Genomic DNA, 44,664 nt, shown 5'->3' with positions numbered 1-44,664 from the left:
AACTGAGAGTTGTTTATTCCGACATTTCTCTGCGCGTTTAAACTTGGGACGTTTGTGTTGACGGTTAATGGCATGATCTCCTCCTTGATCTTTTTTTCGGGATAGCTTCCAGCCACCCCTTGATGTTAGGTACCCCTGGTCCGTGGATCTGCTTCCTTCACCTCCTTGCTGGACCGAGGTTTCTGGTTTCCTATGATCAAGTTGTCGGGAGTTGTGCTTTTAAACTTAATAGTAAAAAGGTATTAACAAGAAGAAATCAGAATCTTTCTGCAGCTGCTCGAAAAAAAAACAGAGTGATACCTCGCGAGGAGTTATAAGATATCGCTTTACCATTCAGTCAACGTTTTGCACCCTTAGAGCAGGCTAACCTTCCTGAAGAGTTGCAGGACAAAATTACACGGGGATTATGCGAAGGCTCCTCCCTCGTGAATCAGCTCCTGGTACAGCAACGCTAGCTCCCGTTGCAGGTTTGTATTTTGGGGATTGAGTTGAATCCCGTATTCGTAAAGAGCGATTGCCTTATTACCCTCCCCTCCCGCGAGATACAGGCGGGCAAGGAGAGCGTAGAGTTCATCCGACCAGGGCGCTAGTTCGAGGGCTTTACTCAGAAACATCTCCCCTGAATCCGTGTTGCCGTTTTCTATTGCCAATAGCGAAAGGTCCCGGTAGATTAGAGGGTTCTCCGGGTCTATCTGGAGCGCGTTAGCGAAGGCGTCTACTGCTTTCTGGTTCTCTTTGAGCTTAAGATAAGAGTGGGCCAGGCCGTACAACGCCGCGACAAGCTCTGGAGATTGACCACCGGCACGCTCCTCGGCCGCGCTGAGATACGCCTTGGCTGCGCGTTCGTAGCTTCCCACTTTGAAATAAAAGAGACCTGATTCAAGAGACCCTCCACAACTCTCTTCTGCTCTTCGTACGAGGTCTCCAATTCTGCTCTTTCGTTCCTCCCATCCGCAGATCTTGCTGTTGCAAGTTTCCAGGAGAGCACCGACCTCGGGTACCAGCCCCGCGCGCAAGCCATGCGCCTGTGCGTTGATTCCTTTGAGAAGGTCGCGTGCCTCGTAATACCGGTACTGACGCATATAGAGTTCGGCAAGGATCAAATCAAGTTCATGGGCACGGACAAAACCGGAGTTGATCGGTCCTCTTTCGGAAGGTGGCGATTTCCCGGTGTCCATGTTCCGTAAGGCTTCGAAATACTTCAGGGCCAGCGTGACCCTCCCCGCCTTTCTTGCCGCCTTGCCGGCGGCGTATAACCGCTCCATCTGCGAAATTGCCTCATTCTGCAGAATCCGATTGATTCCCTTTTCCTGCGTTACGTTGCGCATCAACTTTTCCAAGCCTTTAACAAATAAACCTGTCGCCCTCAGGAGCTGGCTATAGTAAGTGGTTCCCCTTTCTAGCTGCGCGTCCAGACGTTCCAGCTTATCTTCCATCTCATCTATTTCTATAACAGCCTGCCGCTTCAAATAAAGCTCCAACTCGTAATGGTAGGCGGCGATAAGGTTGAGGATTGGATGGCGCACTTTCGTCGTGAGGCTCTCTATCCTGGAAAGAATCTCGTGAAATTCTTGCGTCTCCTCCCTGCCATTTTTGCGTAAATTCTGAACCTTCCGAATATATTGCAATATCTGCCGCGCATGCCTTCTTATTTCCTGCAGCTTGTCTCGGGCCCTTCGAGCCTCTTGGGCCAGACCCTCCAGGTTGTATGTGACTTCGGTTTCTGCGCATCGGGCGATCTCTGCAGCCACATCCTGCTCCGGTCCCTCACAGTGCTCTTGGATAACGTCACTCAGCCTCGCGTTGGCAGCACCAACCAAGGGCAGCCCTCCCTCTGTTGCGTTGATGACCGTACAGGTAGACGTCTTGATGTGATTCTCAAAAGATGTCTTGAAACTGAGAAAAGAAGGGAGTGTGTATCTCTTTTCCCCAAAAATGTCCAGAATGGTGTCGGCTCCATTGCGCAAGTCGTAAGGCCCCCCTTCGCTCAGCAGACTGGAGGCTTCGCCTGCATGGACCTTCTCCTCAAACGAGAGATCCAGGCCGATGAGTGCTATGGTAGAACAACCAAGATACTCCGCGGCAGCAAAGCCCAGGTGAGCAACAGAACCACCGAAACAGAGTATGCTGCCCTTGTCCTCCCAATATTGGCGCAGCCACAAGGCAACCGCGTTCTGCTCAGACATGTTCATAAACAACGGGCCCGGATAGATATTGACAATCTCCGGTGTGTACTGGGTGAGGCACACGAATGGTACGTGTTTCAGGAGGGGGTTGTCCTTGTAGAATGCGACGTTTTCGGGCAGGGGGTCTATGGCGACCAGGAGGTCGGGAAGTATGCCTGCGGCAAGAAGCGTGGGAAGCGCTGCATCCACTGCAATAATTACACTGCTTCGCTTGGCTTTGGGCAGCAGGTGAAGGTTCTTCTCCAACGATGGCCCGGCAGCTACGACAATGGCTGTTCGCCCTTTGAAAAGGTTTTTCAATGCTGTTACACCAGGCTTCCTCAGGATGTTTGGCACATTCTGCATGAAAGCGTCTGCGAAGTCTTTCCCCAGACCAACAACTGTTCCGACATTTGCAAGGGTGAGTCGCTTCTGGTCATCCAGCTTTTTCCGGAACCTATCGTATGCTGCCTCATTCAAGCGCCGAGATGGGTTGTCGGCAACCATGTACCACGTGCCGTTCACAAGGTGGTGATGGTACTTTTCTAGAAATGAAAAATTGTCCACTTCCGGTCCGATGAGGATTTCCACCTTTTCAGACGCCAGCACATCAGTGAGTTCCCGTGCTTCCAGCGCTGTTTTAAACAGCTGCGGAGTTGCCTCATAGATGATCATCGCGTGCCCGGTTTCGAAGTGCTTTAGAACTTCCTGCGCCAGATATCCAAGGCCGAACCCAAGAAGCACAATAAGGCCTTCTTTCTCATTCTGGTTGGGTCGCAGGATTTTGAGGCGATCAGTGATCTCCCTGGCGCACTTTACAGGATCGTCTGCTCTGTCGATGCGTACCTCTTCCCCGCAACTCTTCGTGAATACCACCGTCGGTTCACCACTATCCGCGTTTGCTAACCGCACTATGGCTTCATCTATACCGTCTGACAGGATTGTGTCAGCAAGCTGAGGGCGGTGTTTCTTGAGAACTTCTAGATTCTTTTCAAACTGGTTCATCTCTCCCCCTATTGGCTTCAATGCCCAGTGCGGTCTACCACCTTTATTCAACCTCTACCCATCCCGGTGATGCTACACGTAAAGCGCAGCGGTCCGGGGACTTCTTCAGTCCGACTTTCGTCAAGCTCTCCGCAGGAAAACATGACCCTTCCAAAAAAGGAGGGGGTTGCCTGACGGAATGTGACCATGGGCATCGCAGCGCAGATCGATTGATCCATTCTTATGGCGAGGGCCTTGGTGGAGTCGCCGATAACAACGAGACCCTCGGTAGCGCCAAGACCCGTCGACGCAGTCACAACACTCGAAGCGGGCGCATTATGCGCAACCGTCTGCCCGTTCAGCCTGAAAATCTCCCATCCGGATCCACCGTTGTGCGTTGCGAAAAAGAGGTGTGCTGGATCGTACGACTCGGGCATGAGTGTCATAAATGCTGTTTTGAACGATCCGGCAGGTATTTTCGCCCAGTCAAACATGTAGTCGAGGTCGATCTGGGGCCGGTTTCTGTAGACTTTGAATAGTTTCTTGATGGGTCCGGCCTGCGTCGGTACCACAGTCGAGATCTCTATCCATTCTTCTCCATGATGCGAACCCCTACGTATTTCTGCCTCGACTGCCGTGAGATCGGTAAGCTGTGGCTTCCCGGGCCTTTGGAGCACGGTGTTCCCTGAATACCAATCGGCGCTGAGAGCGATGTCTTCAAAATAGCCGTGTGGTACGGTGCCCAGTAACGATTCGGGATAGAGTGCGGGGAACACCAGACTCCGCAGGGCAAGCCCGCGCCTGAGGTTAAAGAGCCCTACGACAGCGGGCGTTGTTATCCTTAAAAACTTCCCGTCTGACGAGCATTCGCGCATGTGCATGCTTGATTCTGACCCGGCTGCTTTCGATCCCTGCCCGTTGGGGAAAAAGGAGCCGCGAAGGCCGTTCAAGCTAATTGTCAGTGGACGCGCTTTCGATCTCTTTTTCGGCCTGGTCGCAGGCGCCACATCGGATAATAGCTTCTCGACCTCTGCCAGAAAACCAGCCCAGCGTTCTGGCGTTATGTGCGTACGGAAATCGCTTGACCAGAAATAACAGAGCCTCTTTTGAAGGTTTCTAATTTCGTGGCTAGTCTCCGCGGCTCTTTCATGCTCAAATTCTATGCGCTGATACAGCCGGTAACAGAGGGTATTCACGTACAGACTATCTCTTCCGGTGACTGACCATCTCGTCACGTTGTATTTTGGCTGCTTCTTAACGGGTATGGGTTGCACAACGGACTCCAGAGAGAGAGGCATATGCGATACAGCCGGTACCGACGGAGATTTGAGCGTTTCCGAAGGGAAGATGAGTTGAAAACGGGGATCCGATTGCAGACGCTCGTAGAAACTCGCTATACGTGACCATTCTTGCGGTTGTTCCAGTTCTGGTTCAGTCGCGAACCTACCCGGGCGGAAATCGAATATTTCAGCATCGCTACCGTACAAGCAGTGGTACCTCCCCTTCTCACTGCAGAGCCCGTCAAGATACGAAAGCAATTCGCCGGCCTCTATATCGCTGTGTGCGTAACGCTGGAACTTTTGAAAGGATATGGAGTCATTCCATATGAGCGGTATCCTGAAGCCCTCAGTGCCTGTTGCCAACTGCGGATAGTACCTGTATTCCTCGCACCATTCCGGATGAAGCGTCCTGGGATTGTTCCACTCCATGACGATCGCCTTCGCACCAATACGAAGGTAGTGCTCCACAATGCCTGCTGAATATGCCTGCTCGTTGACATACCATATGTCAGGGGTCACACCGAGCAGCCTGTTGTATATCTCACGACCGATCTCAAGATTCCATGCATTCACACTCGCCGGAACCAACGGACCTATGAGCTGCGCATATCCTGCACCTATGAGTTCCACTGATCCTGAATGGACGGCTCTCCGCAGCTCTTCAGTCCAGGCCCTATCCAGCGCCTCGGCGACTTCTAGCGTGTAGCCAGGCAACTCGATCGCCAACGGCACATGTCTTTGTCTCGTCAGAGAGAGAAGCGGCCAGAAACAGCGCTTGATAACCTCTCTCCGCTTTGCTTCTGAAATCGACGAATAGGCGAGATTCAGGTGAAAGATACTGTAGAGTTTAAGCATTGCCTATCCCAGAGGGCTTCCACCCGCGGCAAGCCATCCACCGTCAACGTAGATCGACTGTCCCGTAATGTAATCTGACGCATCGGAAGCCAGAAAAACGGTGACTCCCGCCAAGTCGGCAGGTAGCCCGGCCCTTCGCATCGGTATCAGCCCCAGAAACCTTTCTCTGATGGATTCATCACGAAATATATCCTCGGTCATGTGTGTTCTGAAACGGCCGGGGCCAATTGAATTGACGGTGATGCCTGACGAAGCCCACTCTACTGCCAGCGCTTTCGTGAGTTGACGGATCGCACCTTTGCTCGCCACGTAAGGGGCGATGTTAGGGATACCGATTTCTGCTGTAAGGGAAGAGACCATGATGATCTTACCTCTTCCCTGCGGTATCATGCACCGAGCGGCGGCCTGACAGGAGAGAAAAGCGCCTGTTAGATTGACGCTGATCATGCGGTTCCATTCCTCCGAAGTCAATTCAATGGCGGGCTTCCTGAGCTGTGCGCCTGCTGCCTGCACCAGTATGTCAAGCCGTTTGAATTTTCCCAGGATTTTCTGCATGAGAGAGGAAACCTGCGCCGCATCAGTCACATCTACCGCCTGGATAGAAACACGCTCGTCACGGCCTGAAATCTTCTCTCTTGCAGACTCCAACCGCCTGAGATCCCGCGATGCGAGCACGACCGTAGCACCCGCATCCAGCAGAGCCCCGGCCATGGCCAGACCGAGATCCCCGCTTCCTCCGGTAATAACAGCGACTCTTCCCTCTAACAAGAACTGCATGGACGTATCAACCATACCCATCGGGCTGTCAGTGTCACTCTCGTCTGTGGCGCCCCCACCACGCGTTTTTCGTCCAACCGCCATCAATAACGATCTGTTGACCGCTGATGTGGCCTGCTTCGTCTGAAACCAGAAACGCGATCAGTGCGGCCACGTCAGAGGTCTCGCCTATTCTTGCGAGCGGGGTGCGCCCGATCATGCCCTCCTCTACCTCAGGGCTCTGGGAAAGAAAGAACGAAGTGCGGGGCGTCCTGATCGGGCCCGGGGCGACGGCATTGACGGTGACACCGTACCTGCCCCATTCTACGGCCAGTGCCCGGGTAAGCCCTTCTACGCCGGATTTTGCAGCATTGTAGGCCACCCTCTCCGGATAGGTGGCTACTGTATGAAAACTCGTCATATTGACGATCCTGCCGTGCCTCTGTTTCAGCATGGGTGTACCAAACACCTTGCAGCTCAAGAAAACCCCATCCAGATCGGTCCTCAACAGGGACCTCCATGATTCGAATTTCATTTCCTCGCTTTTTACGGCCTGGGCTGGTGCTGCGGCACAGGTGACCAGTATGTCGATCTTTCCTTTCTTTCGGAGAATCTTCTCACGCACTGCAAGAAGGCTTGTCTCTTCCGCAACGTCACAGACGCAGTACATTGCCCCTGGTCGCTTTGTAGCGAGTTTGCTGCAGACGGATTTTACGTTCGTCTCGGTACGTGCGAGGAGTACGACCTCTGCCGACAGGCCGTGGAGCCGTTCGGCGACGGCCGCTCCTATCCCGCTGCCGGCGCCTGTAATGACAGCAATCTTTCCCTTCAGGCTTCTCAATCACCACCTCCCCGATGGCGCTCCTCGGGGTGAGGAGACTCCTCAAGCACGAAGCGGCCAATCTGGGTAGATCCGTAATCTGTTCTTTTGGCAAGCCGGTCAAAGGCCTGTTTATAGGGTTCCGGCACAATACCCGGCGGCGCATTGGACCCAAAACTGCTGGCAGCCACAAGGCGCAATCCGGCCTCCTCAAATAGACGCCGGAGGGATCCCCGTCCGTAAAGCACCACGTGCTCGAGAGGAAGGTAGTGCTCCCATAGTTCTCCTAGCACCTCCGCCAGGAAACCCAACCTCGGCGTCTGTACGATCACTGTCCCGCCGGGTCTCAGACAGGCCTTCAGGTGGTTAATCAGCGCTGCTGGTTCGGGGATATGCTCCAGAACATCCCACAAGAATATGAAGTCAAAATCCTTATCACTCGATTTGAGGGTGTGGTATCCCTTCCGAGCGACTTGGACGAGTAAATCCTCCGCAATATCAAAGCCGCTTAAATCCTGCTTCCGGCATCCCAGCGACACGCAAAAATCGAGGAAGAAACCGTTCGCGCAACCGTAGTCAAGGATCCTTTTCTGCGAGAGCATGTCCGGCATAACGTGTACGTCGGCGAGCGACATCCCGTACTCTCTAAAAATGGTCCCCCTGTTGGCCTCGCTGAACCGGTAACTGTGGGACACGGCCCCAGGGCTCTTGCGCTGAGCATAGCTCATGCGGTAATACTCCTCTAGCTCCGCAGCCGAGGGCAAGGGCCAGATGAATTCTGATTGGCAGCTTGCACACCGTAACCACGTAGAAGAGATGCCACCAAAAGATTTTGAGACCACCGTGTGTGATTGATCGAAGGAACAGACCGGGCATGCTGCTTCGGGCTCTTGCCGCTTAAATTGTGCTGTCGTCCGCATCAAATCTTCTCCCAATGTTTCTTCTTGGCGAGATACGCCCAGATATATGAAACATGGACTCCTGGTTCACCGACCACCGGGTGATACCCCATCGGTATCGTGGACCAGCTACGATCAGCCACAAACCAGGCAGCCTCAGCCGGTGTACCGTCGCACCAGACGCCTCTGCCCACCTGAACAGCTCTTTCAGAACCACCTTGCAAAAGATAGAAAAAAACTTCCTCGAAGCCCAGTTCGGCATTCAACTCAAAGTGATGCGGGAGGCTCGACCAGGTCCCATATCCCCGGTGCTTGGTTATGCCCAGCCTCAGATGCGGCGCAGGCCCGTTTGGCTTAAGGTAGTGGTATACGTCTCTCTGTGCATTACCTTCACCTACTACGATGTGATGCGCCTGTTCTGCACTGATCACGCTACTCGTACCTGATGCACTGCACACCACGCGATCAATATCCGAGTCCTTCAAGTAGACCTTCGCCACCTCCTGCCCTGTCTCAATTGTGAGCACCTCTGCTTCGCCTGTAACCCGGAGCGTCAGCAGCTTCTTTTCGTTGTTCCACGGGTACGACATAGCGTCCCTCCATCAGATTGTTAAGTGCAAACTCTATAGCACGTTTCCTTTCGAATGATGTTCCGATTGCAAAACGCCTCCCGATACAGTCCTCGGCTCCCTTATCAATAAGAGCCATGACACTGGCAAAGAGCTCCGGATTCCGAAACTCAAAGTAGCGGTGCCACAGCCCGAGATCGAGCCTCTCCCTGAGCGCCAGGGCTACGAGTCCACCTGCAAAGTCCGCACCACGGGCGGGCGTACTGGCTGAGCTGTCCCAGCCACCCGACAGACGTGGCGTGAGTTCGATGATATGCGGCCCCTTTTTGGTGAGCATGATATCCGCCTTTAAAATGTGGCCTCCTCGTTCACGACCCATACCTATCGCAATACCGGCTCTGCGCACCAGCTCGCAGACACGCATCTTTGTTGCGGCATCGTGGAGGGCTGGATTGATATGGCCTATTTCGACGCCCCATGAGAGATTGTCGTATCCTGCCGTCTTCAAGGAGTTGAAGAGAAGAAAATCCTTCCGGAAAAGACGGTCTACCCAATTCAACCAATACATGGTACCGTTATACCAGAGCGTTTCGACCGACTGTTCCGCGATTTCGTGCTCCAGGGGATATAGAAGCTCCTCGACTAAGACGAGACCCGTAGTCCCAGCGTCTTTGGCACGCTGGAATATTTCGTTGCTGATTGTCTCACCTTTCCGGACTACGCAGAAGCCTCTGCTTCCGGAATTATCCGTTGCTTTCAGCACACCTTCTCCGCCAATCTCCCTCAGAAACTCGCGGGCCTCGCGCATGGTTCTCACAACCTTGAAGCGAGGCTGGGGTATGCCGGCCTGTGTAAGCGTCTGCCTCGTCATGTGCTTATGCCTGCAGTTTCGTGAAACTGCCGGGCTAATTGCGTGTAACCCTAACCGTCTCCCGACGCGGGCCACGCTCTCGTGACAATCAGCGGCGGGGCAGATCACAGCCTTTATCCGCCATTTCTGTCGTAGCTTGTCGGCAGCTCTCATGTTGCCTGCTATATCAAACGTATCGAGATGCACGACCTCGGCCGCGTACTTAGCGCAGACACAAGTATCATTTCTGTCGGTGACGATAAGCTTGTAGCCGCGTTCGCGAATCCTGCTTGCCGCGAGTTCCTGCATGGGGCCGCCGGCAAACATCCAGATCGCCTCTTCTATTCTTCCTGGTTTACCCATCACCCTCCTACTCTTGGCTGTATGGCTTTTGCGCGAAGAGCACCACCTCCCGCCCTACGTTCCAACTCGCCAAAAAACGGTAAAGTTCTCTGCGAAACTCCTTCATCCCACCGGCTGCGAGGTTGAGCTCGAATGCCATCCGTTTTGCATGGCAGGATCGCCCCAGGGGATCATTACCAAGGTAGTCCTCGCCCATGAGGAGAAACATTTCCATGGGAAAGGTTGTTGTCTTGTGGATGAGGGAGAATCCGCATCGCACAAGTAGTCTGGTTAAGGAATCAAAATCAAAATAATTGATGTGATGCGGTGGCGCAGCCCAGTAAACGGGCTTGCCCAGGGCTTCCCTCACGGCGGCCTGCAGAGGGCTGAAATCGTTCGGAACCTCGACACAGACGATTCCTCCAGGCCACAAGAGCTCGTGAGTCTTCGAGAGTATCGCCGCAGGATCTGTAACATGCTCCAGCGTCAGAGAGAGATTGACCGCACCGAAGTGCCCGAGGCTTTCGTTGGGTAAATCCTCAAAGAAACCTTTATGTGTAAGAATGCCCTGCCCGGCTGCGTAGCGCACGCCCTGCTCCGAAGGTTCTATCCCCAAAACTTCCCATCCACGTTCTTTCCCACGCTTCAAAAACAGCCCAAGAAAACTCCCTACATCGAGTATTCTCAGGTGGCCTGCACTGACAAAGCGTTCCAGAACATCGTACCTATCGTCGTAGACGAGCCTCCAGTAGTCGCTCTCGCGTAACGTCTTTTCGATCCAATCGGGGTTTTCCGACGCGTAGTACTCTTTCTCGTAGATTCTTTTCAGATCGTCTGGCATCGGAATAGGGTTTACGTGCTTAAAGCCGCAGATGCCGCAATCGATCACCTCAAACCCATTGCTTACGCTCAGGGTCTCACCCGGATGTGTTGCACCCATAGTAGCCCTCTCCCTCTCACGTGGCTTGACTACTCGTCTGCTGTGTGCCGGCAATCATACCCACAGCCTTTTCAACAATCCTTTCTGCTCCTCCGCCGTCAATAGTTTGGAGGGCTATCCTCGACATGGCGGCTCGTATCTTGATGTCGTTCCAAAAACCTTCCACTGCATTTCCAATTACTGCCTCAGAGAGATCGGCGTGGAAGCCGAGTGGCGACGCAAAGCCAAGCCTGCGCAGTTCGCTTTCACTAGGTTCGTCCTCACGGTAATTGCTTATGATTATGGTCGGAACTCCGAGATACGCGAGTTCGTATATGGACGTCCCGAGGGCGGTAATGGCAAGTCCCGCCTCAGACATCAACTCCTCCATGTTTGTCGCCTGCTCGATGACAGTGAATCGATGCCCCAGGAGTTCGTTCTTTTTGTGCACCGCTTCCTGAAAGCTGCAGGCTGGGCCGAGGATTACCAAAATCGGCACGTCAGGATTGAATCCTCTGAGGTCCTCCATCACCTTCAGTGTAATCCGGTTCGGATCGGCACCTCCCAGGGTCACGAGAAGCGAATTACGCTCAGCAAAGGGCTTGAGTGTGGAGCGGGCCTTTAGAAACCGTCTCGAAATCGGTACCCACTCTTTACCTGACAGGTGTTCGCCTGTATAGCCGTTCCATGTGAGGGAACGGGAGTCGAAGTGGGCGACTGGATATATATTGGCATCTGCCTGCAGGCGTGCCCTTGTATGGTTGTCCAGAAGAAGAACGGGAATGCCCGATCTCTGCAGCACATCAATTTCCCCAGCCATCTCTTCCTTGGAATCGATGATGCACACGGCGTCTTTATCCGCTGCATAGCGGTCGAGGAGGTGTTGGACAGCATCCTGGGCAAAAGAGAGGTCATCGACTGCACAACTCTGGAAGGGCATCTTGGAAAGGACCGTTGACACAGCCACGTCATCGTTATGTACGAAGAGTACGACCATAGGCGAATCTGCCGCCGCGGCTTCCGCAATCGCCATGGTTCGATAGAGGTGGCCCATGCCGATGAGGGGTCCCCCTTTCACCCTGATAATAAGCACGTGTTCTCGTTTCATCGCGTCTAAAGTCCCATTAATAGCCCCACAAAGAAGGGTTTTCTTGTTTTTTGTTTCGATATGGGACTATCGCCGTGACCTATAGACGGTTCCTATCTTTTTTCCTTCCATAAATCTGTCCACGCTGCCCTCGTCCGCTGCATCCTTGACAACCCTCATTGCCTCAAAAGACGCATCCAATGTCCGTTCGATATCATCGTCCGTATGCGAGAAGGAGAGGTAGACGGGCCCTCCAAACAGAATCCCCCTCTTGTGAGTTTCCTGCAAGAAGAGGCTCTTAATCTCAAGAGACTCATTTCCAGAAGCGTCTCTAAAGAGAAAGCCCGAGCGTGGTGGATGACCTATGATCTCGACGTTGACTTTCAATTCCTCTTTTATCTTATAAAGCCCGTCTCTCAACTTCCTGCCCTGTTTCCAGATACAATCGACAACGCCCTTTTTGCGAATCTCACTGACCGTGGCGATTGATGCAGCCAGGCCGATCGTCTCCCCTGAAAAAGTCATGGAAAAAAATATCTCGTCCAGCTCCTTCATAAACTCTTTCTTTCCCACAATGGCAGAGATAGAGAATCCATTCGCCATCCCTTTGCCGAAACAACCGAGGTCAGGCACAACACCGTAGTATTCTTGCGCACCCCCCAGAGACCAGCGGAATCCGGTGCAGGTTTCGTCGAGGATAAAGAGCGCTCCATGCTTATGAGCGATTTCGATAACGCGTTCCAGAAAATTATCTCGCGGCTCCTCCGCGGGCACTTCCATTATGACTGCTCCAATCTTATCGGGATAGAGCGATAAGAGCGCTTCCAACGTCTCCGGCCTGTTGTATTCGAAGGGGTGGACGAGCCCCGCATTAAATCTCGGTATGCCTCTATTCAGAGACGTGGTGATCGCGTACCAGTCGTGGCAGCCGTGATAGCCGCAGAAGGCGACGTGGTCTCTGCCTGTGTACGCTCTGGCAATGCGTATAGCGGCCATGGTGGCATCCGCACCATTCTTCCCGAACCGCACCATCTCCGCGCAGGGGATCACTTCGACCAACAGCTCCGCAAGCCTTACCTCCAAGGGACTCATCAGTGTGAACGTCGTTCCTTTTCGAATCTCCCTCGTCACGGCCTCCACCACAGGTGGATAGTTATAGCCGAGCAGGATGGGGCCAAGCGCCATAGGATAGTCGATATACTCGTTGCCATCCACATCCCAGACGTGGCATCCCTGGCCGTGGTCCAGGTATTTGGGTGTCACCCCGTCGACAAACTGATCAGGGCCCTTGCTCAGCGTCTGGGTACCGCGAGGAATGATCTCTTTTGCTTTTGCCCACCAGTATTCCGACTGCGTGAGGTCTCTTGGCGGCACTTGCCGGCCACGTTCTTTGCTTACGTCCTCTCTCATCTCATGCAGGGCTGCTCGACGATTCATAGACTTTTCTCCTTGAGAAAGGTTTCATCCTGTGTGAGGGATTTCAAGAGCCCCTCGTTTCTGATGATCCCGCTGTTGATGGCCATCAATTCAGGCTCCCGGTCGAGCAATACCAGTATCTCTCTTGTCCCGAAACAAGAGCCCGGTCTATCGAGCCGTTCGTAGAGCTCTTGCAGGAAGTGTAAATCGGCTTCTTCATCAAGGGTCCAGCGATGATGTGCGAGGCCGGTGAACTTGGTGTAGCTACCCACCCGGTATTTTTCTTTGTGCTTGCCCGGATATACACCCACATGCTCTCTTTCTGAGGGCAAAACCGCATATTTCCAAGTGTCTTCGATCACCGCAAATGAAAAACATTCGCAATCGAGTCCATCCGGGAACTCGCCCCCCATCGCATAAACGTCGTACCCGCCTGCGAAGAACCCTTCAACCACTTCGTCAACTATTTGGGGATCGATAACCGGGCAGTCGGCTGTGATGCGGACGATTGGATCCGCGCCGAATTCCTTTGCAGCCTGGTAGTAGCGGTCCAGTACGTCATTCTCGCTACCACGAAACCATTTGATCCCGTGCTCCTCGCAATAGCTAACGACCACATCGTCTTCAGGGCTCGTCGTTGTGGCCACGACCACTTCTTTCAAGCTCCCGGCCCGTTTAAGCCTGTTGACCACATGCCAGAGTGCAGGCTTTCCCGCCAAGGGCTTCAGAATCTTTCCCGGAAGACGCGTTGAGCCCATGCGTGCCTGCACTATCGCCTTGACCTTGTCACGGCTCATATGTAGTCCCTTTTCAGCGGCCGGTCCTTCGTGAGGGTCTCTCTCAAGACCTTCCCCTCGAATCTTGACCACTCGCTTGCGGGTACGCCGTTTTCCGGCCGCACGAACTTCACGTTTTCCATTGTCAGAGGCCCGCCTGCTTCTATATCGACCCGCGCGTATATCCCTCTGCGCGCCCAGGTGCGCTCCTCGCGCTCATCCTCGGCCGGGACTTTGACCCCGTCACCCAGCGCTCGTTCCAGATTGCGAATATCCGTGACCATGCGGCCGAACTCAGCCACGGTCATAGCGAACGGCGCATCAGGGGTCCCCAGCTGGCGGTCCATGGTGATATGCTTTTCAATGATTGAAGCGCCAAGAGCGATTGCTCCCAGTGCCGTCGTGTTCCCGGACGTGTGGTCCGACAGCCCCACAGGCACGTCGAACCTCTCCGCCATGGTGACCATCGCCTTCAAATTCACCTGCTCAAACCTTGGTGGGTAGTTGGAAACGCAATGGAGAAGAGCAATGTGCCGGCTGCCGCTTTCCTGCAGCGTCCGGATTGCCAACCTCACCTCCTCCAGATCAGCCATACCGGTGGAAAGCAGCACAGGTTTACCGAAAGAACCTACTTTGCGCAGAAGAGGGCTGAAGGTAAGATCACCGGATGCTATCTTGAAAGCCCTTATGCCGATGCGGCTAAGCTCATCCAGGACGGACAGGTCAAAGGGGGTCGTAAGAAACTCGATGCCCATATTCTCTGCGTGATCAAACAATTCCTGATGCCATGACAAGGGCAATTCGTATTTCTTCACCACGTCGTACGCCTGCCAGGGCTCACCACCCGGTTTGAACGGATTGAGAAGGGTCGCGGCTTCGTAAGTCTGGAATTTGACCGCATCTACCCCGATCTCCTTCGCCGCATAGATATACTCCTTTGCCATTTCAAGGCTGCCGTTATAGTTTGACCCCACATCGGCAATCACGTAAGCCCTGCCCTTCCCCAGTTCAGTGCTGCCTATCCTCATGATGCGCCTCTCAGTAACATCCCGCCTCCATGTCTATCGGGTGAGGGGAATTATTGTCCGTGGGCCTTCTGCGGCGACCCAATCTCCGTGACCCATACCTCGTATCTTCCGGTGACTCTGGATAAACCTCGCTATCCTTTGGGCTCCCTGACCATCCACCAACCGGTGAGTAGCTTCCTGCATCCGCTCTATCTCTCTTGGTCGTTCCAGGAGAAATGCGAGCTTTCTCTGAAACATTCCCCAGTCAATGTGCTGGGCATACCCAAAGGTCAGCCCTGCGCCGGCAAAGACACCGTTGAGCACCCTGGCCGCGTACCGCTCATCTCCCTCGGTGCTGTTGATCATAAGCACAGGAAGCTCCGCGGCCATAGCCTGAATAAGGAGAGGACCGAAGGATATGATGCCAAGCTGCGAAAATCTCATCAGCTGAGCGATGAGGGCGGAGTTGGTTCCTGTATAAAGCTGAAGATTCTTAAACGAGGAGAAACTCCGTTGTACGGCCCTTCCTCTCTTTTCATCCGCCCCGGCCATAATTCGTATCTGCATTGAACGGCACGCAGGGATATCTGCAAGAACATCGAGGGTTGATGTCACGATCTCAGGCTCAACGCCGTCGAGGCAGATGAACAGGTCCAGGCCGTTCCCTAAGAACGCTGAAGCTCTCCGCCATTCCCTGGCGTTGGTGAAACACTTATCAACCACAAGATAGCCGGGCCCGATAAGCTTGTATTGGCGTCCACGGGCACTGCGAAGGGTGGATTCAAAGCCATTTACCACCTCATCGGCGCGGCTTTCACCATCGGGTGCATCAAACTCAACGACGAACGTGTCATGTTGATGAAAAAGCGTTACTTCCTTGTGGGTCAACGGCCTGGCCGCGTCCCACACGAGGAGAGTCGGTCGCTCAAGAGCGGCCTCAAAGATTAATTGCTCCCTGTCTACGACACGCACGCCTGAAGAACCTTCCCTCGTCAGGCAGTCATGCACGTCCTGTTCTGCACACATGAACGAGACTTCCAGTCCCTGCATGAGACAGGCGTGTGCCAGGATAGAAGCGCGAACAGCTCGCCCCCGATATCTTTCCCTGTCTTCATCAACCACAAACAGAATCATTGGTATCCTCTCCGTCGCATGTTTCTAATAAGCCTTTATAAACTCATTGCTTCCATCTATAAGGCAGAATGATCTCCTCATCATAGATTTCAAGCGCATCAAAGCTGGCTTTCAGTTCTGGCAACAGGTCTCCGCCGGCTGCCATAAGCGCGGCATTCCTTTCCAGCTGGGCCACACTGTCAACACCCACGACTACGTAATCAACACCAGACGAACGCGCAAAAAGAAGCGCCAATGCTTCGATGGACGTATCATGGAGTTTTGCGAGATGCTTCAGGCTCTCTATCTTGGGTGCCGCCTGACGGAGGTGCCCGGGAAGTCTCTTGCTGTCCATGAAGAACAGGCCTTGAAGAAAAAGAGAACGGCCATACAGTGTGATGCCTGCAGATCGAAATTGAGCCAGATGCGCATCTTTCAAGAAGCGCTGATCAAAAAGGTTTAATGGCAGTTGTGCCGCGCCGATGCGACACCCTGCCTTCCGTGCCTTCTCAGCAGCTCTCCGCAGATCGTCAGGATGATATACGGAGAGACCATACGTTCCGATAAGGCCCTGAGCTGTGCACCGCTCGAGTGCGGTCAACAGCACGTCCCCATGACGTTCAAATGTGCTCGAACTGTGCACGAGCAGCGTATCTATTCGCCCCAAACCAAGATGCACCAGGCTTTTCTCTATCTGAGATTCCACGTCTACAACGGAGAGATATTCGCGATCCGGAAGTTTGGTTGTAACGTCGAAGACCTTGCCGTGCATTCTGAAAAATCTGCCGAGAATTTTCTCCGCCTCGCCATACCCCTGAGCCGTATCGACTCCCGTCACGTGAGCCTCAACTGCTTTCTCCAGTATCGCAAATGCTTCTCCTTCCGAGAACATGCGCTTATTTGCTATGCCGTACGTAAGCCCGAAATTGGCGGTTCCAAGGATCAGTCTCGCTGACATCTATATCCGTAAACTCCCAAGTAGCGTGTTGATAACGGTGTTCACAGTCTCGTCATCCATAGCCGGGTAAAGAGGAATGCTTATTTCTCTCTCGTAAAATTGCTCAGCCGCAGGACACAACCCCCGTCTATAGCCCATTTCCAGGTAGTAGGGCTGAAGATAGACAGGCAGGTAATGCACCTGGACCCCGAGCCCTGAATCTTTCAACCCGGAGAATATTTCCCGCTTCCTGTCCACCAGCGCCCGGGAGAGTCTTATGGGATAGAGATGATATGCAGACCTTGCGTAGCTTCTCTCCGGAGGCGTTTCAAAAAAAGGATTTTCTGCATAGGCGACCCGGTAGCGTTCCGCTATCTCTCTCCTTCTTGCCACGAAGATGTCGAGCTTGCGAAGCTGTGACATTCCAAGGGCTGCATGGATATCGCTAATCCTGTAATTGAAACCAAGCTCCTGCATCTCGTAGTACCAGTCACCGACACAGAGTTGAGGCTCGGGACACGGATCATGGGTCATGCGAAATTTAGAGGGGTCTTTGGTAATGCCGTGCGTGCGAAAGAGGCGGAGCCTATCGCAAAGATCATCCCTGTTTGTGAGTACTGCCCCACCCTCACCCGTCGTGATCTGCTTGACCGGATGGAAACTGAAGACGGTCATATCCGAATAGGCACAACCACCGATTTTCGTCCATGTATCTGGGTCCGAGTTCCCCGACTCTCCAGGTTTTTCACCGGAGCCTTGACGCTTGAACCTTGAGCCGCTCGCCCTGTAGTGCGCTCCCAATGCATGACAGGCATCCTCAATGACAATTGCTCTGGATTTCCTGGCAACAGCAAACACCCCTTCAAGGTCAACAGGGTGTCCCGCAAAATGTACCGGCACGATAGCTTTTGTTCTTTCGGTGACCGCCTGCCGGAGATGTTCAACCTCCATGTTGCCCGTATCAGGCTCAACGTCAACAAACACGGGGTTAGCACCGAGGTAAAGCGCTGCGTTTGCGGTCGCCGCAAAGGTGATTGGTGACGTAACGACTTCGTCACCTCCGCACACACCCGCCGCGAAGTAAGCTGCATGGAGGGCTGCTGTGCCGGAGGAGAAAAGCACCGCATGCCGGGCTCCACAATACGATTTCAGTGCTGACTCAAAGGATTCAACAACCGGACCCTGCGTGAGAAAGTCCGACCGCAGAACACTATTTACCGCCTCTATATCATCCTGCTCTATGAGCTGTCTGCTGTACGGTATCATGTTCCCCAAACTCAAATTCAGCCACCATGCGGCTGAGATCTTCCGCCCTGAGCCAGCGGTCATTTTTGTCGCTGCGATAGGAAAATCCTTCCCCCATTCTGCGGCACTTGCTGTACTTGTGAAATCTCTTGGTTCCGTTCGCGAAAAGGGGAAGTATTACGTAGTACTGATCCATGTCGACCGTGTTCCTGCCCTCGTCTTTTGATATCAGGCTTTCATGCAACTTCTCACCGGGACGTATGCCGATTACCTGGTGATCGGCGTCGGGAGCGATGACTCGTGCGAGATCAAGAACTCTCATACTGGGAATCTTGGGAACAAAAACTTCTCCTCCCACAGCTTCATGCACAGCCTTGGCGACCAGTTCTACTCCCTGCCTGAGCGTAATCCAGAAACGCGTCATTCGTTCGTCCGTTATCGGAAGCTTACCTTCGCCGCTGTTAACAAACTTCTTGAAAAAAGGAATAACGCTGCCCCTGCTCCCTATAACATTCCCGTATCTCACCACTGAAAAACAGGTCTCTTTGTTTCCGGCGTACGCATTTGCCGCTATCAGAAGCTTTTCCATGGCGAGCTTTGTAGCGCCATACAGGTTGATGGGGCTCACCGCTTTGTCCGTGGAGAGGGCTATTACCTTTTTCACGCCCCTGTCGATCGCAGCATCAATGATATTCTGTGCGCCCAGTATATTCGTCTTGACCGCCTCGAACGGATTATACTCTGCTGCCGGCACCTGTTTGAGCGCAGCCGCGTGGATCACGTAATCAACGCTCTCGAAGGACCGGTAGAGCCGTTCCTTGTCCCTTATGTCGCCAATGAAGTAGCGCACCTCGAATTCCGGCTCGTGAAAGTCTGCCGACATTTGGAACTGTTTGAATTCGTCCCTGCTGAAAATAACAACTTTTCGAGGTTTGTAGTTGGCGAACAGATATGCCGTGAATTTTTGCCCGAAAGACCCGGTCCCGCCCGTAATAAGAACCACTTTGTCGTCAAACATACTTACTCCCTTGAAACCCGCATTCTGATGAAGAAAGGCAGTCTTCCAGTGTCACCGTCAGCCCTCCACTACAACTTACTCTCAGGGGTTTAAAGCAATATGTGTGCCAGTTACTCCAGCACGGCTTGAAGGCCTAATTTGAGGCGAGAGTTAAACAGCAGCGGCCCTTTCAGATTGGCCAGAAGCTTACCTTCCTCAACACGCACGATCGTCAGTATTGCCAGGTCTTCTTCTGTCTCGAGTTTCAGCGTGTGACGCGTCGCATCATCCAGCGCAAGATTGTAGTCTTGAGCGACCAGCGTCGGCTGCATCACGATGAATGCTACATCAGGGTCATCGACAGCCTGGAGCCATTTGACGGGCGTATCCTCGTAGTCAAGCAGCACGTACCTCTTTACGTGAGGAAAACCGAGAAGGCCGGCAGGAAACATGATGACTTTGTCCTCAGCCACCTCCAGCCGTCCAAACCTTGATGTCTCGAAAAGCATCATTTATCGCAGCCCCTCTCTGATCTTCTTGAAGTCATCTATGGATAACCCTAACGACCTGAGGTTCTCGCTCTTAATTTTCTCGTAAAGTTCCTTACGGTGGATGATGACGTTGTGGGGGGCTTGAATGCCTAGCCTGACCTGATTGCCTCTGACCTCTAACACGGTAACGGTAATCTCATCTCCAACGTTTATGGCTTCTCCCGACTTCCTTGTCAACACGAGCATCCGTGCCTTACCGCCTCTTTTTGTCTATCTCAAACGCTGACCAGGTTCCGATACTTCCCTCGCCTCATCAATCCTGTCACCTCAGGTAATCCATGATTGAAAGATTCTGGATCTTAGCCATAGAATAGAGTAATGCTTGATAGCTGTTCATCAAGGACGTGAGGTCTGTCGTGAGTTGCGTGATGTCTGCATCCGTCATCGGCGACATCATCGTGGTATATAGATAGTCCCGGTTCGTGTTTTGCTGGGTCAGCGTCTCCACTTTGCTGTTGAACATGCCGACTTTGGTGATGTCTTTGTTCAGCACATCAAGACTGAGGTCCATGTCCTGGATTGCACTCTTGATCCCGGTGGTATTGTTATTTTCCAGGGATTCTTTCAAATTCTTGAGGAAACCGAATATGTCCAGATCTTTGATCACAAAGTTGTCGCCGCTGATCAGAGAACCGCTGGATCCGAACGCTATCTTAAGCCGGTTGTTGATCGAGTCAGCCCCGTTCGTCCCGTTGATCATCATGCCCGCGTCGAAGGTGCTCCGGGCACTCTCTCCGTTCGCAACAGTGCTGTCGCGGTTATCGAAACCAAGCATAGCGCCCAGGGTCGTACTGGGATTAGACCAATTGAAGATAACAGGAACTCCGCTATTGTTGGTGATGCTGAATTGTCTGGAAGTCTCGTCGTACGAGGCCTGAAAACCCGCGCCGAGTTTAGCTTGAATCTCTGCGGCAAGACCTGAGGCAGTGTACGTGCCTGCATCGAGCGTTACCGGCGCTCCGTTTTCGTAAATGGTGTTCCGTGGATCAGTCGCAACGTCGCTGACGGCGCTGCCACCCGGTGCAACCACGCTATCCGTAGTACCGAATCCCAACAGCGCCCCTGCTGTGGTGCTGCCGCTGGACCATTTCAGCGTGTAGGTGGTACCTCCGCTTGTATTCTGTACGGTGAACTTGTTCGTGACTCCGTCAAAAGATACTGCGAAGGCGCCTGCACCGAGCGTGTTGTTCAGCTCTGTCTGGACCTCTGTAGCAAGTCCGGCTCCACCGTAAACTCCTGCGTTCAGGGTAATCGTGTGATCGCTCACGCCGTCATTAACGACAAGCTGGTCCGTGCTTGGATCAACCTGGTAACCCACTTGCATGATGGCGCCCATCGAAAGGCCCGCTTGAACGTCGCTCGTGGTGCTGACTCCCGTCACAAGGCCTTGGTCCTGTGCATTGAACCCTAGCAGGGAACCGGCGGTGGCCAGAGGATTTGACCAGTTAAGATTGATTGTGCTACCGGTTCCGTTCGTGATGGTGAACTTCATTGTTGCAGGATCGTAGGTCACCGTGTGCCCGGCTTGAAGCGCATTAAGCCGCGTCGCTATCTCTGTAGCCAGCGCTGCCCCGGTGTACGTCCCTGCAGTGAGATTCACCGGAGAGCCATTCTCGTACACCGTATTATTCGATGAGTCCACCACAAACTCGGCGGCTGTGGTGGCCCGTCCGTAATTCGCTATCATCTCTTCGGCTGACCACGTCTGGCCTCCATCCAGCGAGTACCTGTACCGCGCCCGCTCCTGCAGCGGTCCCGTGGTGCTTCCGTTCTGCGTGACCTTTACGAGGATGGAACCCCCTCCCGCCTCAACATCGCTCACGTCACTGTCACCATTGCTGACAGTCGAGTCGAGACGATCATACCCTAGAGTCTTTGCAGCAGTTGACCGCCCATCAGACCAGTTGAAGGTGACCGGCTGTCCGGTCTGATTCTGTATTGCAAAACGGCCTGATGCACTGTCATAGGTTACATAGTACCCCGGACCCAATTTTGACTGGATCTCACCGGCAAGCTCCGATCCACGGTAGGTACCGTTATCAAGCACGACCGGAGACCCGTTGAGATAGAGGGTATTATTCTTGGCGTCGATCACAAAGGCGAAGTAACTCGAGTCACTAAACGTACCGCCCCTATAGGAGTTGGCAGGGTTTTCATACAACGCTTTGCTCTGGTCGTAAAAGAGCTCCTGGCCGGAGAATCCGGTCGTGTCTACCTCCCCCTCATCGACATAGGTATTTACCGGCTGGCGGGCTCCCAGCCGCACGTTGTAATCAACCGAGTAGTCCGGGTTCAGCCCGAAGGGGGGCTGGTTTGCTTTTGTGCCCCCAAAGATGTAGGTGTTATTCAGTTTGGTGTTGCCCAGCGTTACGAGCTGCTCGATGATATTCTCAACCGCCTGCGCTCCTGTTTGCCGATCAGCGGGAGACACGGTGTCATCCGCGTACGTAAGGGCCAGCTGCTTTGCCTGGGTGAGCAGGTCGTTGACATTATTAAACGTATTCTCATACATGGTCCCGAGCGTCTTGATGCTCGAAAGATTGCGATTGAGCTGCGTGTCTGAGCTCTTCTGCGCATCGACCAGGGTGGCTCTGGTGTAAATCACCGGATCGTCTGATGGACGCTCTATTTTCTTCCCGGAAGATATCTCTCCCTGGATCTTGTTGATCCCGCTGATGGCGCTCTGCAGGTTGCTCTTCATCTGGTCAAAGACCAGTTTACTCGTTACTCGCATCTACGCTCCCATGACTCCCATCTTAGGCCGCACTACTCGCGGTACCTACCATCCCGAGCAATGTGACCATAAGGTCGTCTGCACCTGAAATCAGTTTCGCCGATGCCTGATACGCCCGCTGGTACTGCATCAGGTTTGTGATTTCTTCATCGAGAGATACGCCGGATACAGCTGCCTGCTGCTGGGTCAGGACATTCATGGTGTTGGTCTGGTAGGTCACCAGGTCCTGGGCATTCTTGGTCAGTTGTCCTACACTACTGAGTATTGCGGAGACGAAATCCACTGGTTTCGCATGAGTGGTAGTACCCCCCGCAGTGAAGGGCAGACTGGCATCCGCCAATCCGGCAATCTTAAGAGTGACATCATTATCGGTCGGTCGGTCGAGGGAGGAAGTGGCTGCGATATTACTGACATCATTCTTGACATCGTCACTGACCGCCATGTCGGCAGCAAAATTCTGCGTGAGGGGCTTGAAGAAAGAGATGCCCGTGGTCTGATTCAGATTGTACCCGGTCTGGTGAATCTGGTTCACCTGAGTGGTGATTGTTTGAGCCAGAGCATTGAGCTGGTCGATGAAGCCTTGCGCATCCACGTCGCGCTCGTAGAGAAGGGATCCAAGGGTGCCGGTTTGTATGTCAGACGTGATATCTGACAGCTTACCATTGGAATCCTCCCAATTGACCGAAAAGGATCCGGTTGCATTCGGATCCGATACCTTCAGATTCCAATGAATATTTCCGTCGACGAGTGGCTTTCCATCGGCCGCCAGAACAGTGATATCACCCTGCTCATCCTGGAAGGAGACAATGCCCAGTTCACCAGAGAGCTCTTTGAGCAACTCCGTGCGCTGATCCAGGTAGTCATTCGCCTGGCCATCCTTTCCAGCTTCTGAGATGCGCTGGTTGAGGCTCGCGATCGTGGTTGTCATTCTGTTGATGTTGTCCACTTCCTGAGCTACGCTGTTGTTGGCCTGATTTTGCAGCCCGCGCAAGTCGCTATACACGCTACGTACGCTCCCTGCGAAATTTTCGCCCTGCGCCTCAAGAGCGACCCTGGCCGGGACACTCGTGGGGTCCGTGGAAAGATCCTGCCAGGCATTGAAAAATCCAGTCAAGTTCTGCGTGAGCTGCGAGTTGTCTTCATTGAGAATCGCTTCCATCTGCCCCAGATACTGTTCCGAGGTCTTCTGAAACTGCAGATCCGTGTTTTTGTTCATTATGGTATTGTTGAGATAGTTATCAACAAACCGCCTGACCTGTTCCACCCGTACCCCATTGCCCAACATGCCCGCGGCAGCAGGCTCTGGCGTGGCTGTCTGGAGCACAGTCTCTTCCCGCGAGTACCCGGGAGTATCTACATTCGCCACGTTGTGAGAGAGGGTCTGAAGGGCCAGCTCATTGGCTGAGAGCGCTGTCTTGCCAATGTCGAGAATAGACCGGATGCCGGACATCTATACTTCCTTCGAAAGGACAAAGGACAGTGCTTCTCGACGCCTTCCGTATGATGACCGATTGATAAAGCTGATCATCTTTTCAATCGAAGACTTGACGTGATCCATAGAGAAAGTGAGCAGTCGCATGTTCTTCTCCAGCGCGACTCTCACATCCCTTAGCGTCTGTTCGAAATCCTTGCGCAGGCGAGCCCACTCCTTTGAAGGAGCACCTGTTGTGGCACCATCAACCGTCATTCGCTCCTGTTCTGCTTCCAGGAACTCGAGTTTCTTGAGAAGTTCCTCCTTGGTATTGTTGGCGCGCACAATCCCTTCGAGAGAAAAGGAGATAATCGCGTCGCGCTCTTCCGTGAGTACCCGGAGGAACTGCCTCAGGACTCCGAGTTGAGTCCCCATCAATTCGAACAGAAGCTGGTCGCTCATGGTTTCAGGGCTTCATCCAGTACCTGATTTTTTATAATCGACCGGGCGATGTCCTCGCCCTTGACACTGTAAGTGTTGTTCTCCAGCGCCTCTTTTATGGCGTCTATCTTCTCCTGCCTTGTCGCCGGAGCGGCCTGGACCCTGGCTTTCAGATCATCGATTTCCGCCTTGCGGCCGGAGAGTTCCACTTTGTCAGTGTACTGCTGTACGTTGTCCTTCTGGCCGACACTACCCTGCTTTGGAGGTTTCGCATCGGCCGACTTGACGAGGTGATCCAGCACCTGCACCTTGTTGCTGTTGTCAATTTTCATAGACCCCTCCCTTTCTTTGCTTTCACTTATTATCGGCCGATTCCGTTAGAACTTTAGTATTAATTTGCGCAGTATGATTGCGTTCCAGATAGCGCATCAGTGCATCCTTGATCCCGATTCCTTTCTTTGCCACAAACTCGGCCACTTTGTCATGGAACATGGAAAAATAGGTCTGTTCCGCGTGGCTCTTGTCAGAAGAATCAGCGGTCTTGTGAAGCTGGTTGAGCATAGTCGATACGAGGTAGGCTTCAAATCCCTCGCAGGCTGATTTGAGGTCCTTGGTGTTTTTCCCTTTAATGCCCTTCAGGGCATTTTCCTGAAGAAAAAGGCTCTGGTCAGGTATCTTCATTACAGGACCTCCAGTTCCGCATGTAAAGCTCCCGCAGCCTTGACCCCCTGCAGGATAGAAATCACGTCGCGCGCAGAGACACCCAGTGCATTGAGAGCCGTCACCAGGTCGCGGATTGTGACGCCGCTGTCCATGACAAAGAACTTACCCTTTTCCTCCTGCACCTTCATCTGTGTATTTGGGGTGACAACCGTCCTGCCCCGCTCCGAAAACGGCATAGGCTGGCTTACCTGCGGTTGCTCCTTCACCTGTATGCTGATATTCCCATGTGAAACGGCTACGGTCTGGATCTTCACGTTCTCTCCGATGACGACCGTGCCTGTCCGCTCGTTCACCACGATTTTGCTGAAGGTACCAGGATCAACATCCAGATTCTCTACCGCCGATATGAAGGCCACAGGATTGACCTTGAATTCCGACGGAATACCGATCGCAACCGTTGCCCCGTCCTTGGAGGCTGCACTTCCACGAAACACTTCGTTGATGCGGTCAGTAACCCTTTTGACTGTGGTGAAATCAGGTGACCTGAGTGATATAACGACGGAATCGCTATTGACTGCCTGATAGTTGATCTCCCGCTCGATAGTCGCGCCATTCACCACTCTGCCGGTTGTCACCGCATTCTTCTGCATCTGCGCCCCTGGGGCGTTGACCGAATAGCCGCCGAGGAGCACAGGACCCTGCGCCACAGCATAGACTTCACCATCGGCGCCGCGTAGAGGAGCAAAGAGCAGTGTCCCACTCTGGAGGCTCCTGGCGTCACCGATCGAAGAGACCGTGACATCTATCTTGTTGCCGATCCTGGCAAACGGGGGGAGATCGGCGGTCACTGCCACCGCGGCGACATTGTTCACCCTTATGGTGGTCGGGTCAACCCGAATGCCCATCTTCTCCAGCATGTTGGTCAGAGATTGTATCGTGAAAACCGTATTGGTGACCCTGTCACCCGTATTTTCAAGCCCGACCACGAGCCCATACCCTATCAGCTGATTAGCCCGCAGACCGTTTATGTAAGCGAGGTCTTTTATCCGTGCCGCCTCGCTGGATGAACAGAACAGGAGAGCCGCCAGCGCCACTACTATGACTATCGTTGAGGATCTCGTCTTCATGCCATGCTCAGAAGGGCCAGATGCCGTCCAGTATCCTGCTGAACCAGCCGGGCCTCTGCTTTTCACTAACGACGCCAATGCCGGTGAGAATGATCTTGGCATCTGCGACCTGGGTGGAAAGGACAGAATTGTCACTGGCTATGTCTTTGGGCCGAACGATGCCCTGCAACAGGATCTCCTTCTTTTCGTTGTTCACGTAAATCTCTCTCTTCCCTTCCACGGCAAGATTGCCATTGGGAAAAACTTCCACAACCTTTGCGGACACGGTTGCCGTTATGCTTCCGGTTCTCGTTGTTTCACCGGTCCCGGCGAATGTATTTGACGAATTGGCCTGAATCAGGTGAGCCGGATTCGTGTTCTGGGGAGGGTTGGCCCCGGGCCATCCGAAGAAGTACGGGATGCCATAATCCTGGGCAGACGACCGAGCAGTGTCCGTTGTTGCCTTTTCCGAAGCCGCCGACACCTCTACAACTTTCACCGTGATGAGATCACCCATGGCTCCGGCTCTGTGATCCCCGAAATACAAGTTGCCATTGTAGCTTGCCGGCCACAGGCTGCCTGTCGGTTGTTTATTGATTGTCGAGTACCTGTACACATTGTCAGGCACAAATGGCTGGTCTTTGATATGCGACTGTTCAAAAGGAAAACAGCCAGCAAGAGCAAGACCCATCGTAGCCACAAAGAAAAATGTCTTCATACTTCCCTCAAAATTCCACAATAACGGTGCCGTCACCCGCCACTTTGCCAACGATTTCCCGCTCCGAAGAAAGATTCTTTACCCTGATTTTGTCACCCACTCTTCCTGGCTCCTCGGCCTTTCCTTTTGCTTTCACCAGCAACTGTCTGTTCTCCGCGACAATCGTCACCATTTCCCCTCTGCGGACCACCTGGGGACTGTCCAGCATAACTGTCGTAAGCACAGTACCCGGCGCGACATCCCGTTTTAGTACCTTGCTGCTCAGTTCCTGCACATCCTTGGGGTAAAGCAGTTCGCTATCGCTCACGTACGCTTCTTTGCTCGCAACGTCGTCAGTCGAAACAAAACTGCCTCTCTGAAGGGCCCTCTTGGCATAGAAGAGTTTCTTCTTTTCGTAGACTCTGAAGGGGACGTAGGAGGATCTTGCTTTCCGGTCCTCTCCCTCAAACTCCACGAACGCAAGCCCTTTCCCTCCTATGTCAGGCATTGTGTAGATGCTCACTGATCTCACCTTCGCATCCTGTTTCAAATGAGCCGGAACGCTTTCAAGCTTAACCTGTATATCCCTTGCGTCATAACCTTCTTTGAGAAGGCCGCCCAGCCTGTTTTCAACGGTCATTTGCTCTGCCAGGCAGGCAGTGCTTGATATCGCGAAAAAGATCACTGCAAGAATCAATCCCCGCAACTTCATATCCTACCGTCTCACGTTGTTTGCAATCTGAAGCATGTCGTTCGCGGCCTGTATCGCCTTCGAATTGACTTCATAGGCGCGCTCAGCAATGATCAGATCAACCATCTCCTGCACAATGTCCACGTTCGACATTTCGAGATACCCTTGTCTGATGCTTCCGAAGCCGTTCAGGTTCGGGCTGCCCACAATAGGCGTACCGCTGGCGTCTGTTTCGACAAAAAGGTTCTTGCCGATTGCAGCCAATCCCGCCTGGTTCTGGAAGGTCGCAAGTTCGATTTTACCTATCTGCTGCGGTTTCGGCTGCCCCTGGAGCGTGACGGAAACCGTGCCGTCCACTTCAATTGAAATTGCGGTGGCACCTTGCGGTATGGTCAACGCCGGCTCGAAGAGGTACCCGTCGGCCGTCACAACCCGGCCCTGAGAGTCTGTTTTGAAGGAGCCGGACCTTGTGTAGGCCTTATCACCTGTCGGAAGGGTAATTTGGAAAAAGCCTATACCCTCAACCGCCAGGTCGAGACTGTTTTGCGTCTGCTGGTAATCCCCTTGGGTAAACAGCTTTTGCACAGAAGCCAGCATCGAGCCCAATCCGATCTGAATGCCCGTCGGTACCTGGTTTCCCTGCTCTGAACGCACGCCCGCCATGCGCAGGTTCTGGTACATCAGTTCCTGAAAGTCTGCCCTGCTCCTCTTGTAACCGTTTGTATTGACGTTGGCGATGTTATTGGAAATCACGTCGAGATGTTTCTGCTGCGTTGCCATGCCTGTTGCTGCCGTCCAGAGAGACCTGATCATCTCGCCTCCTTACACTCTTGCTGCTTCCTGCAATTTGCTTTCCATATCACCGAAGGCTTGCTGCACTTTTCCGTAAGCCTCGTAAGCTCTGGTGCACGCAATCATGTCGATCATCTCCTTAATAACGTCAACGTTTGAGCCTTCGTGAAAGCCCTGGTTTAGTGTAACGTTGACTGCTGGCAACGCCTGGTTCGAAGGCTCCTCATTTTCAAAAAGAGAGTTTCCAACCGGTTTCAGGAAAGACTTGTCCGCAAAACGGACAACTTTGATTTTTCCGACCGATGTTTTCTCAGCGTAAACCGATCCGTCCCTCTCTATGGTGATCATTTTGCCGGGTGCCACAATCTCTCCGCCCTCCCCCACGACAGTATTCCCGTCTGCTGTCATCAGTTTGCCGTTTGGGTCAAGACTGAAGTGGCCGTTGCGTGTATACCTCTCGCCCTCGGCTGTCTGTACAACAAAGAAACCGTCGCCCTGGAGGGCCACGTCAAGTCTGTTGCCCGATTCAATAAGTGGTCCTTCGGAAAAATTTATCTGCGATTCGTAGGTGCCGACGAAGGTGCTGTCAGACTGGTCAGCGGTGTCTACGATACTGCTCGAAAGGACCGCTTCAAAGACGGGTTTTGCCGACTTGTAGCCGCTCGTAAGCGAATTCGCCAGATTGTTGCTGATGATGCTCAGCCTCTTCTCTTCCGCTACTGCACCACTTACAACTGTGTATATACCTGCCATACGAACCTCTTCGCATGAATAAAGCAAAGGGCGTGCCATGCCCCGGGGCCCCTACACCCGTCAAGATCTAAATTCCAATATCTAAACCCTAAGCAGCAGCTCAGCAGGAAGAGTATTTGTTTCAGCGGCTTGAGACGTTCGGCCCTACAAATTTGATTTCGAGTTTAGATAACGGACATTAGGATTTGTCGTAACCGGGGTAGGAAAAATTTTCCGGTACAGAAAAGTTCACACCGTAATATCGATCGTGCCCTGCTTTTCCGCATCCTTTTCACTGGATTCATCCGCGGTGGATCGTTGTGAGCGATTCCCTTTTCCAGCATTGTTTCCGTGTTCACGCCGTTTATCGATTCCGGAAAGGCGTACCTTTCTGTCTACTGACAGGATCTTCGGAATGAGGTCTACATCGAATGCTCCTGCCATAGTAACCTCCTTCCATCTTTTCGGACACCCGCCTCACGGATACCCGTCAGCCGGCTTGCCCGCTGGCTGGAACCCCTCCCTCGCCTGCTTCTACGCCTGCTTGAAACATTATTTGGAGATCGAGAAGAACCACAAGCCGCTCTGCTATTCTTCCCACGCCTGCAACGTAGCGTGGCTCTGCAATTCCGCCAAGCGACGGGGGAGCCTCTATCGCGCTTTCAGGGAGTTGTACCACCTCAGAGACGGCATCAACCAGAAAGCCCGCGACTACCCCCCCATCCTCTACCACGATAATCCTGGTCTGCTTGTCGGCAGGCTTCCCGTCAAAACCGAGCATGCTCCGCAAGTCGATTACAGGGACGATCTTTCCGCGTAAGTTCATCACTCCCTGCACGTGCGGGGATGTGTTGGGAATTCTCGTGAGGTCGACCCACCTGTTAATTTCCTGCACCTTGGTGATGTCGACTGCAAACTCCTCATTGCCAAGGTTAAACGCTACAAACGATCGAATAGCTCCACTCGCCATGACTAATTTCCCGTACCACTGAAGTGTGTGATCGCTTACTCATCGTAACACTTGGTGATTTGATGCAAAAAGCATGCTTGGCGATAACTTGCGGCTGCGGGGAGAGGCCAGCATCGCCTGTGAAGACACGTCATGATGCGTATTTCATGCTCTTGATCTGACGGGAAACGCTGGACCCTGGACTCTACTTCATGCTGCTACAGGCTGTTTACAAAAGTGACTGACGATGGCAGGAATATCAAGCATGAGCACGACCCTGCCATCACCCCGTATGGTAGCGCCTGCTATCCAGGGTACACCCTTTAGAAACTCACCCAGCGCCTTGATGACCACTTCCTCCTGACCCACAACCGAATCCACACACAAGCCTACCGGCCTCCCAGGGGTCTTGCAGAGTATGATTGAACGGGTGTTTCCCGCCTCTTGCTCTCCCGCCACCACCTTTGAGAGTCGCACCAGGGGGATGATCATGTCTCGAAGCAGCAGCACGTCGCTGCCCTGTATCGTTTTGATCTGTTCCTCTCTGACCTTTATTACTTCGAGCACGACCTCGAGGGGAATCGCATAGATCTCTATTCCGACACTGACCAGAAGCGCTTTCATGATGGCCAGCGTCAGCGGCAGGATAATTGTGAACTTGGTCCATTTTCCCGGCAGCGAATCAACGTACACCTGCCCGTGCATCCGTTCAACGTTCGTCTTGACCACGTCCATGCCGATGCCCCTGCCCGAAAGGGATGTGACTTCGTTTGACGTGCTGAACCCCGGAGTGAATATATAAGTAACGGCTTCCTGCGCACTTAGATTTTCTTTCTCATCACGGTGCACAAAGCCCTTTTCCACGGCCTTCTCTTTTATTGCTCCGACGTCTATCCCTCTTCCATCATCCAATACTTCTATGACAACCTGATTAGCCTCCTGTCTGGCCTTGAGGGATATGACCCCTTTTGCTGCTTTACCCATCCTGCTCCTTTCTTCAGGCGCTTCAATGCCGTGATCTACAGCATTCCTCATGATATGGGTGAGAGGGTCGTAAAGAGCTTCGATCAAGGCCTTATCCAGCTCGGTCTCACCACCCTCTATGATCAACTCCACCTGCTTGCCGGTTTGCGCGCATAGATCACGGACAAGCCTCGGCACCTTACTGAAAAGCCTGTTTATCGGCACCAGGCGAACTCGCATCACAACCGTTTGCAGGTTGTTTGTAATCGTCTCGACGTAACGCGTTCCCTCCATGAGACCTGCTATCATTGGCTTGAGGGTTGGTAACCATGTATCGCAGTCAAGTTCGGCAAGAGACACTATGGATTGGTTCTCTTGCAGGATACTATTGAAGAGAAGCAACCTGTTCTTGCAGAGTACCAGTTCGCCCACCAGGTTCATCAACTCGTCCAGTTTTCTGGTGTCAACTCGCACGGTCTGCTCCCGGGAAGACAGGGTAGCTGCACGAGCCTCTTTTTCCCCTGCCGGCCTCGTTACTGATCCTGCATCTTTCCTGTCGTCTGAGACTAAAGGGCCTCTTTTGAGGTGAGTAGTCCCTTCACCCGCTTTTGCGAAGGATCCGACAGCGGGTTTCACTTTATTCCCGGACTCTCCGAGAGCGTCCAGTTCAGCCAGCAAGTGAGCCATATCGCTTTCCTCACGGCATTCCCTTCTGATCTCGTTGACAAGAAGCTTCATTCCGTCGAGGGCTCTCAGAATGCAATCGATGTTATCCCTCTCAGGTTCCAGATTGCCTCTCCGCAGCTTGCCCAGCACGTCTTCCGTCTTGTGGGCAAGCGAAGAAAGGCGGTCAAAACCGAGAAACGCCGAGGTCCCCTTGATGGTATGCACAGACCTGAATATTGCGTTCAGCATCTCAGAAGAAGGTCCCTCTTCCAAAACAACAAGGTCCCGTGCGGCCCCTTCTATGAGCTCAATGGTGTCGACGACGAATTCTTCCCTGATTTCGTCGAGCTCAGCTTTGTCGATCGCCTCATCCACGATTCAGCACCCGCATCCTCATTTCCAGTTGTTTTGTTCTCTCCAGGTCAGCAAGCGGCATGAGAACCGCTTGTCTTCATAGTGCCCCCATAATTGCTGCTGAAATCTCTTGCGCCGGCACGACGGAATTGGTTAGGCTGGCCTCGGCCACAGCCTTGGGCATGCCGTACACAACCGAGGTTTCTTCGTCCTGGGCTATTACAAAACCGTTCCTTGTCCGGATAGCTATCGCCCCCTTCAACCCATCTACGCCCATACCTGTCAGAACTACTGCTACAGCTTTCGACTCGTACGCCTCTGATACCCCCGTGAACAGCATATCAACCGAGGGCCTGTATATGTAACTCTGATCTTCCACCAGTTGAACGATCACATTCCGGCCTGTGCGACGCACGATCATATGCACATCCCCCGGCGCGAGCAGCGCCACACCCGGCATTAATCTCTCGTTATGTTCCGCCTCTTTCACCTTAATTGGTGCCAGAGCGTCCAGTCTCTCAGCAAAGAATCGCGTAAACGATTTAGGCATGTGCTGCGCTATGGCTATCGGGACCGGAAAATCCTTTGGCAGGCTGGTCAGTATTTGTTGAAGCACCCTGGGTCCGCCTGTAGAGGCGCCGATCGCCACCACAGCGCCTGAAAGTCTCTTTCCGGAAGTAAACGCGAGAGGTTTGTCCGAGCCACGGGAATCGGGAAGGGGGGGATGGGGGAGCCTCTTTGCAACAGCCCTTATCTTGCCTATCAGCTCTTCGGCAATCCGTGTGATGTTGAGGGCTCCACTGCAGAGTTCTTTAGGCACAAAGTCGCATGCTCCAGCATTGAGCGCATCGAGTGTTACGGCTGCCCCCTCCTGCGTCGCTGCACTCAACATTATGACCGGCAAGGGCGATCGAGCCATGATAGCCTTGAGGGCTTCGAGCCCGTTCATGCGCGGCATCTCGATGTCCATTGTGACCACGTCAGGCTGCAGTGTTTCTACCTTCTCCAGTGCTTCCTCACCGTTTTGTGCCGTTCCGACAAGTTGGATAAGAGGGTCTTTGCCGAGGATACGTGAAATGATCCGCCGCATCAGGGGCGAATCATCAACCACGAGGACGCGTATCATCGTCCCCTGCCGTGACTTCTATCAGTCCCTTAGCACTGCTGAGTGAGTCATATACCAGAGACAGGAACCCGATCGGGTCGTCTACTGCGATTGTGTCGGTGGACTTATTGGCTGTCTCACAGAATTCCCGGTGACGCGCTGCGAAGTCATCGAAGCTCTGCAGATCTGTGTTCATATCGATGCGCTTGGCAAATTGATTGGCTAGGTAGGTTGCAAAAGCACTCTCCTTGTTTTGCGGAGCCGACACGGGAAAATGGTGATACCTCACTCCATCAGAAATGGCTGACGGCAGGTTCCACAACTCAAGCAGGAACGCACCCATTTCACCGTGGTCGATGGAAAAGACTGCTCGCTCCGCTTCTACTGTCGAGGTCTGCTTGGTCTTAATTAAAGAGAGCATCTCCTGCCATTCTTTCTTGAAGTAGCGGTACATAATGATTCTGCCGATATCGTGGAGGATACCGCTCACATAAATCTCATTGTGGTCGACCGGAGAAGCGGCGTGCGAGCCCAGCAATTTTGCCAGGCTTCCGCAGATAATTGCGTGAGTGATAAACAATTTGCGGTCAAACGTCGTATCGGCGCCCTGTATCATCGCAAGGAAAGGCATCTGAAGCACAATATAGCCGAGGTGCTCATAGCCTATGACGGCTATAGCTCTCTCTATAGTCGTGATGTTCCTGAAACTACGGGTGCCGAAATACGCCGTGTTTGCAACCCTCAACACCTCACCCGACATCGAGGGGTCCATATGGCGTGCCAGGTCCGAAGCAGAGCTCATGGGATCGTCTATTAGCACCAGGATTTCGCTGACTATTTTAGGGAAGGTCGGCAGGATCTCGATCTGGCGAAGCTTCTTTAGTATATGGTTCTGGTTGCCCATGGATCGCCCTACTTAGTTATCGCGCAACTACGGCTTCATCTTAACTCTTGTCAGGTATCGGGCGGGCGGGCTGGTTCTTGTTTGTTGGATTTGATAGGTAGCCTTCTGCCTCGGCTTCGGCGTTAATCTACTTCACCTTTTTCTTGAGATATGTCCTGAGGCTCAGGACCGCCTGTGAATGGATCTGCGATATCCTTGCCTCGGTGATGCCGAGTACCTCGGCGATCTCCTTCATATTCATGTCTTCATAGTAATAGAGGCTGAGAACCAGTCTCTGCTTCTCAGGAAGGCGATCGATCTCGCGTCCGAGCATCGACTCCAGCTCTCTCATCTCGGCGCACTTTTCGGGACTGGCGCCCTCCTCCATGACATACCTGATGATGCCGTCCCGGTCCATTCCCGATACCTCGGAAATATCTTCGATACTCAGGATGGACAGGCTTCCGAAGTCCTTGAGCATGATCAGGTAATCGTCAAGATCAACCTTCAGCTCTTCCGCTACTTCTTCCTCGCGCGGATACCGCCCCAGCTCCGTCTCTAGTTTGCGTATCACTTCCTCCAGCTTTTTCGCCTTTGTCCTGGCGCTTCTCGGAAACCAATCCCGTTTACGGAGCTCATCAATCATCGCCCCCCTGATCCTCAGGTAAGCGAACGTGTTCAGTTTTATTCCTCTGCTCGGATCAAATTTCTCCATGGCCTCCAGGAGGCCGAGCACGCCTGAGGAGATAAGATCTTCCGTTATACCGTCGTCGTCGAATCCCCTCGATACTTTGAAAGCCAGGTGTTTTATGATCGGAAGGAATTCCTCGATTGTCCTCTCGCGATCATCAACCGCCTGTTTCTTGTAGGCTCTCCTCAGCATACTTAAGCCACCAGCCTGTGACAGATCCGGGCCAAGGCCTTTGTCGCGTTTGTCTCCGGAAATGTTTCTGCCCAAAGCTTCTGTTTTTTCACCGCTATGTTAACGTTCTTGTCCACTGGGATATACCCTGCAAAGTCAAGGGAGATATTGAGGAATCTGTCTGTCACCAGAAGAATCTTCTTATACATGTCGAGCGCTTCCTTCTCGTCTCGTACCATATTCACAATGATCTGGAAGTCCCTGCGCCCCGTCTCTTTACTAAGTACTTTTATCGTGGCGTACGAATCCGTGAGGCTGGCGGGATCGGGCGTGATGATGACGAACACATCCTCGCTGATCGCATTGAAGTAGACCACGTTTGAAGAAATCCCCGCCGAAGTGTCCATGATAAGAAAATCATAATCAGGAATATCCTGAAAGGAGGACAGCAGTATATTCTTCTCTTCCATCGAGAGATTCGAGAACTCTGAAATACCCGAAGTAGCGGGTATGATTTTAATCCCGAAGGGACCCTCCACGATGATATCTTTCATGGACTTGGTGCCGTTGATCAAGTCTCTGATATTGAACCTCGGCACCATGCCAAGCATGATGTCAATATTTCCCAGAGCGAGATCTGCATCGAGTATGTACGTCGATTTTCGCATCGCACTCAGGAGGTAGGCCATGTTGGAGACGATCGAGGATTTCCCGACACCCCCCTTCCCGCTCGTGATCGCTATGGTTTTCTTTCTTCGTGCCTCCATACGTTCTCCTCTAAGACTAAGGTATAGAATGTCTCTTGATCGGGTACCACTATGTCCTTGATACCCATGCCTGTGGTCAGGAAATAAAGCGGTTTCCTGAGAGTTACCAGATGGGCAAAGAGATGGCCCAGCGACTTTTCCTCATCGAGTTTCGTGAAGATCAGGCCGGCCGCGTCCGTCCCGTTGAATTGGCCGCAGTAGTCCACGACTTTTTCGCTCCTCACCCATGAGGGGAAGAGCAGGAATTTTTTGCAGCCTTTCAACCTCCCAAGCACCTTCTTCTGCAGAAGCTCATTACCCGTAACATCGATGATCTTCTTGCGTGTCTCCCGCTCAATCAGAAAAGGGAGGTCTTCATCGTTTGCTGTGAAGTAAAAAGGTATGCCGGTACTCTCCGAGAAGAGCATCAGCTCATTGTAACGTTCTTTCCTCACAGGCTCATAGGCTATGATCGCTACCGGTACGCCCGCATCTGTGAAGCGCCTCGCCAGTTTCTTGGTCGTTTCAGTCTTGCCAGCGCCGCTGGGACCAAGCATGAGAATCGGCTCATTCGAGCTATCGATAGAGCTTACCGTTATCCGTTTTGCCAGCATTCTCTTCAAGAAATGGTTTACCTTACTCGAATCCTCGGCAAATTTTCCGGCCTCTGCATACACCTCTGACAGAAGAGCGAAAGCGAGTTTTGGGTCCAGGCCATTCTTCACCATTTTCTGGTAGAGGAGCTGCAGGGTTGGCGGAAAGGCGTCGACCCGATACCTTAACGTATCCGATTCGATTGAGCCCATGCGTTCGCTCAGGGACCTGACGGTCAACCCGATCTCTTCGATTCTCTTCATAACTTCGTTCACAGGAGCTTCCTGGGGTGTCAATTCTTCGTCGATTGCGATCAGGATCTCGTACCCTTTTCGACCAGGGTCGGTGCTCTCCTTTATGTCTATGATGATTGCATCCGGGCCGTACTCAGCCTTTATCCGCTTTATGCCCTCCTTGACGCTCTCGAAGAAGAGCCGCTTAACCTTCATGAGCTCTTATCACCCCCGCTGATTTGATTTTGATCTGTTGCGGGATTTCGTTATGGGATATGACCGCAATCCCCTGGATATAGCGTTCGAGGAGTTTACGCAGTCTCGGGCGCAAAATCGGATGCACAAGCATGACGGGTTGTATGTTCTGTATCATCATATTCTTAACCTCATTGCTGATCTTATCGATCATGCTCTGGGTGAATCCCAAATCCAGTGCAAGATATGTTCCTTGTTCTGATGTTTGGAGGCTGGAGATCAGTTTTTCCTCCAGGACCTTCTCGAAAATCAAGACGTTGAGCACGCCGTCGACAAGATAAGGCTTCAGGATACTCCTCGCCATGCGTTGCCGCACGAACTCGGTCAGCACCTCCGGGTCCCTCGTAGAAGAGGCGTGATCAGCGATGGTTTCGAGGATAGTCACTATATCCCGTATGGAAACCTGCTCCCGCAGCAGGTTCTGGAAAACCTTTTGTATCACACCGATATTGGCCCCGCCTTGCGTCAGTTCCTCGACTACTTTCTGGTGGGTTCCGGATACATTGTCAACGAGTTTCTGGGCCTCCTGCCGCGTCATCAGCTCATGCGCGTTGTTCCGCAGTATCTCTGTCAAATGTGTAGCAATCACCGTCGCATGATCGACAATGGTGAAGCCTTCAGATGTGCACCTGTCCCTGTCCTTCTCTTTGATCCAGGCGGCTTCTAGATTAAATACCGGCTCTCTGGTCGGAATGGCATCCGCTATCCTGTGATGCTCGTCAGCGCCCATTGCCAGCAGATGCCCGAGGAGCAGCTCGCCCTTCCCCATTTCGATACCTTTGAGAAAGATGGCATATTCCCCCGCCTTAAGTTGGAGGTTATCCCTCACCTTCATCGGTGGAACCACAATGCCCAGTTCTCCTGCAAGCTGCTTTCTGATGGCCTTGAGCTTCTCGAGCAGTTCACCACTCTGGTCGGTGTCTACAATCGGAATAAGCCCATAGCCGATCTCCACTTCAAGAATGTCAACAGGTTGGACCACTTCTGCCTTTTCCACCGCCTCCTGAGGCACCTCCGGGATCTGAAGAGCCTCCTCTTTCTGAGCTTTGGAAATAACATATCCGCCCCCGGCAGCCACTGATGCCAGGAGAAAGAAGGGCACGGCAGGTATGCCCGGGACCATGCCGATAGTCACCAGTATGACGGCCGCCAGTATCAGGGCTCTCGGTTGCATGGTGAGCTGTGTCATCACGTCGCTTCCAAGGTCCGACTCACCGGCTGCCCTGGTCACGATAATGCCGGCAGCTGTGGAGGTCAGCAATGCCGGTATCTGGCTGACGAGACCATCGCCGATCGTCAGCACGGTGTAGACTGAAAGCGCATCAAGTACAGGCATATCCTTCTGCACCACACCGATGATCAAACCTCCCAGGAGATTGACAAAAATGATTATGAGGCCCGCTACAGCGTCTCCGCGGACAAACTTGCTTGCGCCATCCATGGCCCCGTAGAAGTCTGCTTCCATCTCTATGCGGGCGCGCCTCTCCTTGGCCTGTCTGTCGTCGATAAGACCGGCATTCAAATCCGCATCTATACTCATCTGCTTGCCGGGCATCGCGTCTAGGGTGAATCTGGCTGCCACTTCCGCCACGCGTCCGGCGCCCTTTGTGATGACCACGAAGTTAATGATGATGAGGATCAAGAATACGATCGCTCCCACGACATAATTGCCGCCGATAATGAATGTGCCGAATGCCTTTATGATCCTTCCGGCAGCCTGCGACCCTTCGTCACCATGCAGGAGTATGAGTCTGGTGGAAGCGATGTTCAGGGAGAGCCTGAAAAGTGTCACTATCAGAAGAATCGAGGGAAATACCGAGAAATCGAGCGGACGATGCGTATACATGCCGAGAAGCAGGATCATCAGCGAAGTAGAGATGCTCAGCGAAATAAAAAGATCGATAAAAAAAGGATTGAGCGGAATGATCATGATGAGAATCACGACCACAACGCTCGTGGCAATGAGTAAATCGCTTTTTCCTCTCAGCCAGACAAGCGCGTTTTCCATCTAGAGACCGACCTTCTTCTTTCGCTTGTAGACCTGTGCAAGGAGCTCTGCGACGACGAGGTAGAATTTTTCGGGGATATAATCCCCGATTTTGACACCGTAGAAAATACCCCTGGCAAGGGGCTTATTCTCGACAATGGGGACGCCATGGAGGCGGGCGACGGCTTTTATCTTGTCAGCCACAAAGCCTGCGCCTTTGGCGACAACCTGAGGCGCGGGCATTTCCTTCACTGCATACTTGAGCGCGACGGCGTAGGTTGTAGGGTTTGTCACGACAACGTCAGCCTTCTTCGTATCCTCCAGCATGCGCCTGCGAGCGAATTCTCTCTGCAAGCTTCTGATTCGTGATCTGACAAGGGGATTCCCTTCCCGCTCCTTCATTTCCTCGGTCACTTCCTGCTTGGTCATCCTCATATTTCTCATGAACTGCCACCTCTGGAAGAGGTAGTCAACACCGGCAAGGAACATGAATATGATGCCAAGCTTCCAGGCCAGCCTGAATCCCGTCTGCCCCAGGTAGCCGACAGTGAACTTCACATCCTTTTGCACGAGAGAGAGGATCACAGGGAACTCGTCTCTTATAATGGAATAGCTGATATACGTAAGGATCAGGATCTTCAGCATGGCCTTCAATACTTCCTGCAGAGACCTGAGGCTGAAGAATCTGCCTATGCCTGCTATGGGGTTGAGCATCTCAAGCTTGAAATTGAGGGCCTGCGTGCTCCATACAAAGCCCACCTGCGCCACGGTTCCCGCGATGCTCAGAAACGTTACGAGGCCGAAAATGGGCAGGACCAGAGCCAGCCATCTGAAAATACCGGATGAAAGGATCCCGTGGATACTCATCAGCGACACGTCCGTGTTCATGGTCTGAACGGACGTTACGTACGATTTGAAGGCCTCCTGGAATATGTGCGACATGGTGAAATAAAGAAAGATTGCCGAAAAAAGTATAATCAGGCAGGAGCCCAATTCCGCCGACCTGATGACCTGCCCTTTGTTCCTCGCTTCGTCGAGCTTCTTGTCAGTAGGTTTTTCGCTTTTTTCCTGGAAGCTTTCAGCCATAGCTATCGCATAGCCCTCAGCACTTTAAGAAATTCCGTATCGATCCCTTTGAACAATGTTCCAAGTGCAGGAGCCAGGAAGGAAAGCATGAGGGAGAGTATGGTGAGCGACACAAAGATCTTTACCGGAAGTCCCTCGACAAAGATGTTCATAGTCGGAATCATCCGCGACAGAAGGCCCAACGAGAGTTCTATAAGGAAGAGGGCCACGACCAAAGGTGCGCCGAACTTGAGGCCCAGGCTGAAAATCCTGCCGCTCGCCGTGGTAAAATAGTTGAAAAGACCGCTGGTAACGGCGGCGCTTCCCAGGGGCAATTCCTTGAAACTGGCGTAGATGCCTCGTACCACAATGTGGTGCGCGTCCACCGCAAAAAAGATCATGAGGCTGAGCATGTACAGGAACTCCTCAAGTATTGACGACTGACCTGAGGAAATAGGATCGACCATTCGCGCAAAGCCGAATCCTGTCTGGAAGCCGACTATCTCACCGGTGGCCTGAATTATTGCAAAGAGAAGACGGACTGCAAAACCTATGGAGAGGCCGATCAGCACCTCCCTCAGAATCGCAAGCAACACGACATAGCCGTCGCTTGCAATTTCGGCAGGATAGGAGACCGCTCCCACCAGAAGGAATGACACCAGAAGAGAAAAGGTCACCTTGAAGACAATCGAGAGGCTGCGCACGGAAAAAACGGGCAGAAGCCAGAGTATCGCCAGCACTCTGAAAAAGATCAGTATAAATTTCGGGACGTCAGTGATCATTCGAACCTACCGCACATAAGTGGAGAAGTTCGAAAACAGGGTGACCGTGTAGGTTACAATGTTGTTGAGCATCCACGGAAAGAGCAATACGAGAACAAGAACCACAGCGAGTATCTTGGGCACAAACGTAAGGGTTACCTCGTGTATCTGCGTAGCCGACTGCACAATACTGACCAGAAGCCCCACGATCATCGCAGCCAGCAGCAACGGGGACATGATCAGCATTCCCATTTTCAATGACCCTCTAAAAATTTCTAGGACAAGCTCCTGGCTCATAACAACTCTCTAGGTTGAAATACCAAATTCCAATTCCGAAATCCTAAACAAATTCCAATGTTCAAAATTCCCATACGAAAACTGCCCGGGTGCGCAAATGCGTTTGGAACATTCGGCATTTGATAATTGTTTGAAATTTCGTACTCAGGATTCAGGATTTGAAATGCAATCATCCAATCTCCTACATAAATCCCTTCACTAGCGAGCCGACGAGCAGATTCCAGCCGTCGACCAAAACAAAGAGCATGAGCTTGAACGGCAGCGATATGAAAATAGGAGGCAGCATCATCATGCCGGTGGAGAGAAGCACGCTTGCCACCACCATGTCGATTATCAGGAAAGGTACGTAGAGTAGAAAACCTATCTGAAAGGCTCTCTTGAGCTCGCTTATCGCAAATGCCGGCACGAGCACGCGGAAGGGGATATCGCCCTCGTTCTTAGGACGCGCAAGACCGGCCATGTTCGCAAACAACGCAACGTCTTTTTCTTTGGCAAACTTGAACATGAACGTCCCCATTTCCTTGGATGATTTGTCAATGAAATCGTCATACGCAATCTTATTGCTCATGTACGGCGAAAGAGCGTTCACATGAATCCTTTCAAAGGTGGGTCCCATAATAAAGAAAGTCAGAAAGAGCGATAACCCTACGATCACCTGTGTAGGAGGAAGCGTCGGTGTTCCGATCGCCTGTCTCAGAAAGGACAACACTATGACGATGCGCGTAAACGAGGTCATCAGGAGCAGGATCGCCGGTGCAAAGCTCAGGACGGTAAAGATCAGGGCGAGATTGACGAGATTCTTGTTACCCTCCCCCCCGCTGAACATGCTTATCAGATCAACTTTTGCAGGAGTCTTCTCAGCCGTCGCCGTCTTTGCGCCGGCCGATCCAGGAAAAAAAGCAACAGAAGGCAACAGGAGAAGAAGCATCAAAGAAATCGCGAGAAGCCTCATTGCGGCGTCTCCTCCTTTTTCAACCGGGCAAGCAGCGAGATGGTGTCCTGCCCCACACCCAGTACCAGCAGTTGGTCTCTGACCTCCACCACAGAGATGAACTTCTTATAACCGAGAGGTATGGTCTCAATTCTTCTGAGTCCGCAACCCGTAGCTTTAGAATTCCAGCTCCCCTTGTATTTTCCCATCACCTTGTAAAGAGCACCGAGACATCCCAGCAATCCCAGCAGTACCAGGATCACCTTTATGAACTCGGCGTACATGCCTTCAATCATACCAGCTTCTGAACCCTCTCTGAGGGCGCTGCAATCTTATTTACCCGAACGCCTAATCTCTCATTAACGACGACCACTTCGCCTTTCCCCAGCAGCTTGCCGTTGACGAATATGTCTACAGATTCACCCGCTGCCTTTTTCAATTCAACGATGGAGCCTTTGTTCAACATAAGAAGTTCTCCGATCGTCATTTTGGTGCGACCTATTTCGACAGATATATCGATCGGCACATCCAGCAGGCTGTCGAGGTTGAGCGCGGCGCCCCCTGCCTCGGTTGTGTTCTGAGGCTCTTCCACCAGTTTTTCCATTCTTCCTCCCTACCTTATAATCTGCTCAACTTTTATCGCTTTGTTCCCTTTAAAGAGGCCGAGTTTACCGCTGAGCCGTGCCCGGTTGTCTATCTCCAGGTGCAAGGGATCATTTACATGACGATCAACCAGGATCAGGCTTCCTTCCTTGAGGCTTACAAATTCGTGAAGAGACATCCGCCTCCGCCCGAGGGTTGCCGTCAGCTCTATAGGAACTTTCATCAGCCTGTTCTTGAGTTGTTTTTCCCAGCGTTGCTTAATCTCCCTATCCTCCCGTGAAGGAGCCAGAACAAGAATATTCTTTATAGGCTCAAGAATCGAGTAGGGTACACAGACCTTCATCCAGCTGGTCATATCATCCACGGCAACCGAGAACTCGCAGAGGCTGACCACCTCCTCAGGCGCTATGGCGGTAACGTAATTCGGGTTCATTTCTGATCGGGAATACTTGCAGCGCAGGTCGTAGACATTCGACCAGGCTTTCTCCATCTCCGCGAGCACGACCTCCAGGAGCTTCTTTACCACCTTCAACTCGATCCTGGTGAATTCCCTTCCCTCAATCTTCGGAGCCGACAGACGAGAGCCCCCAAAAATGGTTTCCAGCACTGAAAAGATAAGCTTCGCATCGAAGATGAGGACGAGAAATCCTTTAAGGTTCTCCGAAGTAACAAGGTTCATATTCGTCGGCACTGGAAGATTCTTGGTCAGCTCTTTGTACTCAGTATTTTGAACCTTACTAGCATTTACCTCCACTGCCCGCTCGATGAACAGGCTCAAGGCAGAGGTGAGGGATTTGCCGAATTTTTCATATATAAACTGGAGCGTAGGTAGTTCCTCTTTCTTGCTTCGCGCCATGCTTGAGAAATCAAACGGGCGTACATCCTCCTCTGGCGCCACTGCCGTCTGTTCCGCCTCGGTTGCCACATCCCCGTCGGCAATGCCCTTCAACAGAGCGTCTATCTCGTCCTGACTTAGTAGCTGACTCACTGCCGCACCCTATGGAATTATGATGTCAGTAATGTAGACGGACTCCAGATCCTCTTTCTCCTTGAACACTTCTTTCAGGCCGTTCTGCAATTCTATTTTGATCGAATTTCGTTTGCTTATATCGATGAGTTCCTCGGCGCTTTTGCCGCTGAGGACCATCAAGGCCTTATCTCTGAGCACAGGCACTATCTTTTTGGCCTCTTCAAAGGCTTTCGGGTTCTGCAGGCTCAGCGCGAGGGAAACCTTTGCAAACCTGGAACTATTTCCTGCCAGATTGAAAATGAAGGGGTCGAGCGTCAGGATAGGCCCGTCCGGGCTCGCTTTCTTTGCCTCGACCGCAGCCGCCTTCTTTGTCAGCGAGCGGCCTGCGCTGCTGTGCGCCAGGAGGCGCTCGAGAATCTGGTCGCCAAAAAAGAAATAGGTTCCGGCACTGCCCCCGAGAAGCAACACCACCAGAAGGAGCAGCACAAGAATGAGTTTCGATCTCTTCTTGGGAGGAGCTTCCTCCCGCCCAGCGGCCGATTTCTCTTCCCGGTTTCCGTTTACCTTATCTTCTCTTTCCTTTTCATCCTTTTCCTTGGCCATGCGTCTCTCCTTCAGCTTCTGGATGAGCAATATGTATGCCAGATAGGGAAGGATGTGTCGAAACGTTCAGAGGCAGGCGGTTCTAGGAGAAAGAGCGGGAAGGGGCGGCCTGGATGCCATTCCGTGGCTGCCCCTGTGCGTTACAGCTACTGCTTTCTCTGTCATTTCATTGACAGAGAAAGGGACTCAAAAAAAGCTCCCCGTTATGGGGAACTCTTGATGTTCATCAATTCCTGCAGCATCGCGTCTGTCGTGGTAATGACTTTCGAATCTGCCTGGTAACCGCGTTCCGTTGTGATCATCTTGACGAACTCGGTGGCCAGATCCACGTTTGATTGTTCGAGAGAGTTAGGGTTGATATTCCCCAGAGAGCCAACTCCGGGGGCGTTCGTATACGCGATGCCAGATTTATAGGTTTGCGTGTAGAGGTTCCCTCCGTCGCGCTGCAGACCCCAAGGGTTGTAGAAGTTCGCCAGGCTGATCTGGTAGAGGCTGAGCACCTGTCCGTTGGAGTAGTGGCCCGAGATGACCCCATCGGTGTTTACGGTCACGTTCGTCAGCTCACCGGGCGCGTACCCGTCCTGCGTCTGAAAATTAGTGGTTGACGCGAGAGGGTACTGCGTCGATGCGCCGCCTCCCGATTTCGCACCCAGCACTAGGTCTATGCTTTGATTGGGCTCCGCACCGCCGCCGAAGTTAAAGATGATTGACTGCGGGTCGCCGCCGGAGACAAGGACGCCATTATTGTTGAACCTCAGGTAGCCCCACTTCGAAAGCGTGTCTGTTCCATCCGCCTCCGCATACCACTCCCACACGTTTGTCTGGACGCCGGCCGCAATCTCCTGCCAGCCCTTCCTGTAATAGACGGTTACTGTGTGTGGCTGCCCGAGCGAGTCATAGGTAGTGATGGAACTGCTGTAATTCGACGTGGTTGACTGATTGTTTGTGGCGCTCACGTTGGCCGGCTGAAAACCGGTCACATCAAACTGGGATGTTCCGGCA

46 protein-coding genes are annotated in these 44,664 nt (G+C 52.8%); all 46 read right to left on the bottom strand.

What is annotated here, in order from left to right; all coding sequences use genetic code 11:
- Positions 1-404 precede the first annotated feature (404 nt).
- The gene (locus VMT71_16665; protein HVN25603.1) at positions 405-3,170 is read right to left on the bottom strand and encodes a 6-hydroxymethylpterin diphosphokinase MptE-like protein; all 2,766 of its coding nucleotides are present in this window, start codon (positions 3,168-3,170) and stop codon (positions 405-407) included.
- A 47-nt stretch (positions 3,171-3,217) separates the two neighbouring features.
- Positions 3,218-5,284, bottom strand: a complete 2,067-nt coding sequence (locus VMT71_16660; protein ID HVN25602.1) for a hypothetical protein — start codon at positions 5,282-5,284, stop codon at positions 3,218-3,220.
- Between the two features lie 3 nt (positions 5,285-5,287).
- Positions 5,288-6,145: a glucose 1-dehydrogenase gene (locus VMT71_16655; protein ID HVN25601.1), complete on the bottom strand. Its 858-nt coding sequence runs from the start codon at positions 6,143-6,145 to the stop codon at positions 5,288-5,290.
- On the bottom strand, positions 6,096-6,881 hold the full coding sequence (locus tag VMT71_16650) for an SDR family NAD(P)-dependent oxidoreductase (GenBank protein HVN25600.1): 786 nt from the start codon (positions 6,879-6,881) through the stop codon (positions 6,096-6,098). The genes VMT71_16655 and VMT71_16650 overlap by 50 nt, the downstream gene beginning before the upstream one ends.
- Positions 6,878-7,588 (bottom strand): class I SAM-dependent methyltransferase, encoded by a 711-nt coding sequence (locus VMT71_16645; protein HVN25599.1) that lies wholly within the window; start codon positions 7,586-7,588, stop codon positions 6,878-6,880. The genes VMT71_16650 and VMT71_16645 overlap by 4 nt, the downstream gene beginning before the upstream one ends.
- 191 nt (positions 7,589-7,779) lie before the next feature.
- Positions 7,780-8,349 (bottom strand): 5-deoxy-glucuronate isomerase, encoded by a 570-nt coding sequence (locus VMT71_16640; GenBank protein ID HVN25598.1) that lies wholly within the window; start codon positions 8,347-8,349, stop codon positions 7,780-7,782.
- A complete protein-coding gene (locus VMT71_16635) occupies positions 8,273-9,541 on the bottom strand; it encodes a hypothetical protein (GenBank protein HVN25597.1) in 1,269 nt (422 codons plus the stop codon). Before VMT71_16635 ends, VMT71_16640 begins: the two co-directional genes overlap by 77 nt.
- 7 nt (positions 9,542-9,548) lie before the next feature.
- Entirely contained in the window at positions 9,549-10,460 is a 912-nt protein-coding gene (locus VMT71_16630; GenBank protein ID HVN25596.1) for a class I SAM-dependent methyltransferase, read from the bottom strand.
- A 16-nt stretch (positions 10,461-10,476) separates the two neighbouring features.
- Positions 10,477-11,547, bottom strand: coding sequence for a glycosyltransferase (locus VMT71_16625; protein ID HVN25595.1), 1,071 nt, complete (start codon positions 11,545-11,547; stop codon positions 10,477-10,479).
- A 66-nt stretch (positions 11,548-11,613) separates the two neighbouring features.
- Entirely contained in the window at positions 11,614-12,963 is a 1,350-nt protein-coding gene (locus VMT71_16620) for an aminotransferase class III-fold pyridoxal phosphate-dependent enzyme (protein HVN25594.1), read from the bottom strand.
- A complete protein-coding gene (locus VMT71_16615) occupies positions 12,960-13,739 on the bottom strand; it encodes a glycosyltransferase family protein (GenBank protein ID HVN25593.1) in 780 nt (259 codons plus the stop codon). Before VMT71_16615 ends, VMT71_16620 begins: the two co-directional genes overlap by 4 nt.
- The gene (locus tag VMT71_16610; protein HVN25592.1) at positions 13,736-14,746 is read right to left on the bottom strand and encodes an N-acetylneuraminate synthase family protein; all 1,011 of its coding nucleotides are present in this window, start codon (positions 14,744-14,746) and stop codon (positions 13,736-13,738) included. Before VMT71_16610 ends, VMT71_16615 begins: the two co-directional genes overlap by 4 nt.
- Before the next feature lie 33 nt (positions 14,747-14,779).
- On the bottom strand, positions 14,780-15,859 hold the full coding sequence (locus VMT71_16605) for a hypothetical protein (protein HVN25591.1): 1,080 nt from the start codon (positions 15,857-15,859) through the stop codon (positions 14,780-14,782).
- 43 nt (positions 15,860-15,902) lie between these two features.
- Positions 15,903-16,796: an aldo/keto reductase gene (locus VMT71_16600; protein HVN25590.1), complete on the bottom strand. Its 894-nt coding sequence runs from the start codon at positions 16,794-16,796 to the stop codon at positions 15,903-15,905.
- Positions 16,797-18,041 (bottom strand): aminotransferase class I/II-fold pyridoxal phosphate-dependent enzyme, encoded by a 1,245-nt coding sequence (locus VMT71_16595; GenBank protein HVN25589.1) that lies wholly within the window; start codon positions 18,039-18,041, stop codon positions 16,797-16,799.
- The gene (gene pseB / locus VMT71_16590) at positions 18,004-19,038 is read right to left on the bottom strand and encodes a UDP-N-acetylglucosamine 4,6-dehydratase (inverting) (protein HVN25588.1); all 1,035 of its coding nucleotides are present in this window, start codon (positions 19,036-19,038) and stop codon (positions 18,004-18,006) included. Before pseB ends, VMT71_16595 begins: the two co-directional genes overlap by 38 nt.
- A 110-nt stretch (positions 19,039-19,148) precedes the next feature.
- Entirely contained in the window at positions 19,149-19,490 is a 342-nt protein-coding gene (gene fliW / locus VMT71_16585; protein ID HVN25587.1) for a flagellar assembly protein FliW, read from the bottom strand.
- A 39-nt stretch (positions 19,491-19,529) separates the two neighbouring features.
- Positions 19,530-19,754 (bottom strand): carbon storage regulator CsrA, encoded by a 225-nt coding sequence (gene csrA / locus VMT71_16580; protein ID HVN25586.1) that lies wholly within the window; start codon positions 19,752-19,754, stop codon positions 19,530-19,532.
- Positions 19,755-19,830: 76 nt separating this feature from the next.
- Positions 19,831-22,302 carry a flagellar hook-associated protein FlgL gene (flgL, locus tag VMT71_16575; GenBank protein ID HVN25585.1) on the bottom strand — a complete coding sequence of 824 codons (2,472 nt, stop codon included), beginning with the start codon at positions 22,300-22,302 and terminating at the stop codon, positions 19,831-19,833.
- Between the two features lie 22 nt (positions 22,303-22,324).
- Complete coding sequence (gene flgK / locus VMT71_16570) at positions 22,325-23,752, bottom strand: flagellar hook-associated protein FlgK (protein HVN25584.1); 1,428 nt, start codon at positions 23,750-23,752, stop codon at positions 22,325-22,327.
- On the bottom strand, positions 23,753-24,175 hold the full coding sequence (gene flgN, locus VMT71_16565) for a flagellar export chaperone FlgN (protein HVN25583.1): 423 nt from the start codon (positions 24,173-24,175) through the stop codon (positions 23,753-23,755).
- Positions 24,172-24,486 (bottom strand): flagellar biosynthesis anti-sigma factor FlgM, encoded by a 315-nt coding sequence (gene flgM / locus VMT71_16560; GenBank protein ID HVN25582.1) that lies wholly within the window; start codon positions 24,484-24,486, stop codon positions 24,172-24,174. Before flgM ends, flgN begins: the two co-directional genes overlap by 4 nt.
- Before the next feature lie 22 nt (positions 24,487-24,508).
- Positions 24,509-24,835, bottom strand: a complete 327-nt coding sequence (locus VMT71_16555) for a rod-binding protein (GenBank protein ID HVN25581.1) — start codon at positions 24,833-24,835, stop codon at positions 24,509-24,511.
- On the bottom strand, positions 24,835-25,944 hold the full coding sequence (locus VMT71_16550) for a flagellar basal body P-ring protein FlgI (protein ID HVN25580.1): 1,110 nt from the start codon (positions 25,942-25,944) through the stop codon (positions 24,835-24,837). The genes VMT71_16555 and VMT71_16550 overlap by 1 nt, the downstream gene beginning before the upstream one ends.
- A 7-nt stretch (positions 25,945-25,951) precedes the next feature.
- Positions 25,952-26,641, bottom strand: coding sequence for a flagellar basal body L-ring protein FlgH (locus VMT71_16545; GenBank protein ID HVN25579.1), 690 nt, complete (start codon positions 26,639-26,641; stop codon positions 25,952-25,954).
- A 7-nt stretch (positions 26,642-26,648) separates the two neighbouring features.
- Positions 26,649-27,332 carry a flagellar basal body P-ring formation chaperone FlgA gene (flgA, locus tag VMT71_16540; GenBank protein HVN25578.1) on the bottom strand — a complete coding sequence of 228 codons (684 nt, stop codon included), beginning with the start codon at positions 27,330-27,332 and terminating at the stop codon, positions 26,649-26,651.
- Positions 27,333-27,335: 3 nt separating this feature from the next.
- A complete protein-coding gene (gene flgG, locus VMT71_16535) occupies positions 27,336-28,124 on the bottom strand; it encodes a flagellar basal-body rod protein FlgG (GenBank protein ID HVN25577.1) in 789 nt (262 codons plus the stop codon).
- A 9-nt stretch (positions 28,125-28,133) separates the two neighbouring features.
- Positions 28,134-28,856, bottom strand: coding sequence for a flagellar basal-body rod protein FlgF (flgF, locus tag VMT71_16530; GenBank protein HVN25576.1), 723 nt, complete (start codon positions 28,854-28,856; stop codon positions 28,134-28,136).
- 228 nt (positions 28,857-29,084) lie between these two features.
- The gene (locus VMT71_16525) at positions 29,085-29,279 is read right to left on the bottom strand and encodes a hypothetical protein (GenBank protein ID HVN25575.1); all 195 of its coding nucleotides are present in this window, start codon (positions 29,277-29,279) and stop codon (positions 29,085-29,087) included.
- A 46-nt stretch (positions 29,280-29,325) separates the two neighbouring features.
- Positions 29,326-29,805 carry a chemotaxis protein CheW gene (locus tag VMT71_16520; GenBank protein HVN25574.1) on the bottom strand — a complete coding sequence of 160 codons (480 nt, stop codon included), beginning with the start codon at positions 29,803-29,805 and terminating at the stop codon, positions 29,326-29,328.
- Between the two features lie 189 nt (positions 29,806-29,994).
- Positions 29,995-31,788, bottom strand: a complete 1,794-nt coding sequence (locus VMT71_16515; GenBank protein HVN25573.1) for a chemotaxis protein CheA — start codon at positions 31,786-31,788, stop codon at positions 29,995-29,997.
- Between the two features lie 76 nt (positions 31,789-31,864).
- Positions 31,865-32,893, bottom strand: a complete 1,029-nt coding sequence (locus tag VMT71_16510; GenBank protein HVN25572.1) for a chemotaxis response regulator protein-glutamate methylesterase — start codon at positions 32,891-32,893, stop codon at positions 31,865-31,867.
- Complete coding sequence (locus VMT71_16505; GenBank protein HVN25571.1) at positions 32,871-33,776, bottom strand: HDOD domain-containing protein; 906 nt, start codon at positions 33,774-33,776, stop codon at positions 32,871-32,873. Before VMT71_16505 ends, VMT71_16510 begins: the two co-directional genes overlap by 23 nt.
- A 127-nt stretch (positions 33,777-33,903) precedes the next feature.
- The gene (locus tag VMT71_16500; protein ID HVN25570.1) at positions 33,904-34,638 is read right to left on the bottom strand and encodes a FliA/WhiG family RNA polymerase sigma factor; all 735 of its coding nucleotides are present in this window, start codon (positions 34,636-34,638) and stop codon (positions 33,904-33,906) included.
- Positions 34,639-34,640: 2 nt separating this feature from the next.
- Entirely contained in the window at positions 34,641-35,384 is a 744-nt protein-coding gene (locus VMT71_16495; protein HVN25569.1) for a MinD/ParA family protein, read from the bottom strand.
- Entirely contained in the window at positions 35,357-36,406 is a 1,050-nt protein-coding gene (locus tag VMT71_16490) for a hypothetical protein (GenBank protein ID HVN25568.1), read from the bottom strand. Before VMT71_16490 ends, VMT71_16495 begins: the two co-directional genes overlap by 28 nt.
- Positions 36,396-38,453, bottom strand: coding sequence for a flagellar biosynthesis protein FlhA (flhA, locus tag VMT71_16485; protein HVN25567.1), 2,058 nt, complete (start codon positions 38,451-38,453; stop codon positions 36,396-36,398). Before flhA ends, VMT71_16490 begins: the two co-directional genes overlap by 11 nt.
- Positions 38,454-39,518, bottom strand: a complete 1,065-nt coding sequence (gene flhB, locus VMT71_16480) for a flagellar biosynthesis protein FlhB (GenBank protein HVN25566.1) — start codon at positions 39,516-39,518, stop codon at positions 38,454-38,456. It abuts the gene before it with no gap.
- 2 nt (positions 39,519-39,520) lie between these two features.
- Positions 39,521-40,279, bottom strand: coding sequence for a flagellar biosynthetic protein FliR (gene fliR / locus VMT71_16475; protein HVN25565.1), 759 nt, complete (start codon positions 40,277-40,279; stop codon positions 39,521-39,523).
- A gap of 6 nt (positions 40,280-40,285) precedes the next feature.
- Positions 40,286-40,555, bottom strand: a complete 270-nt coding sequence (gene fliQ, locus VMT71_16470) for a flagellar biosynthesis protein FliQ (GenBank protein HVN25564.1) — start codon at positions 40,553-40,555, stop codon at positions 40,286-40,288.
- 181 nt (positions 40,556-40,736) lie between these two features.
- Positions 40,737-41,507 (bottom strand): flagellar type III secretion system pore protein FliP, encoded by a 771-nt coding sequence (fliP, locus tag VMT71_16465; GenBank protein HVN25563.1) that lies wholly within the window; start codon positions 41,505-41,507, stop codon positions 40,737-40,739.
- Positions 41,504-41,782 (bottom strand): flagellar biosynthetic protein FliO, encoded by a 279-nt coding sequence (locus VMT71_16460; GenBank protein ID HVN25562.1) that lies wholly within the window; start codon positions 41,780-41,782, stop codon positions 41,504-41,506. Before VMT71_16460 ends, fliP begins: the two co-directional genes overlap by 4 nt.
- The gene (gene fliN / locus VMT71_16455; protein HVN25561.1) at positions 41,779-42,090 is read right to left on the bottom strand and encodes a flagellar motor switch protein FliN; all 312 of its coding nucleotides are present in this window, start codon (positions 42,088-42,090) and stop codon (positions 41,779-41,781) included. The genes VMT71_16460 and fliN overlap by 4 nt, the downstream gene beginning before the upstream one ends.
- Before the next feature lie 9 nt (positions 42,091-42,099).
- Complete coding sequence (fliM, locus tag VMT71_16450) at positions 42,100-43,077, bottom strand: flagellar motor switch protein FliM (GenBank protein HVN25560.1); 978 nt, start codon at positions 43,075-43,077, stop codon at positions 42,100-42,102.
- 9 nt (positions 43,078-43,086) lie between these two features.
- The gene (locus VMT71_16445; GenBank protein HVN25559.1) at positions 43,087-43,662 is read right to left on the bottom strand and encodes a flagellar basal body-associated FliL family protein; all 576 of its coding nucleotides are present in this window, start codon (positions 43,660-43,662) and stop codon (positions 43,087-43,089) included.
- Between the two features lie 203 nt (positions 43,663-43,865).
- On the bottom strand, positions 43,866-44,664 hold a 799-nt coding region (locus VMT71_16440), incomplete at its 5' end, for a flagellar hook-basal body complex protein (GenBank protein ID HVN25558.1).

It is taken from the genome of Syntrophorhabdales bacterium (genome assembly GCA_035541455.1).
Classification (GTDB): Bacteria; Desulfobacterota; Syntrophorhabdia; order Syntrophorhabdales; family WCHB1-27; genus JADGQN01.
This window is presented reverse-complemented; position numbering and strand designations above follow the sequence as displayed.

Excerpts from the sequence above, each read along its gene's own strand:
- flgA (HVN25578.1), bottom strand. The coding sequence starts at position 27,332 with ATGAAGTTGCGGGGATTGATTCTTGCAGTGATCTTTTTCGCGATATCA.
- csrA (HVN25586.1), bottom strand. The coding sequence starts at position 19,754 with ATGCTCGTGTTGACAAGGAAGTCGGGAGAAGCCATAAACGTTGGAGAT.
- VMT71_16635 (HVN25597.1), bottom strand. The coding sequence starts at position 9,541 with ATGGGTAAACCAGGAAGAATAGAAGAGGCGATCTGGATGTTTGCCGGC.
- flgL (HVN25585.1), bottom strand. The coding sequence starts at position 22,302 with ATGCGAGTAACGAGTAAACTGGTCTTTGACCAGATGAAGAGCAACCTG.
- fliQ (HVN25564.1), bottom strand. The coding sequence starts at position 40,555 with ATGAGCCAGGAGCTTGTCCTAGAAATTTTTAGAGGGTCATTGAAAATG.
- VMT71_16520 (HVN25574.1), bottom strand. The coding sequence starts at position 29,805 with ATGGCGAGTGGAGCTATTCGATCGTTTGTAGCGTTTAACCTTGGCAAT.
- VMT71_16500 (HVN25570.1), bottom strand. The coding sequence starts at position 34,638 with ATGCTGAGGAGAGCCTACAAGAAACAGGCGGTTGATGATCGCGAGAGG.
- VMT71_16555 (HVN25581.1), bottom strand. The coding sequence starts at position 24,835 with ATGAAGATACCTGACCAGAGCCTTTTTCTTCAGGAAAATGCCCTGAAG.
- flgF (HVN25576.1), bottom strand. The coding sequence starts at position 28,856 with ATGGCAGGTATATACACAGTTGTAAGTGGTGCAGTAGCGGAAGAGAAG.
- VMT71_16625 (HVN25595.1), bottom strand. The coding sequence starts at position 11,547 with ATGAAACGAGAACACGTGCTTATTATCAGGGTGAAAGGGGGACCCCTC.
- VMT71_16665 (HVN25603.1), bottom strand. The coding sequence starts at position 3,170 with ATGAACCAGTTTGAAAAGAATCTAGAAGTTCTCAAGAAACACCGCCCT.
- fliR (HVN25565.1), bottom strand. The coding sequence starts at position 40,279 with ATGATCACTGACGTCCCGAAATTTATACTGATCTTTTTCAGAGTGCTG.
- VMT71_16620 (HVN25594.1), bottom strand. The coding sequence starts at position 12,963 with ATGAATCGTCGAGCAGCCCTGCATGAGATGAGAGAGGACGTAAGCAAA.
- pseB (HVN25588.1), bottom strand. The coding sequence starts at position 19,038 with ATGTTTGACGACAAAGTGGTTCTTATTACGGGCGGGACCGGGTCTTTC.
- VMT71_16495 (HVN25569.1), bottom strand. The coding sequence starts at position 35,384 with ATGGAGGCACGAAGAAAGAAAACCATAGCGATCACGAGCGGGAAGGGG.
- flgG (HVN25577.1), bottom strand. The coding sequence starts at position 28,124 with ATGATCAGGTCTCTCTGGACGGCAGCAACAGGCATGGCAACGCAGCAG.
- VMT71_16640 (HVN25598.1), bottom strand. The coding sequence starts at position 8,349 with ATGTCGTACCCGTGGAACAACGAAAAGAAGCTGCTGACGCTCCGGGTT.
- VMT71_16610 (HVN25592.1), bottom strand. The coding sequence starts at position 14,746 with ATGAGGATAGGCAGCACTGAACTGGGGAAGGGCAGGGCTTACGTGATT.
- flgK (HVN25584.1), bottom strand. The coding sequence starts at position 23,752 with ATGTCCGGCATCCGGTCTATTCTCGACATTGGCAAGACAGCGCTCTCA.
- flgM (HVN25582.1), bottom strand. The coding sequence starts at position 24,486 with ATGAAAATTGACAACAGCAACAAGGTGCAGGTGCTGGATCACCTCGTC.
- flgN (HVN25583.1), bottom strand. The coding sequence starts at position 24,175 with ATGAGCGACCAGCTTCTGTTCGAATTGATGGGGACTCAACTCGGAGTC.
- VMT71_16600 (HVN25590.1), bottom strand. The coding sequence starts at position 16,796 with ATGTCAGCGAGACTGATCCTTGGAACCGCCAATTTCGGGCTTACGTAC.
- VMT71_16630 (HVN25596.1), bottom strand. The coding sequence starts at position 10,460 with ATGGGTGCAACACATCCGGGTGAGACCCTGAGCGTAAGCAATGGGTTT.
- VMT71_16545 (HVN25579.1), bottom strand. The coding sequence starts at position 26,641 with ATGAAGACATTTTTCTTTGTGGCTACGATGGGTCTTGCTCTTGCTGGC.
- VMT71_16550 (HVN25580.1), bottom strand. The coding sequence starts at position 25,944 with ATGAAGACGAGATCCTCAACGATAGTCATAGTAGTGGCGCTGGCGGCT.
- VMT71_16445 (HVN25559.1), bottom strand. The coding sequence starts at position 43,662 with ATGGCCAAGGAAAAGGATGAAAAGGAAAGAGAAGATAAGGTAAACGGA.
- VMT71_16645 (HVN25599.1), bottom strand. The coding sequence starts at position 7,588 with ATGAGCTATGCTCAGCGCAAGAGCCCTGGGGCCGTGTCCCACAGTTAC.
- VMT71_16655 (HVN25601.1), bottom strand. The coding sequence starts at position 6,145 with ATGGCGGTTGGACGAAAAACGCGTGGTGGGGGCGCCACAGACGAGAGT.
- VMT71_16490 (HVN25568.1), bottom strand. The coding sequence starts at position 36,406 with ATGAAGGTTAAGCGGCTCTTCTTCGAGAGCGTCAAGGAGGGCATAAAG.
- VMT71_16660 (HVN25602.1), bottom strand. The coding sequence starts at position 5,284 with ATGCTTAAACTCTACAGTATCTTTCACCTGAATCTCGCCTATTCGTCG.
- fliN (HVN25561.1), bottom strand. The coding sequence starts at position 42,090 with ATGGAAAAACTGGTGGAAGAGCCTCAGAACACAACCGAGGCAGGGGGC.
- fliP (HVN25563.1), bottom strand. The coding sequence starts at position 41,507 with ATGAGGCTTCTCGCGATTTCTTTGATGCTTCTTCTCCTGTTGCCTTCT.
- flhA (HVN25567.1), bottom strand. The coding sequence starts at position 38,453 with ATGGAAAACGCGCTTGTCTGGCTGAGAGGAAAAAGCGATTTACTCATT.
- VMT71_16595 (HVN25589.1), bottom strand. The coding sequence starts at position 18,041 with ATGATACCGTACAGCAGACAGCTCATAGAGCAGGATGATATAGAGGCG.
- flhB (HVN25566.1), bottom strand. The coding sequence starts at position 39,518 with ATGGCTGAAAGCTTCCAGGAAAAAAGCGAAAAACCTACTGACAAGAAG.
- VMT71_16510 (HVN25572.1), bottom strand. The coding sequence starts at position 32,893 with ATGATACGCGTCCTCGTGGTTGATGATTCGCCCCTGATGCGGCGGATC.
- VMT71_16505 (HVN25571.1), bottom strand. The coding sequence starts at position 33,776 with ATGGGCAACCAGAACCATATACTAAAGAAGCTTCGCCAGATCGAGATC.
- VMT71_16605 (HVN25591.1), bottom strand. The coding sequence starts at position 15,859 with ATGATTCTGTTTGTGGTTGATGAAGACAGGGAAAGATATCGGGGGCGA.
- VMT71_16525 (HVN25575.1), bottom strand. The coding sequence starts at position 29,279 with ATGGCAGGAGCATTCGATGTAGACCTCATTCCGAAGATCCTGTCAGTA.
- VMT71_16615 (HVN25593.1), bottom strand. The coding sequence starts at position 13,739 with ATGAGCCGTGACAAGGTCAAGGCGATAGTGCAGGCACGCATGGGCTCA.
- VMT71_16460 (HVN25562.1), bottom strand. The coding sequence starts at position 41,782 with ATGATTGAAGGCATGTACGCCGAGTTCATAAAGGTGATCCTGGTACTG.